This is a genomic window from Neorhizobium sp. 05N33, assembly GCF_056397445.1.
Map to the genome: position 1 here is coordinate 55,030 of NZ_JBFTNK010000007.1, position 53,904 is coordinate 108,933.

Genomic DNA, 53,904 nt, shown 5'->3' on the forward strand with positions numbered 1-53,904 from the left:
CGGCCAGTCGATGTCCGGCAATCTCAGCGCGCTCGACGCCGCCAAGGCCGGTCTGTTGACGGTGATTGCCGCCGATTACCATCCGGCCGCCTTCGTGCCGGGCATCTTCAAGCTGGCGGAGGCATCGGCAGGCGGCCTGCCGGCAGCCGTCGCCATGGCGACCGGCAATGCCGCCCGCTCCGCCGGCCTGACGGATCGCGGCGAGATCGCGGTCGGCCAGCGCGCCGATCTGGTCGTGGTGGAAAAGGGCGACGTGCACCGCATCCGGGCCACCTTCCGCGCCGGCCGCTTCGTCTACAGCGACGGCACGCTGCACCCGCTCCGGGCATTGGCGGCGTAAGGCTCGGATTCTATTCCTCCCAGGACTTCTGGTTCTTCGGCAACCTGCCTGTCGGGTCGATGACGTGGACGCGGCAGGTCGGCTCCCCAGTCCCACAGCACGAGATTGCTGACCGAGGTTGCGGCCCGGTGGGCGAAGGAGGGGACGAGGATGCCGGCATAAGTGCCGGAAAGATCGTCATAAATCACCCACGACTCCGGTCGCCTGCTTTCCGAGAGTGCGGACGCCCAGGCGGAGGCCATGACATCAAGCGATATGCCAAGCGCATTTTGCGAAACCTCGTCCGTAAGGTCGGCGATATCGTCGCAATCGATATCGTAGGAGCAGATCGTCAACGGATGGATCTTGTGTCCAAACCCTTGGCTTGCTTCGGTGATCGCACCTTCGATCGAAGTAGAGAGATAGAGTGCCGGTATGCCCTTGGGATTGAAGCGGGCACCGCGAATGGCCGCACCTTCGCCGGAGATCGGACTGATCGCCCAGCGCGGATCATGGGCGCGATAGCAGACGCCCTGGAACCTCAAGCAAAGCCGCCGATCGCCAGATGATCGAGATAGTCGCGCAAGGCGGCTGCCTTGCCGTTCTTGACGATGCTCTCTGCTGTCCGGCCGCCAAAGGCCGGAATGGGCTCGGCACGATACCAGGCCAGGGCCTGCCGTTCGCTTCCTGCCCACTCGCTGACGCGGTGGATGATCTCCGCCATTTCACCGATCCGGGTGGTCGCTGCAGGAGACTGCGCTCGCTCCTTGCGCTGGAGCGTGTTGGCGGAAAGCCCGGCCGTCTCAGCCAGTTCGCGTTTTGAGATCCCAAGGCGGATAGACACGGCTTCGGCTTCCATCGACGGCATCCCTAAATCGAGAATTCGCTGAGTTTTACCAACCATGTCCGGTCTCCTGTACGAAGATTACGTACAGAATGTAGGACGTTGGGCGCTCCATGTCGAGTCCCGGCTCTATCTGCCCGCCGAGAAGATCCGCTGATCCGCGATATCGGTCGTTGTGCCGGGCGAGGTGATCGTCCGGCCGCCCTCCATCCGCACCTTGCCTTCCGCCAGCAGCTTCAGGGCCAGCGGATAGAGCTTGTGCTCGACGGTCAGCACGCGGCCGGCCAAGGTCTCGGCGGTGTCGTTGGCAAGCAACGGGACGGCGCCTTGGGCGACGATCGGGCCTTCGTCCATGCCTTCGGTGACGAAATGCACGGTGCAGCCGGCGATCTTCACGCCGGCCTGGATGGCGCGTTCATGGGTATGGAGGCCCGGGAAGAGCGGCAGAAGGGCAGGGTGGATGTTGAGGATGCTGCCTTCGTAGCGGCTGATGAACTCGGCCGAGAAGAGCCGCATGTAGCCGGCGAGGCAGAGGATGTCCGGCTGGACCTCGTCGAGGGCCGCAAGGATCGCCGCCTCGTGTTCGGCCTTGCCGGCAAAACCCTTGCGTTCGAAGACGAAGGTTTTGATGCCGCGCGCCTGCGCCTTCTCGATGCCGCCCGCCGAGGGTTTGTCGGAGAAGACTGCGACGATTTCGGCCGGGAAATCCGGCGCGGCGCAGGCATCGGCGAGCGCCAGCATGTTGGAGCCGCCACCGGATATGAACACGGCGACGCGCTTTCTGCGCGCCGTTTCTGCCGCCGGTGCGCTCATAGTCCGAGCGTGCCCTGGTAGATCACGCCGGGGCCGCCTTCGGCGCGCTCGACCATGCGGCCGAGCGGCACGACGATCTCGCCCTCACCGGTCAGGATATCGGCGACCGCCTGGGCGTTCTCGGGCGCGACCACGACGATCATGCCGATACCGCAGTTGAAGGTGCGCAGCATTTCCTTCGGTTCGACGCCGCCGGTTTTGGCGAGCCACGAGAAGACGGGCGGGACGGGAATGGAGTCGAGATCGATTTCGGCCGCCAGGTTTTTCGGCAGCACGCGCGGAATGTTTTCCGGAAAACCGCCGCCCGTAATGTGGGCGAGCGCCTTCAGGGCGCCGGTCTCGCGGATCGCCTTCAGCAGCGGCTTCACGTAGATGCGGGTCGGCGTCAAAAGCGCCTCACCCAGAGTCATGCCCTCACGGAAGGGAGCGGGCGCGTCCCAGGCGAGGCCCGAAAGCGTCACGATCTTGCGCACGAGCGAGAAGCCGTTCGAATGGACCCCCGACGAGGTCAGGCCGAGGATGACGTCGCCGGAAGCGATATCGCCGACCGGCAGCAATTGGCCGCGCTCGGCGGCACCGACTGCAAAACCGGCGAGGTCGTAGTCGCCGTCGGAATACATGCCGGGCATTTCGGCGGTCTCGCCGCCGATCAGCGCGCAGCCCGCCTCGCGGCAGCCGGCGGCGATGCCGGAGACGATTGCCGCACCCTGGTCCGGGTCGAGCTTGCCGGTGGCGAAATAGTCGAGAAAGAGCAGCGGCTCGGCGCCCTGGACGACGAGATCGTTGACGCACATGGCGACAAGGTCGATCCCGACAGTGTCGTGGAAATTGGCGTCGATGGCGATCTTCAGCTTGGTGCCGACGCCGTCATTGGCGGCAACCAGGATCGGATCGGTGAAGCCCGCGGCCCTGAGGTCGAAGAGGCCGCCGAAGCCGCCGATCTCGCCGTCTGCGCCGGGCCGGCGGGTCGAGCGCACGGCCGGCTTGATCTTCTCGACCATGAGGTTGCCCGCGTCGATATCGACGCCGGCATCGCTATAGGTGAGACCGTTCTTGCCCGCCTCGCTCATCGTTCATCTCCAATGATCGTTGTAGCGGCCCGCAATTGCACGACATCGCGCCGGATGCAAGCGTTGGACGCGGTTTTGAAGGCTTTTCACAGGTCTTGCTGCACCGCTTCCAAACCCTTGACCTGGGTTACGGGCTTCCCTATCCCTTTTTTTTGCCCGGGCAATTCAGAGGAAGCGGCGATGGCATATCATATCAGCGGCGCAAGCCTGAAGCGCTACATCTTCTTCTGGGTCGGCGTTCTCATCGTCTTCGTGGTGTTTTTGTGGTTCTTCCGTTCGATCCTGCTGCCTTTCGTGGCCGGCATGGCGCTCGCCTACTTCCTCGATCCGGTGGCCGACTGGCTGGAAAGACGGGGCTTGAGCCGACTAATGGCGACGGTGGTGATCCTCGTCTGTTTCGTGCTGGTCTTCGCGCTGTCGCTGATGCTGGTGATCCCGATCATCATCAACCAGTTCACCGAGTTCGCCGCCGCCCTGCCGGGCTATATCTCCCAGCTGCAGCAGATCATATCGAGCCCGGAAAGCTCGTTCCTGCCGCATTGGATCAGCGCCCAGATCGAGACGGTCAAGCAGAATTTCTCCGAAGTGCTGAGCCAGGGTGCCGGTTTCGTCGGCTCGCTGCTCGCCCAGATCTGGAATTCCGGCAAGGCGATCATCGACCTCGTGTCGCTCTTGATTGTCACGCCCGTCGTCGCCTTCTACATCCTGCTCGATTGGGACCGGATGGTCGCCAAGGTGGATAGCTGGGTGCCGCGCGACCAGGTGGCGACGGTGCGCGAGATCGCCCGGGAAATGGATGAATCGGTCGCCGGTTTCATTCGCGGCCAAGGCTCGCTCTGCCTCATCCTCGGCATCTTTTATGCGGTTGGCCTGTCGGTCGTCGGGCTCAATTTCGGGCTCCTGATCGGCTTCGTCGCCGGCATGATCAGCTTCATTCCCTATATCGGCTCGCTGATTGGCCTGGTTCTCTCGGTCGGCGTGGCGCTGGTGCAGTTCTGGCCGGATTATCCGTGGATCATGGCGGTTGCCGGCGTCTTCTTCGTCGGCCAGTTCGTCGAGGGCAATATCCTGCAGCCGAAGCTGGTCGGCGAAAGTGTCGGCCTGCATCCGGTCTGGCTGATGTTCGCGCTGTTTGCCTTCGGCGCCATATTCGGCTTCGTCGGCCTGCTGATTGCGGTGCCGGCCGCCGCGGTGGTCGGCGTGCTTGTCCGTTTTGTGCTGTCGCGGTATCTTGACAGCGACATCTATTTCGGGCGAGCGGCGGAACTCCCCTGGGAAGAGGCCGAGCGGTCGCATGTGCTGGAACACGGCGAAAATGCTGGGCAGATAACCGGCCCGAATGACCCTCACGCGAATGACTCTCAGAAGAGCATTTGAAAGACCAATGACCGAGACGAGCGAGCGCGAGCGGCGCAGACAAGAGCAGTTGCCGCTGCAATTCACCCATGATGCGGCGAGAACCCGGGACGACCTCCTGGTGTCCGAACGCCTGGCTGCGGCCGTGGCGATCGTCGACGAATGGCCGGCCTGGCCATCGCCGGTCGTCGTGCTGGCGGGTCCGGTGGGGTCGGGAAAATCGCACCTGGCGCATATCTGGCGGGAAAAGGCGGGGGCGGCCGAGATCCATCCCGTCGCCGGCTCGAATGCCGCGGCGGTTGCCGCTGCCGGGCCGGTCCTCTTCGAGGATGCCGAACGCCGTGGTTTCGACGAAACCGAACTTTTCCACGTCATCAACAGCGTGCGCGAGAACGGCCATAGCCTGCTGATGACCTCGCGCCTGTGGCCGGTCTCCTGGGGCGTTACCCTGCCGGACCTCAAATCCCGGCTGAAGGCGGCGACCGTGGTGGAAATCGGCGAACCGGACGAGGATCTTTTGGCCCAGGTGATCGTCAAGCTGTTCGCCGACCGCCAGCTTTATATCGACGATAAACTGGTGGGCTACATCGTCAACCGGATGGAACGGTCGCTCGGTGCGGCGCAGACGATCGTCGAGCGGCTGGACCGCCTGGCGCTGGCGCGCGGTACCAGGATAACCCGTCCGCTGGCGGCGGAAGTGCTGAACGATTTTGGGAATTCCGGGACCGCTGCCGGCGCTGACGATTGACTGTGACAGTTCCCTCGTCAAACTGTATTCGGCCCTAAGGGGTAGCATGGGATGGATGAGATGGATTCGATCACGACTGAAACGCGCGAGCCTGGTCTGGAAGCGGCCAATACCGACTTCGACCTGATGAGCAGTCCGGACCGGTTTATCAATCGTGAATTCTCCTGGCTGCAGTTCAACCGCCGCGTTCTCGAGGAAACGCTGAATACCGCCCATCCGCTTCTGGAGCGGGTCCGCTTCCTGTCGATCTCGGCCGCCAATCTCGACGAATTCTTCATGGTGCGCGTCGCCGGCCTCGAAGGCCAGGTGCGCCAGGGCATCGTCATCCGCTCGCCGGATGGCAAGACGCCGGCCGAACAGCTCGACAATATCCTGCAGGAGATCGACAACCTGCAGATGGAGCAGCAGGCCTCGCTTGCCGTGCTGCAGCAGTATCTCGCCAAGGAAGACATCCTGATCGTCAGGCCCGCGGCACTTTCCGCCGAGGATCGCAACTGGCTGGCGAACTCTTTCGACGACGAACTTTTCCCGGTCCTCACGCCGCTGTCGATCGACCCGGCCCATCCGTTCCCGTTCATCCCCAACCTCGGCTTCTCGATGGGCCTGCAGTTGCACAGCAAGCACGGCAAGGAGCCGATGACCGGGCTGTTGCGCCTGCCGACCACGCTCGATCGCTTCATCCGCCTGCCGGACCTCAATTCGGCGATCCGCTACATCACCCTGGAAGATGTGGTGGGCATGTTCACCGACCGGCTCTTCCCCGGTTACGAGGTGAAGGGCGCCGGCACGTTCCGCATCATTCGAGACAGCGATATCGAAGTCGAGGAAGAGGCCGAAGACCTGGTGCGCTTCTTCGAGACGGCGCTGAAGCGCCGCCGCCGCGGCAAGGTCATCCGCATCGAGACCGATTCGGAAATGCCGGCGTCGCTGCGTCAGTTCGTGGTGCAGGAACTCGGCGTGCCGGAAAACCGCGTCGCGGTTCTGCCGGGCCTTCTGGCGCTCAACACCATGTCCGAAATCACCAAGGCGCCGCGCGACGACCTGCGCTTCGAGACCCACAATGCCCGATTTCCCGAGCGAGTTCGCGAACACGCTGGCGACTGCCTTGCAGCCATCCGCGAAAAGGACATGGTGGTTCATCATCCTTACGAATCCTTTGACGTGGTTGTGCAGTTCCTTCTGCAGGCGGCGCGCGACCCGGACGTGCTCGCCATCAAGCAGACGCTCTACCGCACCTCGAACGACAGCCCGATCGTCCGGGCGCTGATCGATGCGGCCGAAATGGGCAAGTCGGTGACGGCACTGGTCGAGCTCAAGGCCCGGTTCGACGAAGAGGCGAACATCCGCTGGGCCCGCGACCTGGAGCGCGCCGGCGTGCAGGTGGTCTTCGGTTTCATCGAACTGAAGACCCACGCCAAGATGTCGATGGTTGTGCGCCGCGAGGACGGCAAGCTGCGCACCTACTGCCATCTCGGCACCGGCAACTACCACCCGATCACCGCCAAGATCTATACGGACCTGTCCTTCTTCACCTGCAACCCGAAGATCGCCCACGACATGGCGAACATCTTCAACTTCATCACCGGTTACGGCGAGCCGGCGGAAAGCATGAAGCTGGCGGTTTCGCCCTATACGCTCCGTCCGCGCATCCTGCGCCATATCGAGGAGGAGATCTGCCACGCCCAGGAAGGCAAGCCGGCGGCGATCTGGATGAAGATGAATTCGCTGGTCGATCCGGAAATCATCGACGCGCTCTATCGCGCCAGCCGCGCCGGCGTCGAGATCGACCTCGTGGTGCGCGGCATCTGCTGCCTGCGTCCGCGGGTGGCCGGCCTCTCCGACAATATCCGCGTCAAGTCGATCGTCGGCCGCTTCCTGGAACACAGCCGCATCTTCTGCTTCGGCAACGGTTTCGGCCTGCCGTCCGACAAGGCGCTGGTCTATATCGGCTCCGCCGACATGATGCCGCGCAACCTCGACCGCCGGGTCGAGACGCTGGTGCCGCTCCTCAATCCGACCGTGCACGAGCAGGTTTTATCCCAGATCATGCTCGGCAACCTGATTGACAACCAGCAGAGCTACGAGATATTGGCCGACGGCACGTCGCGGCGCATGGAAGTGCGCAAGGGCGAGGAACCTTTTAACGCGCAGCACTATTTCATGACCAATCCGAGCCTCTCGGGGCGCGGTGAAGCCCTGAAGTCCAGCGCTCCGAAACTTATCGCCGGCCTTGTGTCGGGACGCAAGAAATAGGCAATATGGTACGATCAGAAGCCCAGGGGCGCCTTCCGGGGATCGCTCCTGTCTCCGTCATCGACATCGGCTCGAACTCCGTCCGCGTCGTTATCTACGAAGGCCTATCCCGCGCGCCGACCGTCCTCTTCAACGAGAAGGTGCTGTGCGGCCTCGGCAAGGGATTGGGTTCGAACGGCCGCATGGACGACGAGGGCGTCGCGCGCGCCCTGTTGTCGCTGAAGCGTTTTCGCGCTCTTTCCACCCAGGCCCGCGCCACCGAAGTCTACGTGCTGGCGACCGCTGCTGCTCGCGAAGCGTCCAACGGGCCGGATTTCATCCGCCAGGCGGAGGAGATCCTCGGCCAGCAGGTGCAGCTTCTCTCCGGCGAGGAGGAGGCGCGGTATTCGGCGCTCGGCGTCATCAGCGGCTTCCATGATCCCGACGGCATCGCCGGCGACCTCGGCGGCGGTTCACTGGAACTGATCGACATCAAGGGCAAGGAGTTCGGCAAGGGCATCACCCTGCCGCTCGGGGGGCTGCGGCTGTCGGAATCCTCCGGCAATTCGCTTTCCAAGGCGCGCACCTTCGCCCGCAAGCAGGTGAACACCGCGCGGTTCCTGGAAAACGGCGCGGGCCGCACCTTCTATGCCGTCGGCGGCACCTGGCGCAACATCGCCAAGCTGCACATGGAAATGAGCAAGTATCCGCTGCACATGATGCAGGGCTACGAACTGTCTCTCGAGGATATGCAGAAATTCCTCGACGAGGTGATTGCGGCCAAGGACAGCAAGGACCCCGCCTGGCAGGCCGTCTCGAAGAGCCGCCGTTCGCTGCTGCCCTTCGGTGCGATCGCCATGCAGGAAGTGCTGGCGGTGATGAAGCCCGCCAGGGTGAGCTTTTCGGCGCAGGGCGTTCGTGAAGGCTATCTCTATTCGTTGCTTTCCGACGAAGAGAAGGCAAGCGATCCACTGCTGGTTGCCGCCGACCAGCTCGCGATCCTGCGCGCCCGATCGCCCGAACACGCCCGCGAGCTTGCCGACTGGACCGGCCGCATGGTGCCGGCCTTCGGGATCGTCGAGACGGAAGAGGAAAGCCGCTATCGCCAGGCCGCCTGCCTGCTCGCCGATATCAGCTGGCGCGCCCATCCGGATTATCGTGGCCTGCAGGCGCTGAACCTGATCGCCCACTCCTCCTTCGTCGGCATCACCCATGCCGGCCGGGCCTATCTGGCGCTCGCAAACTACTACCGTTTCGAAGGCCTGCACGACGACGGCGCCACCGGCCCGCTGGCGACGATCGCGACGCCCCGCCTGCTCGATCTCGCAAAGCTGCTCGGCGGGCTGCTTCGCGTCGTCTACCTCTTCTCGGCATCGATGCCAGGCCTCGTCAACCACCTGACCTTCCGCCCGTCCTTCGAACCGGATCTTGATCTCGAATTCGTCGTGCCCTCCGCCTACCGCGATTTCGCCGGCGAGCGGCTGGACGGCCGCCTGCAGCAGCTGGCGAGGCTGACGGGCAAGCGGCTGGCGTTCCGGTTCGAGTAGGCCGGGCAGGGACGCATGGAACTGGGCCAGGCAAGTGCCGTCACCATGCCGGCCGCCTTCAGCACCCTCATTCGACCTGAGGGCTTACTCCGATTGGACGACTTCCCTGGCGACGCCGTTGATTTATTTTACGGCGCGTCAAAAGGGAGGAGATGGATGTCATACCTGCATATCTGGATCTGGGCCACGCTCGCGTTCGTCGTCTGCGCAACGCTGATGACGCTGGGTTACTTCAATATCGAAGGAAAGCTGCTCGCCCCGCCGCCCTTCTATCTGGAAACCTGGGCGGGACTGATGGCCTTCGTGACGGTGTCCGCCGCCTTCATCAAATGGCTGTTCAATTATCGCGGGTGAGGGGCCGCAGCCGTGCGTCAGGCCCTGGTCACGGGGAGTTTCGGGACCGGTCTGGCGAAAACAGCTGTAATGGTCCGTTTCGAACCATTCCCGAGATCAACGACCATGAACATCATCAGTTGCTCGTCACGAACGGCGAAAAGAACATCGAAAACTTTGTTGCTGTAGGTCGCGCCAGGCCGCATTTTCCACCGCCCCCGGCCGGTGGCGAAGTGTGCAGGGCCGTTTCGATCCGCTTGTACTGTTGCAGACCAACCGTTGTTTGCGCTGACAATAAGAACTGTGCCCTGCCTCACGATCCCAACAAAACAAGCTGCGCATGATCCCGCGTCGGAGGAAATCTGCTGCCATCGGCCGGAGAGTTGGACTTCCTGCGACCTCACTTCTTGCGAAGATAATAAAGCAAAGAAAGCGAACGAAATCAGTTTAAAAGCGAGGCGCACGTCTCTCTCCGCACAACCAAAAACATCTGTACTTGTCCACCTCGGCGATGAGGGCCGAGCCATCAGTCAGTCGCGCACGTTTCCATATACAATTCAAGGTCACATTGTTGGGCAAGGAGATGTCCTGCGTCCTTCGCATCGAGCAAATTAGCGGATCGCCGGAGGCTCGCGCCTGCCTACGGCCGAACCTCGAAGTAGGTTTCCTACCCGCCATAGACAATCGCTCGCGATTGCAACGACAGTGGAATTTTTCCGGTTGCGTCCGCCGGCATTTTCATGTGCATGCTCGCGAAACCGATATTATCCCCAACTGGCTGAGCAAGCTTGGATGTCTGTGAGCGCACCCCCTCGTGAGATCGGCTTTGTCCTGTTTGCCGGGCTGACCCAGCTTGATTTGACCGGGCCTTGGGAAGTTCTGACGCGGCTGCCGAATACGCGTTGCCATCTGCTGGCCGAGGGACGCGCTCCCGTTCGAAGTGCGAGCGGACTGAGTATCGTCCCAAGCATGTTGCTTGAAGAATGCGGTCAACTCGACATCGTTGTTGTTCCGGGCGGGCCCGGTCATCTCGATGCGATGCAGGACGAACGTCTTCTCTCGTTTCTACAGCGCCAGGAGCCCGGCTGCCAGTTCCTGATGGCCGCCTGGCACCGGAACGCTGGTGCTTGCCGCCGCTGGTCTGCTTCAGGGCTACGAGTGCACCACTCACTGGACGGCGCTGCATAGGCTCTCAGCTTTCGGAGCAATGCCCGTGCCTCAACTGCGGCATCCGCCAGTTCACGGCCGAGAGGAGCCTCGGTTGTCTGCGGTGGGGCGATGGGTGGCGTCATCAGAAATGCGCCATCCGCGCCCTTGAATGCAGCAATGAGATCCTTCTGAAAGCCAGGTTCAAGAGGGACTGTCACGATTTCGGCGCCAAGTTTCTCCAGGCTTAAAGCCGCAGCTGAGTCCTTTTTCCGGGTTAAAGCGCGGACACGGAAACGCTCGCTACGAAGGAGTGTCGCGGCTACGCTTCGCCCCTGTTTGCTCGTTGCCCCGACAATCGCGATAAGTGGCTTTTCTTTTGTGGACATCTTTGAGTTTAAACCTTTCCAGTCACTGGCGGCCGACGACGCAGGCAAGCTCACGTTGCGGCAAGAGCTGTCAGCCCATGCCGCCACCTCAATGACGAACACCCTAACTCAATACATTTTATTGCTGTAGATGTGCGGAATACATAATATAATGCCATTTTATGGATGAATGGTCGCCGGCGAATCGCCGGTGTAGCCACTGCTCTATCCCCATGTCCCAAACAAAAAGAGCGCCCGGCTTTCGCCGGACGCTCTTCGCTGTTGGCACGTCTGCTGCTTACTTGGCAGACAGGAATTCGCCGACTTCGAGTACGCTGAACTCGTTGTTGTCGGCCCTGTCGACGGCGCGGCCTGCCGAGAAGGGCAGGTTATTGTCGTTGCCGATGATGATGTGGGCGGCGTCGATCACGTCGACGTTCTCGATCGTCACGAACGGCATGTCGTAGACGCCGGCGACACTGCCGGCCTTCTTCTTGTTGTCCGGGTCCTGGATGTTCATCAGGTCGATATAACCGATCTTGCGGACGGCCTTGCCGACATTGGCGTCGTTGAACTCGATCTTGTAGACGCGCTTCAATTCGGCCGGAGCGTCGAAGCAATCCGGCTTCGGCTGTTTCGGATCGGCGCAGGCCTTGTCCTTGGTGCCGGCGCCGTTGTCGCGCTCGATCACGAGGGCGGTCGAGGCGTCGATCATGTTGAAATCGCCGATCGCGGCGCCCTTGTCGGCGAACGGATACAGCCACGAACGGCCGGTCCACTTCTTGGAGGCGACGTCGAATTCGATGACGCGGATGGCGGTCTTGCCGTCGGCCTGCTCGACCTGGCCGTCGTCCTTGTAGAGCGGGCCTTCGAGCAGGCCGTAGAGCTTGGAGCCATCCTTCGCCATAGCGAGGCCTTCGAAGCCTCCGGAACGCTTCAAGTTGAAGACCGGCATCTTGGCAGCGGGGTTGCCCGGCAGCTGGATGAGCGGGTTGTCCGGCGAAAGCACCGGCTTGCCGTCGACGGTGGTGGCGATGACGTCGGTAAGACGGCCCTGAATATCGAACTTGAGCAGGTAGGGGCCGAATTCATCGCCGAGCCAGAAGCCATCGGCGACCGGCTGTACGGATTCGATGTCGAAATCGGCGCCGGTCAGGTAACGGGTTTCGGTGGCTTCGGTGACGATCGGAAACGGAGCGATCTTGTTCGGATCGGAGAGGAAGACGTTCTTGACGACTTCAGCCTTGTTGGCGGCCCAGTCGAACTTCATCTGGTGCAGGAAAAGCATCGAGTCGGACGAGTTGAACTTCGAGCCGAAACCGTTATCCGACAGCGTCCAGAAGGTGCCGTCAGCCATGGTCTTGATGCCGGAAAAGCCCTGGATCGGCTGGCCGTCGAGCGGCAGCTTGACGTCGGTGATGCGGGCGCCGTCCTTGCCCGGCAGGGTGCCGAGGGTGTCGGTGCGCTTACGGTCGGCGGTGGTGAACTTGCCGGAGGTCTTGAGGAACGCCGGCGCATCGGCCGGAGCCGGAACGACCGTGTTGGCGGGGAGGATTGCCTGGCCGGTGAGCTTGGCCGGAAAAACCTTGTCGTCAGCAGAAGCGGAGCCGCCGATCAGCGCGGCAAGCGCTACGGTGGCGAACAGAATTTTGGTCATGGGATCACCTGTTGGTTGGCGTGTCAAAGACGCCAACCGGTTAAGGTGAGTGCATGACGGTGAGGTGATGGAAGATTGACGCTTCGATGAAGCTTTGATGACTGAAATTTCACAAAGGCCGGCGGCCTCAGGCGCTCCTGCGAAGCGCCATCCAGCGGCCCGGCGTCATGCCGAACGTCTTCTTGAAATGACGGGTGAAATGCGCCTGGTCGGCAAAGCCCGTATCGGCCGCGATATCCGCCAGGCTGCCGCCTTGTGACAGCAGGACCTTCGCCCGGTCGAGCCGGCGCATGACGAGATAGCGGTGCGGACTGGTGCCGAGAAGCTTTCGGAACTGCCTTGCGGTCGTGTAGCGATCGAAACCGCTGACTTCCTCCAGTTCCTCCGAAGAAACCGTCCGGTCGGCGTTCGTCTGCAGGTAATCGCGGCAGCGCAGAACCGCCTGTTGTGCCCGCGGCGTGCCGGCAACGCTGCCCTTGCCGTCGGCATGGTGCCAGAGACTTGTGGCTATGCGGCCGATCAGGTCGTCGAGCAGCAGGTCCTGCGGCTCGGCCGCGAGATCGTCCAGGGCTTCGAAAAGACACTGCCGGAATTCCGCATCCGCTATGATGGGATCCGGCACGAAGGGCAGGCCGCGCGAACCGCCTGCCGCCTCGATCAGCCGTTCCGGCGGCAGGTAGAGCATGCGATAGCGCAGCCCGGCATCGGTGCCGGCCGCACCGTCATGCACCTCGTCCGGATGCAGCACGATGACATTGCCAGGCAGGCTGGCGCGGGCGGCGCCGCGATACTGGAAGGTCTGCACGCCGGAAAGCGTCAGCCCGATCGCATAGGTGTCGTGGCGATGCGGCTCGAAACCGAGCCCATGGAAGCGGGCCTCGATCCGCTCGATGCCGCGCGAGGAGGGCGCCTGGACGATGCCGTCAGGCGCGCCGCTTGCGCTGCCGTCGGGCGCGCCTCTTGCACTGCCGCCGGCGGTGGCTCCCGAGTTGCACGAACGTTCAAGACCGGCCGCATCGGCTGCCGCTATCTCGTCGGTCCCTGCATGGCCTTTGGCATAACCTTCGACGGAGTTGTTCTTCATGTTCGATACCAAGATCGCGATCGTGCTTCGCGATGACCTCGCCCCCTGGCAGGAGCTCAACGTGACCGCGTTTCTGACGAGCGGCATCATCGCGCAAAATCCCGCAATCATCGGTGAAGCATATCGGGATGCGGCAGGTCATGTCTACAATGCGATGAGCATCCAGCCGATCGTGGTGCTGACCGCCGACAACGAGACGCTGCGCACCATCCACCAGCGCTCGCTGGAACGGGAGGTGACGACGTCGGCCTATATCGAGGAAATGTTCTCGACGGGCCATGACGCGGCCAACCGCGAGGTATTCGCGCAGTTTGCGCCGGAGGATGCGAAACTGGTGGGCATTGCACTCCGGGCCGGGAAAAAGATCGTCGACAAGATCACCAAAGGCTCGAAAATGCATGCCTGACGGCTAAGAACATGGTCTTCGGAATGACCCAGAGCGCGGCGATCGGCGTGGTCGAGGCCACCACATAGGCGGCGATGCTAAGGAGCAGGTAGTTGAGCCAGGCGATGTGCTTTGCCGTCATCAGGCCCGGCAGGGCAACCAGCAGGTTGGCGGCGCAGATCACCCGGACGATCGGGCGAATCCAGAGCGGCGAGAAGGCTCCGAACCCCGACGCTTCCATCAGGGCGATGAGAAGCAACGACAGGAAGACGGCAATCGCCACCAGCACGCGAGAGGATGGGAGAAGCCTCATCCGAAGCTCGCCAGCCAGTGTTTGCCCACATAGTCGCCGGGGATATAGGGCAGGGCGCTTGTCACGAAATGCTGGGCGGTTGTTGGGTCAAGCGATTGGGGCATGGCTGGGCTTGCGTTGAAAAGCGTTTGATCAGGCGATATCATGGATAAACGAATTGTATCGAGCCGGAGGTGCTATGATGCATGCCATCACCATATCCCTGTCCGACGAACTGATGCGATTGCTCAAAGCGCGCGCCGCAAAGAACGGACGAAGCGTCGAGGCTGAAGTGGAGAAAATCCTGACCGACGTTTTGCTGCCAGATTTGAAGGCTACGCAAACCCCAAGTAGCCAGCATAGATTTAACGCTGACTGATCGCCTCACGGTGACGCAGCGATGGAGTTAAAGCTCCACCGCCTCGACCTTCTTGTTGACGAAGCGCAGGGCCACGCCGCCGTTGATCAGTTTGAGCGCTGTTTCGCCGAAGAGATCGCGGCGCCAGCCGGAAAGGGCGCCGACATTGGCGGCCTCGCCCTCGGCGGCGATCCTTTCGAGATCGTCGGTATTGGCGATGATCTTGGCGGCGACGCCCTGCTTGTCGGAGATCAGCTTCAGGAGAACCTTGAGCAGTTCGACCGCAGCGGCGGTGCCTTCCGGGACATGCACATGTTTCGGCGCATGCGGCATCTCGGTCTTCGGCAGGGCGAGCGCGGCGTTGACGGCTTCGATGATGGCGGCGCCGGAGGCGGAGCGCTCCCAGCCTTTGGGAATGGTGCGGAGCCGCGACATGGCTTCCACGTCCTTCGGCTGCTGCTGGGCGATCTCGTAGATCGCATCGTCCTTCAGCACGCGGGAACGCGGCACATTGCGGCTGCGCGCTTCGCGCTCGCGCCAGGCAGCGACAAATTTCAGAACGGCGAGTTCGGTCGGCTTGCGCAGGCGCGACTTGAGGCGCGCCCAGGCGTCGTCCGGATGCAGGTCATAGGTGCCGGGAGATTCCAGCACGGCCATTTCCTCGGTCAACCACAGGGCGCGGCCTTCCCGTTCAAGCTGGGCTTTGAGGAAGAGGTAGACGTCGCGCAGGTGGGTGACGTCGGCCAGAGCATATTCGAGTTGCTTGTCGGACAGCGGCCGGCGGCTCCAGTCGGTGAAGCGCGACGACTTGTCGATATGGACGTCCTTGATGCGGCTGACGAGCTGGTCGTAGGAGACCGAATCCCCGAAGCCGCAGACCATGGCGGCGACCTGGGTGTCGAAGATCGGATGCGGCACCAGATTGCCGAGATGGTAGACGATTTCGATATCCTGGCGGGCGGCGTGAAACACCTTGGTGACGGCGGGATTGGCCATCAGCTCGAAGAAGGGTTTCAGGTTCAAGCCCTTGGCGAGCGGATCGACAAGGACTTCGACAGTCGGGCTCGCCATCTGGATGAGGCACAGCTCGGGCCAGAAGGTCGTTTCCCTGAGGAACTCGGTGTCGATGGTGATGAAGTCCGATTGGGCCAGCTGGATGCAGGCTTCTTCGAGTGCGGCGGTCGTTTGGATCATCGTTTCATTCACGTGAGGGTGATCAACCTTCCTTCTCCTTCCGGCCGCATATGTCAATACGGAACGGTGCTTAACCTTTACTGGCGCTCGTCTTTCTCGGGCGGGCCGGCAAGCCTGTTGAAATAGGCAGACGTCCGAAGCAGCGAGCGGAAACGCCAGGAACGCTCCGATGGCGGCACCGAGGCGCGCGCCCGCATCCGCCTCAGCGTGAAGATCATGAAGCCGAGGAAAATGAACGAGGTGTAGGCGAAAAAGGCGCGGGGTCCGTAATATTGCAGCAGGATCGAGGCGAGCAGCGGCCCGATCGTCGCGCCGACCGACCAGTAAAACAGCAGGCCGGCCGAGACCAGCGCATGCTCTCCCGGCTTGGCGTAGTCGTTGCCATGCGCCGAGCACAGCGAATAGAGCGGCATCGAAAAGGCGCCGAATAGGAAGACGCTGACGATATTGGCGGTCTCGCTGGTGCCCGCCCCGAAGGAGAGGTAGGCGCCGGTGACGATCGAGCCGATCGTCGTCCACAGGATGACGCGGCGCCTGTCGAGCCGGTCGGAATAGATGCCGAGCGGATATTGCAGCACGACGCCACCGATGATGCCGGCGCTCATGAAGGTGGCGATCGAGGTGATGCTCATGCCGATCTCCGCTGCATAGATCGGCCCGATATTGCGGAAGGCGGCCATCGACAGGCCGACCGAGATGACGCCCACCACCGCGAGCGGCGAAATCCGCCAGACGGCCTTGAGGTCGAAAGCGATTGCCTGCGGCGGCGCAGGGCTGGATTTGTCGGCGATCGAGATCGGTACCAGCGACAGGATCAGCGCGATCGTAATGATGTTGAAGATGAACGGGCCTTCGATGCCGACGGTCGGGATGATGTATTGCGCCACCGTCACCGAGCCGAGATCGACGAAACGGTAAATGGAGAGCGTGCGGGCCCGGTTGGCATTGGTGACCTTGGCGTTGATCCAGCTCTCGACCGTCGCAAACAGGCTGGCGACCGCAATGCCGGTCACGAAGCGCATCGCGAACCAGAAGGTCGGGTCGACGATCATCGACATGCCGATCGACGCGGACGCCGTCACCGCGGCCATCGCCGAGAAGGTGCGGATATGGCCGATCTGCCTGAGCAGCCGCGTGACATACATGCAGCCGAAGGCGAAGCCGATACTGTAGCCGGCGCCGATCATGCCGATGGTGGAAGGCGAAAAGCCCTCAGCCGAGCCGCGCAGCGCGATATAGGTGCCCTGCAACCCGTTGCCGCCGATCAAAATGCCTGCGGTGACGAGGAGGGGGATCAACGGACGGATATGGCTCATCGGGGGAGGGCTTTGCGCGGGAATCGGGAACGGTTTTGGGCGGTTCTACCCGTTCTATATCCCGAACGGCCGGTGGGGCACAGCGATAAGCGACACCTACGAATTTTATAGAGGGCAGGCCGCAAAATGCGGTGCCTTCTGCAATTTCTCGTCGACGACTGTCGGAACGATGCCGCCTCAAACGTCAATTTCGTGCCACCGTTGTTCGTCTGACCTGAAAGGATGCCCATGCTGCCCGATACGCTCGAAGTCATTACCCTTTTCGTCGACGATATCGACGAGGCGAGGACCTTCTATCGAAAGGTCTTTTCGCCGCAGATCGTCTATGAGGATGAGGTTTCCTCGGTTCTTGAATTTTCGAACCTGATGATCAATCTGCTGCAGGTGACGCAAGCGCCTGAGCTGGTCGAGCCGATGCCGGTTGCATCGCTCCGTACCGGCGCGAGCTTCCTCCTCACCATACGGGTAGACGATGCCGACGAGGTCTGTGCCAGGCTGGGGGACCTTGGCGTCTCCCTGCTGAATGGGCCGATAGATCGGCCCTGGGGGCGCCGGACCGCGGCCTTTGCCGATCCTTCGGGGCATGTCTGGGAGGTCGCGCAGGTATTGAAGCCTGCCGACTAGCTCACCGGCTCTGGCCTTGCCGCTGTTGTTACCCTAATCCGAGGGAAAACGGAGGCGCCAGAACATGAGTCCCATCCTCATCGTCATCTTTCTCGCGGCAGCGGCGGCTCGAATCGCGAGCGTCGTCGTCTCGAAACGCCACGAGCGGATTTTGCGCGATGAGGGCGCCGTCGAGCATGGTGCGTTGAACACCCGGCTGCTGGCACTTGCCCACGGCCTGTTCTATCTCGCGGCGTCCGGCTGCTCGGCCCTGTCTGGACGGTGAAGATCATGATCGCCAGGAACCATCCGGTCAGCCGGCACTGGCTTTTCCGTAACCTTCGGCATCCGAACTATTTTCTGAACATCCTGCCGGAACTCGTCGGTTACTCGCTGATCTTCCATGCCTGGCTCACGCTTATGACCGGGCTACCGGTCTATCTGGTGATCCTGATCGTCCGCATCGTCCAGGAGGAGAGGGCGATGCGCGGCCTGTTCGGAACCGCCTCGGCGTCCTGACCTGCCGCCCGGAATCCCGCCGATCCTTCACGGCGTTTTGGGGCCAAGGTCGGTTCTACCTTGACAAAGCATGTCCATCATGCGCTTTTCCCGCCGATTTTCCATAAAGCCGGCAGGCCGTGCCATGCACGCCAAAAGACCGCAAAACCTACCAGTCCAGGATACTGAAATGCACCGTTACCGCAGCCATACCTGTGCCGCCCTCAAGAAGTCCGACGTCGGATCGACCGTCCGCCTGTCCGGCTGGGTGCATCGCGTGCGAGATCACGGCGGCGTGCTGTTCATCGACCTTCGCGACCATTACGGCATGACCCAGGTCGTCGCCGATCCGGACAGCCCCGCCTTCAAGACCGCCGAGATCGTCCGCGGCGAATGGGTGATCCGCATCGACGGCCTCGTCAAGGCGCGCTCGGAAGACACCGTCAACAAGGGCATGGCGACCGGCGAGATTGAACTCTACGCCCAGGAGATCGAAGTGCTCTCCGCTGCCAAGGAACTGCCGCTGCCGGTGTTCGGCGAACCCGACTATCCGGAAGACGTTCGCCTCAAGTACCGCTTCCTCGACCTGCGCCGCGAAACCCTGCACCGGAACATCGTCAAGCGCACCCAGATCATTTCCGACATGCGCCGCCGCATGGGCGAGATCGGTTTTGCCGAATATTCGACGCCGATCCTAACCGCCTCCTCGCCGGAAGGCGCGCGCGACTTCCTGGTGCCCAGCCGCATCCATGAAGGCAAGTTTTTCGCCCTGCCGCAGGCGCCGCAGCAGTACAAGCAGCTGTTGATGGTTGCCGGTTTCGACCGTTATTTCCAGATCGCCCCCTGCTTCCGCGACGAAGATCCGCGCGCCGACCGCCTGCCGGGCGAATTCTACCAGCTCGACCTGGAAATGAGCTTCGTCACCCAGGAAGACGTCTGGAACACGATGGGTCCTGTGATGACCGGCGTGTTCGAACAGTTCGCCGAAGGCAAGCCGGTCACCAAGGACTGGCCGCGCATTCCCTATGACGTGGCGATCCGCAAATACGGCTCCGATAAGCCTGACCTGCGCAACCCGATCGAGATGCAGGCCGTCACCGACCATTTCGCCGGCTCCGGCTTCAAGGTGTTCGCAGGAATGATCGCTGCCAACCCCAAGGTCGAAGTCTGGGCCATCCCGGCCAAGACCGGCGGTTCCAGAGCCTTCTGCGACCGCATGAACGCCTGGGCGCAGTCGACCGGCCAGCCGGGCCTCGGCTACATCTTCTGGCGCAAGGAAGGCGACAAGCTCGAAGGCGCCGGCCCGCTCGCCAAGAACATCGGCGAGGAGCGTACCGAAGCGATCCGCACTCAGCTCGGCCTCGAGGATGGCGACGCCTGCTTCTTCGTCGCCGGCGACCCGGCCAAGTTCTACAAGTTCGCAGGCGAAGCCCGCACCCGCGCCGGCGAGGAACTGAACCTCGTCGACCGCGACCGTTTCGACATGTGCTGGATCGTCGACTTCCCGTTCTACGAATGGAGCGAAGAGGAAAAGAAGCTCGATTTCGCCCATAACCCTTTCTCCATGCCGCAGGGCGGCATCGAGGCGCTGGAAAACCAGGATCCGCTGACGATCAAGGCATTCCAGTATGACGCGGTATGCAACGGCTTCGAAATCGCCTCCGGTTCGATCCGCAACCAGTCGCCGGAACTGATGGTCAAGGCCTTCGAAAAGGTCGGCCTCAGCCAGGCGGATGTCGAGGATCGCTTCGGTGGCATGTATCGTGCTTTCCAGTACGGCGCGCCTCCGCATGGCGGCGCTGCCTTCGGCATCGACCGAATCGTCATGCTGCTCGTCGGCGCCAAGAACCTGCGCGAAGTGACGCTGTTCCCGATGAACCAGCAGGCACAGGACTTGCTGATGGGCGCCCCGTCGCCGGCCACCCCGCAGCAGCTGCGCGAACTCGCCATCCGCGTCATGCCGACGCCGAAGAAGGACTGAGTTCTCTGAACAACAGAAAAGCCCGGCCAAGCGCCGGGCTTTTTGATTCAATCTCTGAGGATGACCGGCCTAAATGTCGGCAGCGACGGCCTTTTTCAGGTCGAGCGTGAACTGGCCCGACATGCCTTCGAGCGTCGTATTGGTCAGCCCCACCAGCGTGACTTTTCTCGTCAGGTCCATGAACCAGTGGTGACCGTAGACGCCGCCCCATTGCAGCGAGCCGGGGGAAACCGGCAATCCGGCCTTTGCTGGATCGAGTATGATCGCCCAGCCGAAGCCGAACCCGAAACCGGGCCGCGTCGGCTCCAGCAGATCGCCGATCTGGTTGGTCGTCATCTGCCGAACCGTCTTTTCCGACAGTAGCGGTGCGCCGCCCTTGGCGATGGTCTCGAGCACGGTCAGCACGTCGGAGGCGGTCCCGGCCATGCCTCCGCCGCCGGAATGGAAGGAGGCGGGGTTGAAGATCCGGTCCGGCACGAATGTCACCGATCCGTCGAGCGCCCGGACCTTTTCCGTCTCGCCCATGCGTTTCGGCTCGGGCGAACCGTCGACGTAAGGCGCCGCGAGCCGGCTGCGGTCGACAACGGTGAAGCCGGTATCGGAAAGGCCGAGCGGCCGCATCACCAGTTCAGTGACCGCCTCGCCGAGGCGTTTGCCGGTCTCCTTTTCGATGACGCCACCGAGCACGTCCATCGACACCGAATATTGCCAGCCAGTGCCGGGGGCGAAGAGCAGCGGCACAGAGGCGATGCGGCGCAGGTTCTCGTCGAGCGAAAGGCCCGGCCGGTCGACGCCGTCGGAGACGCCGGCGCGGACGTAAGGTCCTTCTTCCAGGTGGAAACAATAGCTGAGGCCGGACGTGTGGGTGAGAAGATGCCGGATGAGGATCACCGGTTCTGAGCCGTCCTCAAGGCGCGGCCGGAAGTCCGGCAGCCATTTCGTCACCGGATCGTCGAGGCCGATGCGGCCCTGTTCGATCAGCCGCATGGCGGCGATGGTGACGATCGGCTTGGTTATCGAGGCAAGCCGGAAGATCGTGTTCTCTTGGGTCATGAGGCCCGCTTCCCGGTCCGCCAATCCGGCGGCGCGGCGGTAGACGATCTCGCCGTCCCTGGCGATCATCACCACAGCACCGACGAGACGCCTGGAGGCGAGCGCGCTGTCGATCGCGGCCTCGATCGTGGGGAAGGGTATCTGGGCCGATGGATGGATTGGCAAATTCATGGGACAAAACCTTCGCTAAAGACGCTTTTATCTAGGGTCGCCTCGGCGAGGGGGCGATCCGGTCGGCCACAAAAAACATTGGGCGACATGCTGCAGACGATCGCAGACGACGGAACTGTTCAGTTTCATATTCTCGATCAGCCGCCAGCCGGGAGCCGATCAAATGGACCTAGGCAGCAAGTCGGGCTGTCCCTGTCTCATCACCGCAATCTTGTCGCTTGCGCCCACCCGTGGCGTCAAGACGCCGCCCCCTGGCTTTCCCGAGCGTCGGGCGAATAGGGGAACCATATCCGTGCGCTTTTGTTGTTAGGGCAGGCAGAAGCATAGGAGTTACGACATGCACAAGACCCTATTGGCCGCGTCGGCGGTCCTGATCGCACTCTCCGGTGCAGCTTACGCCCAGACGACGATCATCACCCAGGATCCGGTCACCACCAATTCGGCGGTCGTTCTGCCGGGCGAAGTTCGCACCTATGTCATGGAGCAGAGCGTTCCGTCGGTTTCCTATCAGGGCGACATCACCGTCGGGACCGCCCTTCCGGATACCGTCGAGGTGCATCCGGTCGATGGCTACGACAACTACGCCTATACGGTCGTCAATGACCGCCGCGTCATCGTCAATCCACAGACCAGGACCGTCATCCAGGTTCTGGAATAATTTCATCCGGCTCTTTTCGAGCAACAAAAAACCCGGCGAGCGATCGCCGGGTTTTTTTGTTGGCGGACGCATGGTCCTCAGTCGTTGGCGGTGACCTTGACGCCGAGGACGTTCGGAAGCGTGTTCGGCGCGCCCATCGCGGCACCCATGATCATCGGGAAGGGGACGGCATCGGCCGGTTCCGCGGTGATCGTGAAGCTGCCGGGCTTGTCGAGATAGGTGTTGACCGCAGCGCTCACCATGTTCTGCAGTTCCGGCACGTTGTACTGCGCCAGCATCATCGGCGTCATGCCCTTCAGCATCTGCGCCATGGCTTCGCCTGTGGTGCCCTGGCTCTTGCCGGCGTAGTCGAGCGCCTTCTTGGTAATGCCGGCATCCTCGAAGCGGATTTCGGCGCTGTTGAAGGTGAGGCGCTGCATCAGGCCGAGCATCGCAAGGCCCGCGGCCTGCTGTGCTTCTTCCTTGTTCGGATTGGCTTCCATCGCCTTGGCCGTTTCGTTCGCGGACTTGATGAAGTCGAGCGTGTAGCCGGATACGCTGAAGGCGAGATTGAGCTTGCCGACCTTGGCGAAATCGATCGCGTATTCGTCGATCTCCAGATTTCCGTCCGCCAGTGTCCAGCTTCCCGTCATGTTCACCTTGCCGTCGATCGAAGTGACGCCGAGCTGCTGCAGCGTGTCCTTCGCCTGGGCGTCGTCGACGAGGCTAAGGTCGCTCTTGACCCCGTTGATCTGAAGGTCGAAGCCGACGGAGGAGCTGTCGTCGGCGACCTCGGTGGTGAGGTTCATCCCATCGACCGAAAAGGCCTGCTTGCCGTCGACGGCGGCGGTCATCTTGCCGATATGCGCTTCGTCATAGAGCATGATCGCATCAAGGCCGTCGCCGCTTGGATTGCCGGGGACGGTAAGGCCGCTGATCGCGATGTCCGAGGCGGTGAAGACCGTCTTGTCCTGGCTGGTGTTGACGTTGTCGAAAGTGACCTTCTCGACCGTGTAGCCGCCGTTATTCTCTTCGACGCCCTCGAACTTGACGGTGCCGAGCGGCAGGCTCTGCTTGCCGGCCTGGACCAGCAGCTTGGCATTGGCGAGCGTCACGTTCGACCCGCTGACGGTGGCCTTTTCAGCCGAGAAGCCGGCGCCGCCCTGGATCGAGAGCGCGCCGTTGATCTTGGCGACGAGATCGTTGCCGTCGAGCGCGAATGCCGGGCCGGCGAAAATCGAAAGCGCTGCGCCGGCGAGCAGAAGCCGGGCCTTGGTGGAGTATTGCATCGGAGTTCCTCCTGGCGGGCGATGGTCCGGCCCGCGTTCCGTTAGGGTTTTGTCGATAGTTCGGTCTGCTTGTTCGCGGCACCTTATAGGCAAGCCGGGTAAAAGGTTTATGGCTTTGTTCCACATTCCTTTCGTCAAAATTGCGGCTGACGATTCAGGGTAAATCAAACACTGATTTTAGTCCGGGAAAAGCCTTCATCCACAGGCTGTCGCCGGTACTTTCTTGCCGAGAATCGGGCTTTCCGCTAGTCAAGGCCCATGGGAAAAAATCTGACACCACCCGGCGGCGACGGCGGCGACAACATCCTGCCTGTCGATCTGAAAGCAGCGCTCGAAGAGCGTTACCTCGCCTATGCGCTTTCGACCATCATGCACCGCGCGCTGCCGGACGTGCGCGACGGCCTGAAACCCGTCCACCGCCGCATCGTCTATGCGATGAGCGAGATGGGCCTGCGCCCCAACGCCGCCTTCCGCAAATGCGCCAAGATCGTCGGCGAGGTGATGGGTAATTTCCATCCGCACGGCGACCAGTCGATTTATGACGCATTGGCGCGCCTGGCGCAGGATTTCTCGCAGCGTTATCCGCTCGTCAACGGCCAGGGCAATTTCGGCAATATCGACGGCGATAGCCCGGCCGCGATGCGTTATACCGAGAGCAAGATGACAGCGGTTTCCGAACTGCTGCTCGAGGGCATCGACCAGGACGCGGTGGATTTCCGCGACACCTACGACGAATCGAACTCGGAACCGGTCGTACTGCCCGGCGCATTCCCGAACCTGTTGGCCAACGGCACGTCTGGCATCGCGGTCGGCATGGCAACGTCGATCCCGCCGCACAATGTCCATGAGCTTTGCGACGCCGCGCTGCACCTGATCAAGAACCCGTCGGCGACCATCGAAGACCTGATGGCGGATCCGGCCGAGCCTGCCAAGGGCGGCATCGAAGGCCCGGACCTGCCGACCGGCGGCATCATCATCGGCAGCCGAGAGTCGATCGTCGAGGCCTACAAGACCGGTCGCGGCGGTTTCCGCGTCCGCGCCCGCTGGGTGATCGAGGATCTCGGCCGTGGCGGTTATCAGATCGTCGTCACCGAAATTCCGTTCCAGGTGCAGAAGTCGCGCCTGATCGAAAAGATCGCCGAACTGCTGCTCGCCCGCAAGCTGCCGCTGCTCGAGGACGTGCGCGACGAATCGGCCGAAGACGTGCGCGTCGTGCTGGTGCCGAAGAGCCGCACGGTGGATGCGACCCTGCTGATGGAATCGCTGTTCAAGCTGTCCGAGCTGGAAACCCGCCTGCCGCTCAACATGAACGTGCTCTCCATGGGCCGGGTGCCCAAGGTGATGGCGCTCAACGAAGTGTTGCTGGAATGGCTGGCGCACCGCCGCGACGTGCTGGTCCGCCGCTCGCGCTTCCGGCTGGCGGCGATCGACCGGCGCCTGGAAATCCTCGGCGGCCTGCTGATCGCCTACCTCAACATCGACGAGGTAATCCGCATCATCCGCGAGGAAGACGAACCGAAGCCTGTCATGATGGAGCGCTGGTCGCTCTCCGACATCCAGGTCGAGGCGATCCTCAACATGCGGCTGCGCGCATTGCGCAAGCTCGAAGAGTTCGAGATCCGCACCGAGCACGAGAACCTCACCAAGGAGAAGGCGGATATCGAATCGCTGCTGGCTTCCGAGGACAAGCAGTGGCGGGTCATCGAGCACGAGATCCAGGACGTCCGCAAGAATTTCGCCAAGGGCCGCGGCAAGCCCTACGCGCGACTGACGACCTTTGCCGATGCGCCGGATGCGGATATCGACGCGATCAACCAGGCGATGATCGAGAAGGAACCGATCACCGTCGTCGTCTCGCAGAAAGGCTGGATCCGCGCGCTGAAGGGACATATCTCGGATACCTCGACGCTGACCTTCAAGGAAGGCGACGGGCCGAAGATCGCGTTTACCGCCCAGACGACCGACAAGCTGTTGCTCGTCACCACCGGCGGCAAGGTCTATACGCTCGGTGCCGACAAGCTGCCGGGCGGTCGCGGCCACGGCGAGCCGATCCGCATCATCGTCGACATGGAGAACGACCAGGACATCCTGACCGCCTTCGTCCATGATCCGCAGCGCAAGCTGATCGTCGCTTCCACCGCCGGCAACGGTTTTATCGTCGCCGAGAGCGAGATGATCGCCAATACCCGCAAGGGCAAGCAGATCATGAACGTAGCCATGCCCGACGAGACCAAACTGGTCGTGCATGTTTCGGGCGATCACGTCGCCGTCGTCGGCGAGAACCGCAAGCTGCTGGTCTTCCCGCTGACCCAGCTGCCGGAAATGACCCGTGGCAAGGGCGTGCGCCTGCAGCGCTACAAGGACGGCGGCATTTCCGACATCCGCTGCTTCACCATGGCCGACGGCCTTTCCTGGGAAGACAGCGCCGGCCGCTCGTTCACCCGCAACAAGGACGAACTGCTGGAATGGATCGCCGACCGCGCCACCGCCGGCCGCGCCGTTCCGAAGGGCTTTCCGCGGAGCGGGAAGTTCGCAGGGTGATCAGCTTTTGGCGAGTGCGCTGAGGGCTACGTGATATTTCCTCATCGCCATTTTGGCGGCGAGGAGCTGACGCTGGAAATCCTTATCCGATATCGTCTTGGGATCGAAAAGCTCGATCCCAGTATCGTCGATATGAAGCTCCAATACTTGGCCTTCCTTCCAGCCAAGACGGTCAAGGATATCCTGGGGCAAGGCGATGCCGTGGTCTTCGCCGATCTTCTGAATAGTGATCTTCTGAACAGTGCTTTTCGCGTTCATCGTCAGCCACCTATAGTAGTGTGGAGACGCTACCACATATAAGGGCGCTCGCGAATATCAAATCGCTTGCGAGGCTACCGCCCTGGCCCGCAACCTCTCCACCCGCCGCATCTGCCAGGCCGAATAACCGATTAGCGCCAGCACGAGGATCGAGCCGCCCAAGAGCGTGCGGGAGGATGGGATCTCGGAAAAGATCAGCCAGACCCAGATCGGTGCGAGGATGGTTTCGAGCAGGTAGAACATCCCGACTTCGGGGCCGGAGAGATATTTCGGGCCGGTTGCAAGACACCAGAAGGCGAGCGGCATCATGATCGCGCCGTCGAACATCACCCAGATGGGATCCGCCACTGAAAAGCCGCCCGTGCCGGCAAGCGAAGACGCGCCGACGAACGAGAGCCCGATCGTTGCCGGTATGATGGTCGCGACGAGCGGCACGAAGCCCATGTCGATGCGGGCCGCCCGGCTGAGCGTGATCGCCAGAGCCAGCAGGAACGAAGCGGTCGCCGCGAGGATGTCGCCAAAAATATGCCCGCCGGCAAGCCCGCCCGAGACGATCAGGCCGACGCCGAAAAACATCACCAGCATGGTGACGAGTGTCGAAGGCGAGGGGCGCTCCTTGAGGACCAGCCAGCCGAGAACGGCGGCATACATGGGCGTGAAGGCGACGATGAAGACAACGTTGGCGGTCGCCGTGTTGAACACGGCGCCGAGGAAGGCGATCGTCGAAATACCGTAGCAGAAGCCGGCGGCAAGACCCGCCTTTCCGGGGATCAGCACCGGACGGGTCGAGCCGAAGCGCCGGACGAGCAGCCACAGGATGATGGCGGCGGCGAAGGTCGCGGTGCTGCGCAGCACGACAGTCGACCACATTTCGCCATGCCCGAGCCGCACCAGCGGCACGTCGAAGGAGAGCGCAAGGCCGCCGATTGCGGTGAGCACGAGGCCCTTTTTATGATCGTTCATGGGATGATTTCAGATGTCCGTGGCGGGATCGAAGATTTCCCAGCCGCGCGGGGTCAGGTGTTCCTGGGGCTGGAACCGGGTCTTGTAGCCCATCTTCGCCGAACCCTTCACCCAATAGCCGAGATAGACATGCGGCAGGCCGAGCGTCCTGGTGCGGGCGATATGGTCGAGGATCATGAACGTACCGAGCGAGCGCTTTTCATACTCGGGATTGAAGAAGGAATAGACCATCGACAAGCCGTCGCTCATCATGTCGGTGAGTGCTACGGCGAGCAGCTCGCCCTTCGGTTCGGCGCTGATGCCGGAGCCCGGCTCGCGGCGGCGGTACTCGATGATGCGGGTGTTGACATGCGTGTCCTCGACCATGATCGCATAGTCGAGCGCCGACATGTCGGACATGCCGCCCCGCTGATGGCGGTCGTCGAGATAACGACGGAAGAGCGAGAACTGTTCGGTGGAGGGTTGCGCGGGGTAGACCGTCGCGATCACGTCGCGATTGGTGGCAAGGACCCGTTTCATCGAGCGCACGGGCTCGAACTCGTGAGCGAGGATGCGCACGGAAATGCACGCGCGGCATGATTCGCAGGCCGGCCGATAGGCGATGTTCTGCGAACGGCGGAAACCGCCCTGGGTCAGTAGGTCGTTCATCTCGGCGGCGCGAGCGCCTACCAGGTGAGTGAAGACCTTTCGCTCCATTTCACCCGGGAGATAGGGACAAACTGCCGGGGCCGTCAGGTAGAACTGCGGTGAGGGCGTTGCCTGGGTATTCATTGCGTCGTGGCAGTCCGGTCTTTAGGGTCGTAATGTCATACCATGGCGCATAAAAGTAAAACGTCAACCATATGCTGCGGCAGGCAGCAGGCTAGTGCCATAAACTTTCGGCCAGTAGCGTAATCGTTACGACGTACGCACCACGACAGTGCCGAGCAGCAGGTCGTGCACGAGGCGCGAACGCTCGATGAACAGGCCCGCGAGCAGAATGAGCGGGGTCAGCACCGAATTGATGATCCAGAAGATCACGGTGTGGGCCATAGCGGTGAGGAAATCCATCCGCCGGCCGTCGAGCCGCACCATGGCGAGCCCCATGGCGCGCATGCCGGGCGAAGCTTGAGCCGAGCCGCCGAGCGTCATCCCGAAATAGAGAAGCGCGACGATCACGAACAACACCGGATAGAGCATGAAGCCGAGGCCGAGCGTGATGATGCCGAGGAAAAACACCACGACGGCAGCCGGAATGCACAGCAAGAGCACGATCACATAGTCGATGATGAAGGCGAACACCCGGCGAGAAAGAACGCCACTATAGGCGCGCCAGTCGTCCGGTGCGGCATAGGCCGGGTTCGGGTCGAGGCTCATCGTTTCAACATCTCCTGTTTCTCCCCGATGATATGGGAAGAGACCGCCGCGGCAACAAGGCTTATCCGTTTTTCGCCAGCTTCCTGGCCACGTCCATCGCAAAATACGAAAGAATCCCGTCGCAGCCGGCGCGTTTGAAGCAGAGCAGCGTCTCCATCATGATCCGGTCGCCGTCGATCCAGCCGTTCATCGCGGCGGCCTTGATCTGCGTGTATTCGCCGGAGACCTGATAGGCGAAGACGGGAAGGCCGAACGCTTCCTTGATGCGCCAGCAGATGTCGAGATAGGCGATGCCGGGCTTGACCATCAGCATATCGGCGCCTTCCTCGACGTCGAGGGCGGCGTCCCGCACCGCTTCGGTGCCGTTAGCCGGCGAGATGTAATAGCTGTTCTTGTCGCCCTTCAGGAGACCGCTGGTGTTGATCGCCTCGCGATAGGGGCCGTAGAAGCCGGACGAAAATTTGGTCGCGTAGGACATGATGCCGACATCCTGGTGGCCGCTCGCATCCAGCCCGCGGCGGATGGCGCCGATCCGGCCGTCCATCATTTCCGACGGCGCGATGATGTCGGCGCCGGCATCCGCCTGCATGACGGCGGCGCGGACGATCTGGTCGACCGTCTCGTCGTTGACGATGATGCCGTCCCGGAGGATACCGTCATGGCCGTGGCTGGTGAACGGATCGAGCGCCACGTCGGTGATGACGCCGATATTCGGCACGGCTTTCTTGAAAGCGGCGGTCGCCTGGTTGATCAGGTTGTTGGCGACCAGGCTGTTGGAGCCGGTCTCGTCGCGCAGTTCCATCTCGATATCGGGGAAAGTGGCGATCGCCGGAATACCGAGATCGGCCGCTTCCTTCACCGCCTCGACCGCCTTGTCGACGCTCATGCGGTTTACGCCCGGCATGGCGGTGATTGGATCGACGATGCCGGTGCCCGGAACGATGAAGATCGGCCAGATCAGATCGTCGACCGTCAGCCGGTTCTCCTGCACCAGCCGACGCGTCCAGTCGGCCTTGCGGTTGCGCCGCATGCGGCGGTGGCCGGTGATCTCGTCGACCAGATGCGTCTTGTCCATGGCAAAGTCTCCAACTTCTCTTCCCGTGCGCGCGTCATTATCATGCAGCACGCCATTTGCGAATGGGAACGATCGCCGCAGTTGAGGCCCGGGCTAGATCCAGAGATCGTTTTGAGCCGTACGTTCGCCGCCCTCGTTGCCGGTGTTCAAAACGCCACGCGGCTCGATCACCATCATCTTCACCTCCTTTTCAGCGAACGGCTTGTGCTGCACCCCCTTCGGCACCACGAACATTTCGCCTGGACCGATGTGAACGCTGCCGTCGCGGAAGTCGATCCGCAAATGGCCTTCGATAACCATGAAGGCTTCATCCGTTTCCGGGTGATCGTGCCATATGAAATCGCCTTCGATGCGGACGAGCTTGAACTGGTAGTCGTTCATTTCGGCGACGACGCGCTGCTGCCAGAGATCGGGTATCCGTGCCAGCTTCTCGGCGAGGTTTATTGGCGTATGTGAAAAGTTCCGCTGGGTCATGCCTTCTCCTTTGATTGACGGCAAACCCTATCAGGACAAGGCGCGGGGCTCTTGAACGATCGTGCAGACGACAGGCTGGTACTGGCGGGCGGCGACCGTGGCGGCTAATGTAGTCCCATGGAACCCGATTCACTCACGGTGCCGAAGCGCACGCTGACCGAAATTCTCTACGTGGCCTTCCTCAGGCTGATCGCGATCGCCTGTTTCTGGTTCGGCCTGCAATATTGGGCGATGCTGGTCGGTTATTCGCTGAAGGGCATGGCCCGCTTCGATCTGCTGACGCTTCCCTGGAAGGTGGCGGCGTCTTCGCTTGCCGTGCTGTTTCCAGTCGCCTCGCTTGGCCTCTGGCTCACCGTTTCCTGGGGGCCTGTGCTCTGGACGATCGCTGCAATCTCGCAGGTGTCGATGTATATCGTCTGGCCGGAGATTTTCGGACACAACCGGCTCGTGCCTCTCATGCACGGCCTCGTCGCAGCGCTCTATGTCGTATTTCGGCTCTCACTATGGGTCGAGGCGCGCCGCAAGGCGGAGCGCGTAAGGATTGATTCACCTTGAAATTAAAGCTTTGACGGCCTGAATTGACCAGAAATTCGCCGCTAAGTGATTGATTTATTTTAAATCTGAATGATCGCATCCCAGGCCGGCAAGGGCGGGCCGGGATTCGAACGAACGCGTTAAGCGCTTGTTAAGCCTATGTTTTAAGTCGAATTTTATGCGTATTGGATAGTGTCTGTCTCAAGGCGGGAAGAAACAAACACCGCCAAACAAAACAGGATGAGGCAGTCATGATGAACACGAAACTGAAGCCGCAGGCGGCACCGGCAGTAGCAGATCCGCATGAAGACACCATTCGCGCCCTCTACATGGAATCGCTGCATCTGGTCGAGCGCCTCCACCGCCGCCTTCTCGATGTGATCAAGGACGAGTTCGACCGCCAGGGTCGCGACGACGTCAACGCCGTCCAGGCGCTCCTGCTTTTCAACATCGGCAATTCGGAACTGACAGCCGGCGAACTGCGCTCCCGCGGTTATTATCTCGGCTCGAACGTCTCCTATAACGTCAAGAAGCTGGTCGACCTCGGCTTCATCAACCACCAGCGCTCGCGCATCGACCGCCGCTCGGTCCGCATCAGCCTGACGCCGGAAGGCCAGGCGATCGCAGAAACCGTCGGCAAGCTCTACGAGCGCCATATCGGCTCGATCGAAAAGGTCGGCGGCATCGGCGAGGGCGAATTCTCTCAGATGAACAAGCTGCTCCAGCGCCTCGACCGCTTCTGGAACGACCAGATCCTTTACCGCCTTTAATCCACCGGGGGCTTGCGAAACACTCCATTACCTCCAGTCATGCGGTGCTACGCAAAAGCGTAACGGGGTGTCGGAAGACGCGCCGTTACGCTTGTTTGCGTGCAAGCCGCATAGCCGCTCAGCAGATCCAGGTTATCGCTGGGCGAGCAGGGCGCGGCCGGCGTTTCGGATGGTGAGGGCGGAATCCGCCATCTGGGCAATCAAACCGGCAGTCATGGCTAAGGCGAGGGTCTCGGTATAATCTTCGCCCTGGAGACCGTGCTTTTTGCAATAATTCTGGACGGCCCCGCGTGTGGAGGTCGGCGAGACGCCAAACTTGTTGTTCTGGAAAGCATTGACAATAATTTGGTATTTTTCGTCCAGGGTCACGGTAGCTCTCCAATGGGTGATGTATGGGGTGCCTACCAGTATGGGGGCCGGGTTGATAGCCGTATTCTGCCATGGGCGTCGGAATACATGCCGTTACGTCCGTTTGCGGCGTAATGTCTGCTTACAACGTGGCCGCCGGGGCCCGGCGTATTTCGGTTGTCATGCCCGCAAACAGTGAGGAAAGGTCGAGCCACCCGTCCGGCCTGCGGCCCGTCACCTTTTCGGGCCATCCGCAGACGCCGTCCTGTCCGACATAGCCGACGCATTGCGGCGCGGTTTCGTCGCGAAAATGCAGGACGGCCAGCTTTCCAGGCTCAAGGGCTTCGATCGGGTACCAGTTCAATTCTCATATTCCTTACTTTGACGGGCAACTTTTAGCCAAGCCGCTTGTCCCAGGCTTACGGCTTTTACGTTTTCAAACGAGGGTTTTGTGTCCGGAATGCTTGGCCGGTTTCTTAAAAAAAGCAGGTCCCGGATCGACGGTCCGGGAGAACTTCCGGAGTCGCTGGCGCTTGCGGGGTGTGGCGCATATGCCGCTTGAAAAAATCACGTGCCAACACGGCTTTGTGACGCGCAAGTACCTGACACGAATTGGCCATATTGCTATGGGACCGGCTGGATGCAACGGGCCGGCGGGAATTCGCGCTTTCATAACATTGCGATGACGACGAAGCCCTTTGCGGCTGCGCTAATTTTTTGCGCGTTCTTAACCATATCCCTGTAGGCGTCTTTGATGCTGCTCGGGACCAGATGGGTACTATGATGTCGAAGAAGATCGGATCTGAAGCTCTTTCCCGCCGTGCCTTGCTTCGCACGGCCGTCTCTGCCGGTGTTGCCGCACTTGCAGCGCCTGCATTCGCCCAGACGGCGATGGATGATCTGATCAATGCGCCTCGCCGCGGCACCTGGGACGACCAGTTCGACGCCAAGGCCGCATCCAGAACCGCCGTCAATGTCGTCTCCAACAATCCGGTGCTCGGCGCCGGCGGACCGGCGAACATCCAGCAGGCGATGGTCGACTACCAGCAGATCGTTGCAAACGGCGGCTGGCCCGAGGTCAATCCCGGCCAGCAGCGCCTGCGCCTCGGCGTCGTCGATCCGTCCGTGCAGCAGTTGCGCCAGCGCCTGATGATATCGGGCGACCTGCCGCGCGAGGCAGGCATGTCTTCCTCGTTCGACAGCTATGTCGACGGCGCGGTCAAGCGTTTTCAGGCCCGCCACGGCCTGCCCGCCGACGGCGTGATGGGCGAATTTACCGTCAAGGCGATGAACATATCGGCCGACGTGCGCCTGCGCCAGCTCGGAACCAACCTGGTGCGCCTGCAGTCCATGTCGGGCGATCTCGGCCCCCGCTATGTGATGGTCAATATTCCGGCCGCCTATATCGAGGCTGTTGAAAACGACCGCGTGGCGCTGCGCACCAATGCTGTCGTCGGGCGCATCGACCGTCCGACGCACGCCATCAACTCGAAGATCTACGAGGTCATCCTCAACCCCTATTGGACCGCGCCGCGCTCGATCGTCGAGAAGGACATCGTGCCGCTGATGCGCAAGGACCCGACCTATCTCACCCGTAACAACATCCGCCTGATCGACGGCAAGGGTAACGAAGTAGCGCCGGAAACGGTCGACTGGTTCGCGCCGAAGGCACCGAACCTGATGTTCCGGCAGGATCCCGGCAAGATCAACGCCATGGCCTCGACGAAGATCAACTTCCACAACCCGAACAACGAATATATGCACGACACGCCCCAGCAGGGCCTGTTCAACAAGCTGATGCGCTTTGAGTCCTCCGGCTGCATGCGCGTTCAGAACGTCCGCGACCTCATCAGCTGGCTGCTGCGCGACACAACCGGCTGGTCGCGCCAGGAGATCGAGCGGGTGATCTCGACGCGCCAGAACAACCCGATCAAGCTTGCCGTCGAAGTGCCGGTCTATATCGTCTACATCACCGCCTGGTCTGCAAAGGACCGTGTCGTGCAGTTCCGCGACGATATCTACGAGCGTGACGGCAACCAGGAACTGGCGCTGCAGACGACCACCGGCATAGAAAAGCCGGCCGGTGCTGCCGACGACGATCTGCTGCCGCAATAAGATCTGCTTCTTTTTCCGTCCATGAGAAGCCGCATCCGCCAAGGGTGCGGCTTTTTCGTTTTCTAAGAGCATCTCCGCGTCTTCCGGCGAGCAAATGTCGTTCCCCGTATTGCTCTGCGCAAGGCGTAAGGCTAAGACGCGACATTGCAATGCCCACCCCTTTGAGGAGCCTCGCACATGTCGAACACCGACGTCTTCTTCTCCCGCCCGCTCGCAGAATCCGATCCGGAAATCTTTGGCGCGATCGAGAAGGAACTGGGTCGCCAGCGCCACGAAATCGAGCTGATCGCTTCGGAGAACATCGTTTCCCGCGCCGTGCTTGAGGCGCAGGGTTCGATCATGACCAACAAATATGCGGAAGGTTATCCGGGCAAGCGTTATTACGGCGGTTGCCAGTTCGTCGATATCGCCGAGGAACTCGCCATCGAGCGCGCCAAGAAGCTGTTCGGCGTCAATTTCGTCAACGTCCAGCCGAATTCTGGTTCCCAGATGAACCAGGCCGTGTTCCTGGCGCTGCTGCAGCCCGGCGATACCTTCATGGGTCTCGACCTGAATTCCGGGGGGCATCTCACCCACGGTTCGCCGGTCAACATGTCGGGCAAATGGTTCAATGTCGTCTCCTACGGCGTGCGCGAAGGCGACAACCTGCTCGACATGGACGAGGTGCAGCGCAAGGCCGAGGAAACCAAGCCGAAGCTGATCATCGCCGGCGGCACCGCCTATTCCCGCATCTGGGACTGGAAGCGTTTCCGCGAGATCGCCGATTCGGTCGGCGCCTATCTGATGGTCGACATGGCCCATATCGCCGGTCTGGTTGCCGGTGGCCAGCATCCGTCGCCGTTCCCGCATTGCCATGTCGCCACCACGACCACCCACAAGTCGCTGCGCGGCCCTCGCGGCGGCGTCATCCTGACGAATGACGAGGAACTGGCCAAGAAGTTCAACTCGGCCGTTTTCCCGGGCCTCCAGGGCGGTCCGCTGATGCACATCATCGCCGCCAAGGCTGTCGCCTTCGGTGAAGCGCTGCAGCCAGACTTCAAGGATTATGCCGCCCAGATCGTCAAGAATGCTAAGGCGCTGTCCGAAACGCTGATGGCCGGTGGCCTCGACATCGTCTCCGGCGGCACCGACAACCACCTGATGCTGGTCGACCTGCGCAAGAAGAACGCCACCGGCAAACGCGCCGAGGCGGCTCTCGGCCGCGGCTACATCACCACCAACAAGAACGGCATTCCCTTCGATCCGGAAAAGCCCTTCGTCACCTCCGGTATCCGCCTCGGGACGCCGGCCGGCACGACGCGCGGTTTCAAGGAAGCGGAATTCAAGGAGATCGGCAATCTCATCATCGAGGTTCTCGACGGCCTGAAGGTCGCCAACTCCGACGAAGGCAATGCCGGCGTCGAAGCCGCCGTGCGCGACAAGGTCGTGGCGCTCACCGGCCGCTTCCCCATGTATCCCTACATGTGATCCCAACTGGTACCAATGGGGGCCGCATCTCGCGGTCCCTCTTGCAAGCCTAAGGAGAGGCGATGCGCTGCCCCTATTGCGGTTCGGAAGACACGCAGGTCAAGGATAGTCGTCCGGCCGAGGATTACACCTCTATCCGCCGGCGGCGTATCTGCCCGGATTGCGGCGGCCGCTTCACGACGTTCGAGCGCGTGCAGCTTCGCGAACTGATGGTCACCAAGAAGACCGGCCGCAAGGTGCCGTTCGACCGCAACAAGCTGGTGCGATCCTTCCAGATCGCGCTGCGCAAGCGGCCGGTCGACAACGACCGCATCGAGCGGGCGGTTTCCGGCATCGTGCGTCGACTCGAGAGCTCGGGCGAGAACGAGATTTCGTCGGAAGAGATCGGGCTGCAGGTGCTGGAAGCATTGAAAAGCCTCGATGACGTCGCCTTCGTGCGCTACGCCTCTGTCTATCGCGATTTCTCCCATGCGGAGGATTTCGAAAAGGTGATCCAGGAGATCAACGCCAAGATCGCCCGCGATCCCGGCATCGAGCCGTAGCCATGACGAGCGCTGCCGAAGACCGGTGGTTCATGGCGTCGGCGCTGCGCCTGTCGCGCCTTCATACCGGTCAGACAGGCACCAATCCTTCGGTCGGCTGCGTGATCGTCAAGGACGGCGAGGTGGTCGGCTCCGCGGTCACTGCGCCCGGCGGGCGGCCGCATGCGGAAACCCAGGCGCTTGATATTGCCGGAGAGAAGGCGAGGGGAGCGACCGTCTATGTCACGCTCGAACCCTGCTCGCATTACGGCCGCACCCCACCTTGCGCCAACGCGCTTGTCGAGGCGGGCGTCGCTCGCGTCGTCATCTCGCTGACCGATCCCGATCCGCGCGTCTCCGGGCGGGGGATTGCGATCCTGCGCGATGCCGGGATTATCGTGGAGACCGGCCTGATGGAGGACGAGGGGCGCCGGGCGCTCGCCGCTTACCTCACCCGCCAGACGAAGGGCCGCCCGCATGTGACTCTGAAGCTTGCCGTTTCCGCCGACGGCATGCTCGGCCGCCGCGGCGAGGAAGTGTCGATCACCGGACCCGAGGCGCGGGCGCAAGTGCACCGGCTGAGGGCCGAAGCCGATGCGATTCTCGTCGGTATTGGCACGGTGCTGTCGGATGATCCCGAGCTGACGGTGCGCATTCCGGGGCTGGAGAAACGCTCTCCGATCCGCATCGTGCTGGATCGTCGGCTTGAACTGCCGCTGGATTCCAAGCTGGTGAGGAGTGCGCGGGACGTGCCGGTGATTGTCGTGGCTGCGCCGGGTTCTGCCTTGTCGGTTGAGAGTGGGGCGACACCCCCCTCTGCCCTGCCGGGCATCTCCCCCTCAAGGGGGGAGATCGACCAGCGGCAGGCTCATCCGTCCCATTCAAGCTCCGATATCGGTGCGGCAGACGAGTCGGCTGGAGTTGCGCAAGGTGCAGGCTCCTTGCCGATCTCCCCCCTTGAGGGGGAGATGCCCGGCAGGGTAGAGGGGGGTGCCGCTCCGCGCTCCACCGCCAAAGGTGATCTGGCTACGAAGGCCGCGGCCCTCCAATCGGCCGGCGTCGAGATCATGGAGAGCACCGAACTCGACATCCTCCTGGCGATCCTCGCGGTTCGCGGCATGTCCTCGCTTCTGGTCGAGGGCGGCGCAGCCATCGCAAAGACATTCCTCGAAGCAGATCTCGTCGACCGCATCCTCCTGTTCCAGGGCGCCGGCATTGTCGGCGAGGGCGGGCTTGAATCGCCGCTGACGCCATCCGATATGCCGGCAGGATTTAAGCTCGTGCGCGAGGAAAGCTTCGGGCCGGATCGCTGCTTCGAATACGAAAGAGGTTTCTGATGTTCACCGGAATTGTCACCGATGTCGGCACGGTCGCGGCAACGACGCCCATGGACGAAGGCGTCAAGCTCAGGATCGCCACCAACTACGATCCGAAAACCATCGACATGGGCGCCTCGATTTCCCATGGCGGCGTCTGCCTGACGGTGACAAACCTGCCGGACGAAGGCAGCAACGAGCGCTGGTTCGAGGTCGAGGCCTGGGAAGAGGCGCTGCGGCTGACGACGATCGCTGAATGGACCGAGGGCACGCGCGTCAATCTCGAGCGGGCGCTGAAGATCGGCGACGAGCTCGGCGGCCATATCGTCTCCGGTCATGTCGACGGCAAGGCGGAAATTCTCGGCATTGAACATGAAGGCGAGGCGGTCCGCATCCGTCTTCGGGCACCCGAAGCGCTTGCCCGATTTGTGGCTCCGAAGGGCTCGGTAGCGCTGGATGGCACCTCGCTGACCGTCAACGCCGTCGAGGGCACCGATTTCGACGTTCTGCTGATCCGCCACACGCTCGCCGTCACCACCTGGGGTGATCGCAAGGCGGGTGATTTCGTCAATTTCGAAGTCGATACGATGGCGCGTTACGCAGCACGGCTTGCGGAATTCCCGGCGAAAAGCTGACGGCTTGCCGGCCGCTCAGTTTTCGCGCGCCATCACCACGATCGGGCCATGGTAGTCGGCGCGGGCGAACTCGCGAAAGCTGAGCTTCGCAGCGACCCTCAGCGACGCGCCGTTTTCAGGGCTGATGATGCAGGTCATCCTGCGATCGGGGAAATGTGCTTCGCCCCAGGAGATCATCGCGCCCACCGCCTCGGTCGCGTAACCGCGGCCATGGACGGAAGGGATGAGTGCCCAGCCGGTCTCGAGCGTCCCCTCGATCGAGGGCTGAAATTCGCGGCGCATATCCTGGAAGCCCGCTTCGCCGAGAAAACGCCCGGTTGCCTTCTCTTCGATCGCCAGGAACCCGAAACCCATCAGGTGCCACATGCCGTTGACACGCAGCATACGGCTCCAGCTGGTTTCGCGGGACGAGGGGATGCCGGAAATATAGCGGACCACGTCCGGCTCGGCCCAGAATTCCGCATAGGTCTCGAACTCCTCCAGTCGATGAGGACGCAGGATCAGCCGTTCGGTTTCGAGGGTCGGGATGGTGGTCATGGCGGGCTCCATGGTGCGGGATGGCACCGATCTTTATCGCTGCTCGCTCAGGTATTCCCGATTCGCATCGCTGCGTTCAGCGAAAATTGCTTGCCATTCCCCTCAGAGCGTGTTTTGACCGCCACCTGCCCGAGACCCATATGACTATCGGCCCGCTTTGAAGGCGATATCGATCTCATGCTGGGCCGATTTGAACAAAGGTGAATCATGTCACGCGAAACCGCTCCACACCTCCTCGTCGTCGAGGCGCGTTTCTACGACGATATGTCCGATGCGCTGCTCGACGGTGCGACCCATGCGCTGAAGGCGGCCGGGGCGACCTATGACGTGGTCACCGTTCCGGGTGCGCTCGAAATCCCGCCGGCAATCGCCATGGCGCTCGATGCGTCGGAAGAGGGCGGCACCGATTACGACGGTTTCGTCGCACTCGGCATGGTCATCCGCGGCGAGACCTACCATTTCGACATCGTCTCGAACGAATCCTCCCGTGCCCTGATGGACCTCGCCGTGTCGGAATCGCTGGCGATCGGCAACGGCATCCTCACCTGCGAGAACGACGAACAGGCCTGGGCGCGTGCCCGCCGTTCGGACAAGGACAAGGGCGGCTTCGCCGCCCGTGCGGCGCTGACCATGATCGCGCTGCGTGACAAGCTGAACGGTGGTTGATTGATGGCAAAGGAAGGCGAACACCCGGTCAAGCCGGCAAACCAGCGCGGCGCCGCCCGCCTGGCGGCTGTGCAGGCGCTCTACCAGATGGATGTCGGTGGGACCGGCGTGCTGGAGGTCGTTGCCGAATATGAGGCGCACCGCCTCGGCCAGGAACTCGACGGCGACACCTATCTGAAGGCCGACGCCTCCTGGTTCCGCTCGATCGTTGCCGGCGTCGTGCGCGACCAGGTGAAGATCGATCCGCTGATCCGCGCCTCGCTGCAGGAAGACTGGCCGCTGTCGCGTCTCGATTCGACGTTGCGGGCCATCCTGCGCGCCGGTACGTTCGAAATCCTCGAGCGCAAGGACGTGCCGGTAGCCGTCATCGTTACCGAATATGTCGAGATCGCTCACGCCTTCTTCGGAGAGGAAGAGCCCCGCATTGTCAACGCCGTCCTCGATCGCATTGCCAAGCAGGTACGCGGCGAAACCAAGAAATAACAAACTAAAAAAACAAGTCGGGATGGGACAGGCATGGACGGTGCGGTGAACGGTCTTCAGACACAGATGAACACCGCCCGGCGCAGCGTCGCCCTGCTGGTCGGGGCCCAGGCCGTCCTCGGTTCGGCGCCGCCTCTGGTCTTCGCGCTTGGCGGCCTCGTCGGGTACCAGTTGCTCGGCGACGACAAGTCGCTGGCGACGGCGCCGCTGACCGGTTTCAATATCGGCATGGCGGCGGGCGCTATCGCGGTTGCCATCGCTTCGCGGTTCCTCGGCCGCAAGACGAGCTTCATGCTGGGCTCGGTCCTCGGAGCGCTCGGTGCCGCGACCGCGGCGATCGCGCTCTTCCATGCGAACTTCTGGCTCTTTGCGACCGGCCTGCTTCTGATCGGCCTCTGCAACGGCTTCAGTCAGAAGATCCGCTTTGCCGCTGCCGACGCGTCGCCTTCATTCTACAAGCCGAAGGCGATCTCCTGGATTCTCGCGGCCGGCATCGTCTCGGCGGTTCTCGGACCGCAACTTGCGATCTGGACCAAGGACCTGCTGTCGCCAGTGCTGTTCGCCGGCGCCTTCGTGGCCGTCATTCCGCTCTATCTGATCGCGCTGGTGATGCTGTCGCCGCTGAAACTGCCGCAGATGAGCGGCAGTCACACTGCTTCGGTGCCTGCGCGCCCGCTCGGCGAGATCGTCGTCACCCAGCGGTTCCTGACCGGCATGATCTGCGGCATCTCCTCCTACGCACTGATGACCTTCATGATGACCGGCGCGCCGCTTGCCATGGTGATCGGCTGCGGTTTCCCGTCGGAAATGGCCACCCTCGGCATCCAGTGGCATGTGCTCGCCATGTTCGCGCCGAGCTTTTTCACCGGCATGCTGATTTCCCGCTTCGGCGTCGAAAAGATCGTCGCCGCCGGGCTGGTGATCCTGATGGGGTGCGCCGTGATCGCCCATATGGGCATCGAGCTCTGGAACTTCTGGGGCGCTCTGGTGCTGCTCGGCATCGGCTGGAATTTCGCCTTCATCGGCTCGACTGCGATCGTCGCCTCCAGCTACCGTCCGCACGAGGCCGACAAGGTGCAGGGTTTTCACGATATCATCCTGTTCACCACCGTCGCGCTATCCTCCTTCTCCTCGGGCAAGATCTTTACCGCCTATGGCTGGTCGTTCATGAATCTGATCATCTGGCCGGTCACGATCGTCTGCCTCGGTCTGGTGCTGGCGCTGATGTTCAAACGCTCTTCCGTGAAATCCGCCTAGAGTCTTGTCCCTTCGGGGCTTGACGCCAATTCATCTCCACCGCAATCTCCCGTCCGCGCAGGCGATCCCGGATTCCTTGGGAGGGGAGCGGTCGGCTGCGCGGGAATGCGCACTATGGAGTATTGCGGCGGTCTTTGCTCATCCCGTGGATGTGCGCCGCTGCAGGGGTGCACGGCCGGAGGGTATGGACCACCCGGCGCTAAGGGAGAGGAAAAGCGAATGACTGTAATTCTGGGTGTGATCGTGTGCGGGTTGCTATCGATCATTTATGCCGTCTGGGCGACGCGTTCCGTGCTTGCTGCCGATCAGGGCAGTATCCGCATGCAGGAGATCGCCGGATATATCCGTGAAGGCGCACAGGCCTATCTGATGCGTCAATACATGACCATTGCCATTGTCGGCGTCGTCGTGACGATCCTTGCCTGGGTTCTGTTGTCCGGCACCGCTGCGGTCGGCTTCGTCATCGGCGCCGTGCTTTCGGGCGCTGCCGGCTTCATCGGCATGCACGTCTCGGTCCGCGCTAACGTGCGCACGGCGCAAGCTTCTTCCCAAAGCCTTGCGGCCGGTCTCGACATCGCTTTCAAATCCGGCGCCATCACCGGCATGCTGGTAGCAGGCCTCGCTCTCCTCGGCGTCTCGATTTATTATTGGATTCTGACCGCCGGCCTCGGCCATCCGACCGGCTCGCGTGAAGTCATCGACGCGCTCGTCTCGCTCGGCTTCGGCGCTTCGCTGATCTCGATCTTCGCCCGTCTCGGCGGCGGTATCTTCACCAAGGGCGCCGACGTCGGCGGCGATCTCGTCGGCAAGGTGGAAGCCGGCATTCCGGAAGACGATCCACGCAATCCGGCGACGATTGCCGATAACGTCGGCGATAACGTCGGCGACTGCGCCGGCATGGCCGCCGACCTCTTCGAAACCTATGCGGTCTCCGTCGTCGCCACCATGGTGCTTGCGGCAATCTTCTTCGCCGGCGCGCCGATCCTCGCAACCGTCATGGTCTACCCGCTGGCGATCTGCGGCGCCTGCATCATCACCTCAATCATCGGCACCTTTTTCGTCAAGCTCGGCTCCAATGGTTCGATCATGGGCGCGCTCTACAAGGGCCTCATTGTCACCGGCCTGCTGTCGATCGTCGGTCTCGCCATCGCCACTTCGATCACCATCGGCTGGGGCACGATCGGCACCGTCGCCGGCAAGCCGATCACCGGTACGAACCTCTTCATCTGCGGCCTTCTCGGTCTCGTGGTGACGGCGCTGATCGTCGTCATCACCGAATACTATACCGGCACCAACAAGCGCCCGGTGAACTCGATCGCCCAGGCCTCTGTGACCGGTCACGGCACCAACGTCATCCAGGGCCTTGCGGTCTCGCTCGAATCGACCGCCCTTCCGGCGATCGTCATCGTCGGCGGTATCATCGCCACCTACCAGTTCGCCGGTCTGTTCGGCACCGGCATCGCCGTCACCACCATGCTTGGCCTTGCCGGCATGATCGTGGCGCTCGACGCTTTCGGTCCGGTCACCGACAATGCCGGCGGCATCGCCGAAATGGCGCACCTGCCGCCGGAAGTGCGCAAGTCGACGGATGCGCTCGATGCGGTCGGCAACACGACCAAGGCCGTCACCAAGGGTTACGCGATCGGTTCCGCGGGCCTTGGTGCTCTGGTTCTGTTTGCCGCCTATTCCAATGACCTGCAATATTTCGCCGCCAACCCCGCCCAGTATCCATATTTCCAAGGCATCGGCGAAATCTCCTTCAGCCTCTCCAACCCTTATGTCGTCGCCGGCCTGATCTTCGGCGGCCTGATCCCCTACCTGTTCGGCGGCATCGCGATGACCGCCGTCGGCCGCGCCGCGGGCTCGATCGTTGAGGAAGTGCGCAAGCAGTTCCGCGAAAAGCCGGGCATCATGGCGGGGACTGAAAAGCCGGATTATGGCCGCGCCGTCGACATCCTGACCCGGGCTGCGATTCGCGAGATGATCATTCCGTCTCTGTTGCCGGTTCTGGCGCCGATTGTCGTCTATTTCGGCGTTCTGCTGATCTCCGGCGGCGACAAGGCTTCTGCCTTTGCTGCCCTCGGGGCATCGCTGCTCGGCGTTATCGTCAACGGTCTGTTCGTGGCGATCTCAATGACCTCGGGCGGCGGCGCCTGGGACAATGCCAAGAAGAGCTTCGAGGACGGTTTCGTCGACAAGGACGGCGTTCGCCACATGAAGGGTTCGGAAGCTCATAAAGCATCCGTTACCGGCGATACCGTCGGCGATCCTTACAAGGATACGGCGGGCCCGGCCGTCAACCCGGCGATCAAGATCACCAATATCGTGGCACTTCTGCTACTGGCGGTGCTTGCCGGCTGATCTCTGAACCAAGCCAGACAAAAAAGCCCGCGAGGAGTGATCCTCGCGGGCTTTTGGATTTTTGTATCCGTTTTCCGGTGCTTACTTGCCGAAGCCGGACAGGATGCTGCGGGCTGCTGCCCCGCCTGCGCCGGAGCCGCCGCCGGAAAGCAGCTGCTGCAGGAAGGTGAGGTCGCGGCCGCCGGTCGGTGTCGTGCGCGAAATCGTGTCGAACACCTTGCCGTCCTGCATCGCATAGTTGGCGCGACGGGCGACGACGCCGTCCTTGTCGAAATAGATGGCGAGCACCGTCTGGTCGACGATCTTCGGCTTCATGAAGGCCGCGGCGCGCTCGCGTTTCTGCGAGATGTAGTAGAACACCTCGGTATCGAAGGTGGCCGTCGTCGAGGGTGTGCCCATCGTCAGCAGCACCTGCTCGCGGCTCGACCCGACCGGAATGAGTTCCAGCGATTTCTGGTCGACCACGTAGCCGTTATACATGGTGTCGCCGATATGCATGGACGTGCAACCCGAGACGGTGATGGATGCGACGACCATTGCCATCGCGGTTTTACTCAAGAATGTCATCTCGTATCCGAAAACCCGCTTGTTCAACGGCATCCCCCAAACTCAACCTGCCCCTGCTGACCCTACCATTGTGGCTATTCAGGGACATAAGACCAATCCCGACCTGGATGTTAAGGCCGCGAAGATCCCACCCCGTTCGCTGATCCGGCGGAACGGCATTGCAATTCGTGCATGCTTCGGTAAACCAGCTTTCGTTTCCATGCAACATGGCCGGCGGCAGGCTGGCCCATTCCTGGAGGCAAATAACGGGAATTCAGATGATCTTTGGCCTTTTCAAGAAGAAAAACCAAAACCACGCGATTGTTGACCGCCAATACTCGACCTTGACGTCGATGGCGCGTGTACCGTTCTTCTATAGCGATCTGGACGTACCGGACACGGTCATGGGCCGTTTCGAGATGCTCTCGATCGTGATGATCCTGTTCTTCCGGCGCACCGCGAAGTCCGATTCGAGCGGGCAGGAGCTGGCCCAGGAGATCGTCGACGCTTTTTTCCAGGATATCGACCACTCCATCCGCGAGCTCGGCATCGGCGACCAGAGCGTGCCGAAGCGCATGAAAAAGCTGGCCGGGATGTTTTATGGCCGGGTGGAGACTTATGCCGCCGCTCTTGAAGGCAAGGACAGCGGAGCGCTTGCGGCGGCCCTCAGCCGGAATATTTATCCCAAGACGGAGGATGCGCCTGGGATGCGAGGGCTGGCGGACTGGATGATCGTTGCAGAGAGGGCGCTCGCCGGGATTTCCGAAGATGAGATTTCCCGCGGGCACGCGGTTTTGCCCCTGCCGGGCCCGCTGCCGCGAGAAGAGTGAGGTTTGATGAAGAACGACCATGGCGCAGGCGAAAAGCCTCCCTTTTCCTATCCCGTCAAAGTCGGGAATATTTCCGCCAATGCGGTGACCGTGAAGCTCGAGGCTGATGCGCGCGAGCTCGTGGGTCTCGCAAAGCTGTGGCAGGTCGTTTCGGTCGGTTCGTTGAAGGCCGAGCTGCAGATCGCCCGCTGGAAGAAGGACGGGGTGCGTCTCAAGGGACGCGTCCAGGCCGATATCGTCCAGTCCTCGGTCGTCACGCTCGAGCCGGTGGCATCGAAGATAGACGAGCCGTTCGAGCAGATCTTCGTGCCTGAAGGGTCGAAGCTCGCGCGGGTCGTGACCAGCGATACGGCGGAGATGGTGATCGATCCCGATGGTCCCGATCTTCCCGAAATGTTTGTCGGCGACACGATCGATGTCGGCGAAGTGGTGGCCGAATTCGCAGCACTTGCGATCGATCCTTATCCCCGCGAACCCGGCGTCGAGTTCGCCGATCACCTGGAAGGCGATCCGGATGAAAAGTCCGGACGCCCCAATCCCTTTGCCGTCCTTAAGGACTGGAAAAAGGATTGAGGACGGGTTGTAAGCGACAGCAAAAACTATATTTTGGCCACGAATTCGCCGACACGGCCCCGCATGAGGAGCGAAGGGCCGTTGGAGACGTGAGAACTGGCGCATGGTCCCCGATTGGGGCGTGCGTTCGGCGAAGATAAGGATCAGGGACGCGTGATCAGAATTTCTATCGATGCCATGGGCGGCGATTTTGGTCCCGAGGTCGTCATTGCCGGTGCCGCCAAGGCACTGGAACGCCACCCGGATGTGACCTTCCTCATCTATGGGCTGAAGGTCCAATGCGAGCCGGTCTTGGCGAAATATCCAAAACTGCGGGATAAATCCGTCTTCCACGAATGCGAACTGGCCGTCAGCATGGAGGAGAAGCCGAGCGCGGCCTTGCGCCGCGGCCGTTATGTCTCGACAATGTGGCGGTCGATCGAGGCGGTGAAACTCGGCGAGGCTGAGGTTGTGGTTTCCGCCGGCAATACCGGCGCCCTGATGGCGATGGCGAAGTTCTGCCTGCGCACCATGGCCAATATCGAGCGCCCGGCGATCGCCGGCATCTGGCCGACCCTCAAGGGCGAGAGCATCGTCCTCGATATCGGCGCGACGATCGGTGCCGACGCTCAGCAACTTTTCGATTTTGCGATCATGGGCGGGGCCATGGCGCGCTCCCTCTTCGAAGTGGACCGACCGACCGTCGGGCTTCTGAACGTCGGTGTCGAAGAGGTGAAGGGCCAGGAAGAGGTCAAGGAGGCCGGGCGGCTGATCCGCGAGGCCAACCTGCCGACGATCGCCTATCACGGTTTCGTCGAAGGTGACGACATCGGCAAGGGCACCGTCGATGTGGTGGTGACCGAAGGCTTTACCGGCAATATCGCGCTGAAGGCGGCGGAGGGCACGGCCCGGCAGATCGCCACGCTTCTGCGCGAATCGATGTCGCGCACGCTGCTGGCCAGGATCGGCTACCTTCTGGCCAAGCCCGCCTTCGACAGGCTGCGCGAGAAGATGGATCCGAACAAGGTCAACGGCGGCGTGTTCCTCGGCTTGAACGGCATCGTCATCAAGAGCCACGGCAGTGCCAATGCCGACGGTTTTGCTGCCGCGATCGATGTCGGCTATGACATGGCACGCAACGATCTCAACGCGAAGATCCGGCAGGATCTGGCAATTTACCATGCCCGTCGCCAGCCCCCGGCTGGCCCCGAAGCGGCATGACGACAGGATGTGAGTTAAGAATGATCCGTTCAGTGGTTCGCGGTTACGGGGCAGCGCTCCCGAAGCGGGTAGTGACCAATCGCGAGTTGGAAGACATCGTCGAGACCTCCGACGAATGGATCGTGCAGCGCACGGGCATTCGTCAGCGCTATCTTGCCGGCGAGGGCGAGACGACCGCCTCTCTCGGCGAGCAGGCGGCGCGTGCGGCGCTCGACAATGCCGGATTGACGCCGGATGACATCGATCTCGTGCTGGTCGCGACCTCGACGCCCGACAACACCTTTCCGGCGACCGCCGTCAATATCCAGAATCGGCTGGGCATGACCCACGGCTACGCCTTCGATCTGCAGGCGGTCTGCACCGGCTTCGTCTACGCGATGGCGACCGCCGATCTGCATATCCGCGGTGGAATGGCAAAGCGTGTGCTGGTGATCGGCGCCGAGACCTTTTCCCGCATCCTCGACTGGAAGGATCGTACCACCTGCGTGCTTTTCGGCGATGGCGCCGGTGCGCTGGTGCTGGAGGCGGCGGAAGGCGAGGGGACCATTGCCGACCGAGGCGTGCTCACCGCTCATCTGCGCTCCGACGGCTCGCATAAGGACAAGCTCTATGTCGATGGCGGCCCGTCCTCGACGGGCACGGTCGGACATCTGCGCATGGAAGGCCGCGAGGTCTTCAAGCATGCGGTCGGCATGATCACCGACGTGATCGACAGCGCGTTCGCCGCGACCGGCACGACGGCAGACGATCTCGACTGGCTGGTGCCGCACCAGGCCAACCGCCGCATCATCGACGGCTCGGCGAAGAAACTCGGCATTCCTTTGGAAAAGGTCGTCGTGACCGTCGATCTGCATGGTAATACCTCGGCTGCATCGATTCCTTTGGCACTTTCGGTTGCCGCCTCCGACGGGCGCATCAAGAAGGGTGATCTGGTGATGCTCGAAGCCATGGGCGGCGGTTTTACGTGGGGCGCATTGCTGGTCCGCTGGTAGGGCTGCAATGATTGGCCGAAACGTAAATAAGCGATTGAGCACAGGTGCTTGACCCTCGCGCTCAAGCAAAATACTCTCTATCGGCTTTGATAAGATCAATTTCGAAAATTGGGCGGGGATCATGGCCGGCAAGACAGTAACACGCGCGGATCTGGCGGAATCGGTTTTCCGCAAGGTCGGACTTTCGCGGACGGAATCGGCCGAGCTCGTTGAGACGGTCATAGACGAGATCTGTAACGCGATCGTGCGGGGCGAGGTGGTCAAGCTTTCCTCCTTCGCGACCTTCCAGGTGCGTTCCAAGAACGAGCGGATCGGCCGCAATCCGAAGACCGGCGAGGAAGTGCCGATTTCTCCGCGTCGGGTGATGACGTTCAAGGCCTCCAATGTACTGAAGAGCCGTATCCTCAAGGCGCACACGGCGCGCAAGGCGAAACTGAAGCCGGCAAGCCCGGTCGCCTGAACCCCGGCGCCCTTTCCGCAATCCTGTGAACATGCTTGAATCTCCCGGCTTAAGCCGTTGAGATATGTCCGATTCGGCGCATAATCCGCGCATGAATTGGAGGCTATGAGTCTGCCCTTGGGGCATGGGCAGCCTGCCGTTTGGAGTGTGACCTTTGGAGAAGAGCCCGGACGCCTTTCGTACGATCAGCGAGGTCGCCGACGACCTCGACCTGCCGCAGCATGTGCTGCGCTTCTGGGAAACGCGTTTCCCGCAGATCCGGCCGATGAAGCGCGGCGGCGGGCGGCGTTATTATCGTCCCGAGGACGTCGATCTCCTGAAGGGTATCCGTCACCTGCTCTACGATCACGGTTACACCATAAAAGGCGTGCAGAAGCTTCTGAAGATGAACGGCAACAAGTTCGTCTCGGCGATCGCGTCCGGCGATCTCGCCACGATGGAAGCGATCATGGCGGCAAACAGCGAAAAGCAGGTCGAGCCGAAGATCAGCACCGCCGAAGAGGATCAGATCGTCGGCCGCCCCAAGGTGAAGCCGAGCGGCCGCTTTTTCGGCTTCGGCGGCACCCACGAGGACGACGTGGAAGTGTCGATCGGCAAGTCCAGCATCGGCAAGGAAGACCGCGCCCTGTTGCAGGAGGCGCTGTTCGATCTTCTGGAATGCAAACGCCTCCTGGATCAGGTTCGCTAATCCAACTCGCGGCAAAGTTAAGAAAAATTTACCATTCACCTCTGGTTCAGGAGAAATGAAGGATCATTTCTTCATAAGGAAAATCAGAGGAGGTGAATTATGAAGAAGAAGCTCGCCGTCGCCGTTTTATCCCTGATTACGGCCTTTAGCGGTGTCGTTCCGGCCCAGGCTTTCCCGTCGATCGCCGCCCCGAGGATCGAAGCGTCCCAGGATATCCAGCAGGTGCAGTATTGGCGCGATCGTGACGGCTGGGAAGGGCGTCGCTACTACCGCGACCGCTACGATGGCGACCGCTATTACCGCCGCCATCGCCGTGGCCCGGATGCCGGTGCGATCATCGGAGGGCTTGCCCTTGGCGCGATCATCGGCGGCGCGCTGGCCCAGCCGCGTTATGCACCGAGATACGCTCCGCGTTACTACCGACCGCGCTACTACGCCCCCCGGCGTTATGTCGGGGGCAATGCACACGTAAACTGGTGCTATGCCCGCTACCGGTCCTACAGGGCCTACGATAACACGTTCCAGCCCTATTACGGCCCGCGCCAGCAGTGCTATTCGCCCTACTGATATCCGTTGAACCGGATAACAACGTCAGCCTGCCCTGCCAATCCGGTGGGGCGGGTAAATCACGTGAGGAAGTCCCGGTTCTCGGAAAAGGTTTTTGATCTGACTGAGATTTCAAGGGGATTTAATTGGTCGGGGCGGCCGGATTTGAACCGACGACCCCTTGACCCCCAGTCAAGTGCGCTACCGGGCTGCGCTACGCCCCGACCTGCTCAATGAGCATGTTTTCCCTAGTCGCTCCGCTTTGCCGGCGCAAGCTCAAAATCCTTCGATCGGAAGAAAAAGAGGGTGGTCGGCATAAGAACGCGCCGGTGAACATAAAAGCCGCGTCCGAACTCGGGCATCGCGAAAGCCTTCGTCGTGGGCAGCGGCACGGGCATCACCGAGGCTGCAGCCGCGGTTAACCGCTCGGAAGACCAACTATAAGGGGATTGCAGAGATTTCTGCGGAAGATAATCTTAGATATAAAACGAAGTTGCGCATGCTGGAAACTTCGGCATGAAGGCGGGCTAAAAGATTAGCTGCGGTATCTATGTAATGCTTAGCGAAAACGCGGCGCCCGGCTTGCATTCATCAAGAGTTCTTGCTGAGACGCAAAAGGTCCGAGAAGTTTCAGAAGGCGGATTTCTTCCTCTTGATCGATACGATAGCGCTTTGCGAACTCCGCAACGCTCCAGACTTTCTTCAAGCCTTTACTATCGATATCGTCGAGATTCATATGCGTCGACATAAGTATCCCCTTTTCTTGCTTGTTCGAACCTAAACTCGCGTGGCAAATTTTGTTCCGGACAACTCTGAGCTTCTATCGTTAATAATGTATCCTCTAACGAACCCTCACTTTTCTTGGACTTTAATACCATTCTGGCCGATGCTGAGCTCGACGCCTCTGGGCTTGGTTTCTTCGCGATAGACGTAAAAACCGAGGCCGACGACGGCGACAAGCAAGGCGCCGATAATGAGATAAAGGTTATTGATGCGTGTCATGCGTACCCCCTGCACGTTGTCTGGCGGCGGGGAAACGCGTGAGATCTCAAAGAGTTCCCGCGCTGCAGCGATTTCAGTCGTCGTTTGCGGCGTTGAGGTTCTGGGGGCGGATTCCCTCGTCGTGAAACTGCTGGCGCAGCCTGAGCCCCGGCCCGGCGCCCGCATCGTCCTCACCCGCGCCGAGGAAAAGCACGCCCTTCGACTCGAAGATTGAACGCAACCGATCGGTGACGCCGGCGTTTGCGAAGACTTGCGAGGCCTCGGCTTCTTCGATCGCAGATTTGGAAAGCCCTGACGCGGCGGCCAACTCCTCCACCGTCATTCCTGTCATCGCGCGTGCGGCGCGGAGTTGAGAAACCGTCAGCATGATAGGGAATCTGGAGCGCTGGGCGCCGAAGTCAAGCGGCGTTGTCGGCCGCAGAGCGGGATCGTCGCTGCGATCGGATGAAACGATGTTCCAGCGCCACGCAGCCCCAGACGATGCCGAGCAGGAGGTAGAAATGCCGCCAGTGGTCGGTGTCGATGACGTTGCCGATGATCGCATGGCCCAATATCATCACCCAGGCGATCATCAGATAGGCCTGCCACGGGCGTTCGCGCAGCATGTAGCGGAAGCCGAACCACAGCGTCGACCAGATCATGATCTGATAGGTGATCGCGCCGAGCCAGCCATAGGTGGTCAGCGTCTTCAGCCAGATATTGTGTTCGTCCTCGCCGAAGATCTTGCCGAAGGCCATCGGCCCCAGCCCGAGCGGCCGTTCCATGGCCATCAGGAAGCCGATCTTATGGCGCTCGAAACGGCCAAGGCGGGCGCCGTCATAGTCCTGCACCAGCTTGGCGCGGTTGGTGAACAGGTCGGAGACCTGCGGGAACTGCAGCGCGATCGCCAGCGCCAGGACAAGAAAGATCGCAGCACCTCCAGCGATCGCCAGGATCTTGAACCGGAAGGCGGTCGTGCGCTCCTTGAGGAGCATGACGATCACCAGAGCGACGCCGGCAAATATGAGAAGGCCCCAGGCGGCGCGCGAGAAGGAGAGGAAGATGCCGAGCGCCAGGACGAGGATGCCGGCGATGAGCAGCGGCGCTTTTATCAGCGGTCCGGTCAGCAACCGGTAGAGGAGGTAGAGGAGGGGGGCGACGAGATAGGGGCCGAAGACATTCGGGTCCTGGAAGGCACCCATGGCGCGATTGTAGCGGGTGAAGACATGCGAGCCCGGAAAGGCGTTGAAATAGCCGAGAACGCCGAGCAGCGAGGTGATGATTGCAGCGATGACCCAGGCCTTGAAGATCAGGTTCAGGCGCCGATGGTCGTTCTCGATGATCGCCGCATAAAAGACCGAACTCAGCGCCAGGAAGGTGGAGACGGCGAAATACATCGGCGCCTCGCTCATGTCCTTCATGACGAACATGGAGAACAGGCCGCTCATGTTGAACGTCAGCATCATCACCAGAAGCGGTCCGACGGTACGCGATATCTTCAGGCCGAGCAGGAACCAGATGCCGATCTGGATCACCATGATCAGTTCGTAAGGCGCAGGCTCGGAAATGACGAAGCCGGAAAGGAAGACGCCAAAAGCGATCAGGCCGGAACCGGCAAGCTTTACGGCCGCCAGCCGACTGTCGAAACCCACCGGGTGGCCGCCTGCGCGGTTATAGTCGAGCGTGCTCAATAGGCATTGTCCGTGTTGAGCAGCCGGATCGGCGTCAGGAACAGGATCTTGAGGTCGAAGAGCAGCGACCAGTTCTCGATATAATCGAGGTCGTAGGCCGTGCGGGCACGGATCTTCTCGTCGCTGTCGAGTTCGCCACGCAAGCCGTTGATCTGCGCCCAGCCGGTGACGCCCGGCTTGACGCGGTGGCGGGCGAAATAGCTCTCGACTACGTCGACATATTTGCGCGTCCCCGTCTGGGCGAGCACCGCATGTGGGCGCGGTCCGACGAGCGAAAGCTGGCCGCGCAGCACGTTGAACAGCTGCGGCAGTTCATCGATCGAGGATTTGCGCAGGAAGCGACCGACCGGGGTGACGCGCGGGTCGCCCTTGGTGACCGCCTTGACCGCCGTCTGGTCGCCGAGATCGGTGTACATCGAACGGAACTTCAGGACGTCGATGATCTCGTTGTTGAAGCCGTGGCGCTTCTGGCGAAACAGGACAGGCCCCTTCGAGGTCGCCTTCACGGCGATTGCCGCAGCCAGCATGATCGGCCAGGTGAGAAGGAGGCCGACAACCGAAAAGACGATGTCGAAGACGCGCTTGGCGACCGAGTCCCAGTCGCGGATCGGCTTGTCGAAAATGTCGAACATCGGCACCGCGCCCACATGCGAATACGAGCGGGGGCGGAAACGCAGGCGATTGGCGTGGGCGGCAAGGCGAATATCGACTGGCAGCACCCAGAGCTTGCGCAGCAGCTGCAGGATGCGGGCCTCGGCCGTTGCAGGCAGCGCGATGATCAGCATGTCGATGCGGGCAAGGCGGGCGAATTCGATAAGCTCGGCGAAGGTCCCAAGCTTCGGATAGCCGGCGACGACGGTCGGCGAGCGTTCGCTGTTGCGATCGTCGAAAATGCCGCAGATGCGGATGTCGTTGTCGGGTTGCTGTTCCAACTGGCGGACGAGCTGCTTGGCCGGTTCACCGCCGCCGACGATGATGGCGCGGCGCTCCATCACGCCATTGCGCCCCCAGTGGCGGATGGCAAAGGCGGTGAGCTGCCGTTCGAGGAAGAGGAACGCGGCGCTGGCGACGAACCAGGCGACAAAGCCGGCAAGCGGATAGGGTTCGTGTTCGACGAGGAAAAGGGTCGATGCCGTCAGCAGAAAACCGATCGTCCAGCAGACGAAAACACGTTTGGCGGTGCGCGAGGCGCCACGCAGCGAGGGGATCTGGTAGGTATCGGCCACCTGCAGAAGCAGGACCGTAAGTGTCGAGCCCCAGGCGACGAGGGCGAAGCGGGCGAAAAAGCCGGTGAGGTCGATCGGCGCGAAAAGCGCCCCGACGCCAAGGCCGATCCCGAGCATGGCCAGCAGCTCGAACAACCGGAACTGGCCGATCAGCATCGTCGGCGAATAGCTGTCGTTGCGGAACTGCTCTGCGATCTGGCGCGCAAACGGATTGAGCACCGTGGCGTTCACCGGATCATGCTTTTCGTCGGCAGCTCGGAGTTCCGAAACCTTCTTGCGAAGGCTTTCGACATCGAACTGCTCGGACTTGTTCGGCTGGTTCATGGACCGATCCCTTTGGCCTTCCGGGGCCGGCGGCGCTGGAAGCCCCGGTAACGCTGGAAGCAATGGGAAACGCATACCAAAAAGAGGTGAAGGAAGCCTTTAGCCGCGCCCCGAATCCGGTCTCGAACCTGTCAGATCTTGATACAGGCCGAGCATTTCGCGGGCCATGACCGACGCGGAAAACACCGCCTTGAAGGCCTCCGGTTTCGGCATCACCGCATCCTGCCAGCCGGGCGTCGTGACCGCTTGCGTCATGACGCGGGCGAGATCATCGGCATCGCCGGGGATGGCAAGGGCAGCACTCGCCTCGCCGAGCACTTCCGGAATGCCGCCGACCCGGGAGGCGATCACCGGCTTGCCGGCCGCCAGCGCCTCGAGCACAATATAGGGCATCGCTTCGGCACGGGATGGGACGACGACGATCTTCGCCATGGCGAACGCGTCGCGCGCCGGCATGGCCGGCTTCATCTGGATGCGCCGGCCAAGCCCGCGCTCGGCCATCATCGCCTCATAGCGGTCGCGATCAGGGCCGTCGCCGACCATCAGCGCCGAAAGCGGATGACCGACCGCCCTTTCGGTGCGGGCGAAGGCGTCGATGAACACATCCGGTCCCTTGAGGTCGCGCAGCATGCCGATATAGAGGAAATGCGGTGCCCCGTGGTCGGCGCCGATGGTTTCGAACTCGGCGTCCTTGATACCGTTGTAGATCACCCGGGAGACTTTTCGCGGCTTGCCGACCTTGGCCTCGTAGGTGCGCCGTTCGTAGTCGCAGACGAACACCAGCGCGTCCCCGAAATGCTCCTGGAAGCGTTCCAGCCGCAGCACGGCCTGGCCGGAAAGGCTGGACCGGCTGAAATGCAGGCTGCCGCCATGCGG

Annotated in this window: 61 protein-coding genes, 1 tRNA gene and 2 pseudogenes (2 of these 64 cut by a window edge); 34 read left to right on the top strand and 30 right to left on the bottom strand. The window is 61.8% G+C overall.

The window, feature by feature from the left end:
* Positions 1–340, top strand: partial view of an alpha-D-ribose 1-methylphosphonate 5-triphosphate diphosphatase gene (locus tag AC1DLT_RS18690; protein WP_477487743.1) — the 3' end only. 830 nt of this gene lie to the left of the window's left edge; only the last 340 of its 1,170 coding nucleotides appear in the window; its start codon lies off the left edge, out of view; its stop codon occupies positions 338–340.
* Between the two features lie 10 nt (positions 341–350).
* Here AC1DLT_RS18690 and AC1DLT_RS18695 read toward each other — a convergent pair.
* The 4 genes and pseudogenes from AC1DLT_RS18695 to purM all read right to left on the bottom strand — a co-directional run bounded on the left by AC1DLT_RS18695 (position 351) and on the right by purM (position 3,046).
* Positions 351–864, bottom strand: a pseudogene (locus AC1DLT_RS18695) (RES family NAD+ phosphorylase).
* Positions 861–1,187, bottom strand: a complete 327-nt coding sequence (locus tag AC1DLT_RS18700; protein ID WP_038541783.1) for an antitoxin Xre/MbcA/ParS toxin-binding domain-containing protein — start codon at positions 1,185–1,187, stop codon at positions 861–863. The pseudogene AC1DLT_RS18695 and the gene AC1DLT_RS18700 overlap by 4 nt, the downstream one beginning before the upstream one ends.
* Before the next feature lie 105 nt (positions 1,188–1,292).
* Positions 1,293–1,976: a phosphoribosylglycinamide formyltransferase gene (gene purN / locus AC1DLT_RS18705; RefSeq protein WP_477487744.1), complete on the bottom strand. Its 684-nt coding sequence runs from the start codon at positions 1,974–1,976 to the stop codon at positions 1,293–1,295.
* Positions 1,973–3,046, bottom strand: a complete 1,074-nt coding sequence (gene purM / locus AC1DLT_RS18710) for a phosphoribosylformylglycinamidine cyclo-ligase (protein WP_477487745.1) — start codon at positions 3,044–3,046, stop codon at positions 1,973–1,975. The genes purN and purM overlap by 4 nt, the downstream gene beginning before the upstream one ends.
* A 180-nt stretch (positions 3,047–3,226) precedes the next feature.
* Between purM and AC1DLT_RS18715 the strand changes: the two genes are divergently transcribed.
* The 5 genes from AC1DLT_RS18715 (at position 3,227) to AC1DLT_RS18735 (ending at position 9,283) form a co-directional block, all read left to right on the top strand.
* Complete coding sequence (locus tag AC1DLT_RS18715) at positions 3,227–4,423, top strand: AI-2E family transporter (RefSeq protein ID WP_477487746.1); 1,197 nt, start codon at positions 3,227–3,229, stop codon at positions 4,421–4,423.
* Between the two features lie 7 nt (positions 4,424–4,430).
* Positions 4,431–5,150, top strand: a complete 720-nt coding sequence (gene hdaA, locus AC1DLT_RS18720) for a DnaA regulatory inactivator HdaA (protein WP_477487747.1) — start codon at positions 4,431–4,433, stop codon at positions 5,148–5,150.
* 60 nt (positions 5,151–5,210) lie between these two features.
* Positions 5,211–7,403, top strand: a complete 2,193-nt coding sequence (locus tag AC1DLT_RS18725) for an RNA degradosome polyphosphate kinase (RefSeq protein ID WP_477487748.1) — start codon at positions 5,211–5,213, stop codon at positions 7,401–7,403.
* A gap of 5 nt (positions 7,404–7,408) precedes the next feature.
* Complete coding sequence (gene ppx, locus AC1DLT_RS18730; protein WP_038541796.1) at positions 7,409–8,929, top strand: exopolyphosphatase; 1,521 nt, start codon at positions 7,409–7,411, stop codon at positions 8,927–8,929.
* Positions 8,930–9,085: 156 nt separating this feature from the next.
* Positions 9,086–9,283, top strand: a complete 198-nt coding sequence (locus AC1DLT_RS18735; RefSeq protein ID WP_477487749.1) for a hypothetical protein — start codon at positions 9,086–9,088, stop codon at positions 9,281–9,283.
* 17 nt (positions 9,284–9,300) lie between these two features.
* On the opposite strand, the gene AC1DLT_RS18740 is transcribed toward AC1DLT_RS18735, so the two are convergent.
* Entirely contained in the window at positions 9,301–9,726 is a 426-nt protein-coding gene (locus tag AC1DLT_RS18740) for a hypothetical protein (protein WP_157885100.1), read from the bottom strand.
* Between the two features lie 328 nt (positions 9,727–10,054).
* On the opposite strand from AC1DLT_RS18740, the gene AC1DLT_RS18745 reads away from it, so the two are divergent.
* Complete coding sequence (locus AC1DLT_RS18745; RefSeq protein ID WP_477487750.1) at positions 10,055–10,450, top strand: DJ-1/PfpI family protein; 396 nt, start codon at positions 10,055–10,057, stop codon at positions 10,448–10,450.
* A 26-nt stretch (positions 10,451–10,476) separates the two neighbouring features.
* Here AC1DLT_RS18745 and AC1DLT_RS18750 read toward each other — a convergent pair.
* The 3 genes and pseudogenes from AC1DLT_RS18750 to AC1DLT_RS18760 form a co-directional block, all read right to left on the bottom strand.
* Positions 10,477–10,797, bottom strand: a pseudogene (locus tag AC1DLT_RS18750) (NmrA family NAD(P)-binding protein); the annotation flags it as partial.
* Positions 10,798–11,074: 277 nt separating this feature from the next.
* Positions 11,075–12,433 (bottom strand): esterase-like activity of phytase family protein, encoded by a 1,359-nt coding sequence (locus AC1DLT_RS18755; protein ID WP_477487751.1) that lies wholly within the window; start codon positions 12,431–12,433, stop codon positions 11,075–11,077.
* 127 nt (positions 12,434–12,560) lie between these two features.
* On the bottom strand, positions 12,561–13,517 hold the full coding sequence (locus AC1DLT_RS18760) for an AraC family transcriptional regulator (protein ID WP_477487752.1): 957 nt from the start codon (positions 13,515–13,517) through the stop codon (positions 12,561–12,563).
* Between AC1DLT_RS18760 and AC1DLT_RS18765 the strand changes: the two genes are divergently transcribed.
* Positions 13,516–13,923 (top strand): DUF2000 family protein, encoded by a 408-nt coding sequence (locus AC1DLT_RS18765; RefSeq protein WP_477487753.1) that lies wholly within the window; start codon positions 13,516–13,518, stop codon positions 13,921–13,923. The genes AC1DLT_RS18760 and AC1DLT_RS18765 overlap by 2 nt on opposite strands.
* On the opposite strand, the gene AC1DLT_RS18770 is transcribed toward AC1DLT_RS18765, so the two are convergent.
* Positions 13,895–14,215: a hypothetical protein gene (locus tag AC1DLT_RS18770; RefSeq protein ID WP_477487754.1), complete on the bottom strand. Its 321-nt coding sequence runs from the start codon at positions 14,213–14,215 to the stop codon at positions 13,895–13,897. The two genes, AC1DLT_RS18765 and AC1DLT_RS18770, sit on opposite strands and share 29 nt — an antisense overlap.
* A 178-nt stretch (positions 14,216–14,393) precedes the next feature.
* Between AC1DLT_RS18770 and AC1DLT_RS18775 the strand changes: the two genes are divergently transcribed.
* A complete protein-coding gene (locus AC1DLT_RS18775; protein WP_247032072.1) occupies positions 14,394–14,573 on the top strand; it encodes a FitA-like ribbon-helix-helix domain-containing protein in 180 nt (59 codons plus the stop codon).
* 27 nt (positions 14,574–14,600) lie between these two features.
* Here the strand turns inward: AC1DLT_RS18775 and rnd are convergent, their stop codons facing one another.
* A complete protein-coding gene (gene rnd, locus AC1DLT_RS18780; RefSeq protein ID WP_247032074.1) occupies positions 14,601–15,746 on the bottom strand; it encodes a ribonuclease D in 1,146 nt (381 codons plus the stop codon).
* A 77-nt stretch (positions 15,747–15,823) separates the two neighbouring features.
* Positions 15,824–17,062: an MFS transporter gene (locus tag AC1DLT_RS18785; RefSeq protein WP_477487755.1), complete on the bottom strand. Its 1,239-nt coding sequence runs from the start codon at positions 17,060–17,062 to the stop codon at positions 15,824–15,826.
* Between the two features lie 222 nt (positions 17,063–17,284).
* Here AC1DLT_RS18785 and AC1DLT_RS18790 point away from each other — a divergent pair, with 222 nt between their 5' ends.
* The 4 genes from AC1DLT_RS18790 (at position 17,285) to aspS (ending at position 20,144) form a co-directional block, all read left to right on the top strand.
* Positions 17,285–17,686 carry a VOC family protein gene (locus tag AC1DLT_RS18790; RefSeq protein ID WP_477487756.1) on the top strand — a complete coding sequence of 134 codons (402 nt, stop codon included), beginning with the start codon at positions 17,285–17,287 and terminating at the stop codon, positions 17,684–17,686.
* Positions 17,687–17,750: 64 nt separating this feature from the next.
* The gene (locus AC1DLT_RS18795) at positions 17,751–17,951 is read left to right on the top strand and encodes a hypothetical protein (RefSeq protein ID WP_477487757.1); all 201 of its coding nucleotides are present in this window, start codon (positions 17,751–17,753) and stop codon (positions 17,949–17,951) included.
* 5 nt (positions 17,952–17,956) lie between these two features.
* Complete coding sequence (locus AC1DLT_RS18800; RefSeq protein WP_477487758.1) at positions 17,957–18,184, top strand: isoprenylcysteine carboxylmethyltransferase family protein; 228 nt, start codon at positions 17,957–17,959, stop codon at positions 18,182–18,184.
* Between the two features lie 169 nt (positions 18,185–18,353).
* The gene (aspS, locus tag AC1DLT_RS18805) at positions 18,354–20,144 is read left to right on the top strand and encodes an aspartate--tRNA ligase (protein ID WP_038541821.1); all 1,791 of its coding nucleotides are present in this window, start codon (positions 18,354–18,356) and stop codon (positions 20,142–20,144) included.
* A gap of 69 nt (positions 20,145–20,213) precedes the next feature.
* Here aspS and AC1DLT_RS18810 read toward each other — a convergent pair whose 3' ends face one another.
* Positions 20,214–21,368, bottom strand: a complete 1,155-nt coding sequence (locus tag AC1DLT_RS18810; RefSeq protein WP_477487759.1) for a serine hydrolase domain-containing protein — start codon at positions 21,366–21,368, stop codon at positions 20,214–20,216.
* Between the two features lie 337 nt (positions 21,369–21,705).
* Here AC1DLT_RS18810 and AC1DLT_RS18815 point away from each other — a divergent pair, with 337 nt between their 5' ends.
* Positions 21,706–22,026 carry a DUF1236 domain-containing protein gene (locus AC1DLT_RS18815; protein WP_038541825.1) on the top strand — a complete coding sequence of 107 codons (321 nt, stop codon included), beginning with the start codon at positions 21,706–21,708 and terminating at the stop codon, positions 22,024–22,026.
* 77 nt (positions 22,027–22,103) lie between these two features.
* On the opposite strand, the gene AC1DLT_RS18820 is transcribed toward AC1DLT_RS18815, so the two are convergent.
* On the bottom strand, positions 22,104–23,294 hold the full coding sequence (locus tag AC1DLT_RS18820; RefSeq protein WP_477487760.1) for a hypothetical protein: 1,191 nt from the start codon (positions 23,292–23,294) through the stop codon (positions 22,104–22,106).
* A 258-nt stretch (positions 23,295–23,552) separates the two neighbouring features.
* Here AC1DLT_RS18820 and parC point away from each other — a divergent pair, with 258 nt between their 5' ends.
* Complete coding sequence (gene parC, locus AC1DLT_RS18825; RefSeq protein ID WP_477487761.1) at positions 23,553–25,835, top strand: DNA topoisomerase IV subunit A; 2,283 nt, start codon at positions 23,553–23,555, stop codon at positions 25,833–25,835.
* Here parC and AC1DLT_RS18830 read toward each other — a convergent pair whose 3' ends face one another.
* The 6 genes from AC1DLT_RS18830 to AC1DLT_RS18855 all read right to left on the bottom strand — a co-directional run bounded on the left by AC1DLT_RS18830 (position 25,836) and on the right by AC1DLT_RS18855 (position 29,961).
* The gene (locus AC1DLT_RS18830) at positions 25,836–26,093 is read right to left on the bottom strand and encodes an AbrB/MazE/SpoVT family DNA-binding domain-containing protein (RefSeq protein WP_477484648.1); all 258 of its coding nucleotides are present in this window, start codon (positions 26,091–26,093) and stop codon (positions 25,836–25,838) included.
* A gap of 57 nt (positions 26,094–26,150) precedes the next feature.
* Complete coding sequence (locus AC1DLT_RS18835; protein ID WP_247032087.1) at positions 26,151–27,056, bottom strand: DMT family transporter; 906 nt, start codon at positions 27,054–27,056, stop codon at positions 26,151–26,153.
* 9 nt (positions 27,057–27,065) lie between these two features.
* Positions 27,066–27,827, bottom strand: coding sequence for an arginyltransferase (locus AC1DLT_RS18840; protein WP_247137305.1), 762 nt, complete (start codon positions 27,825–27,827; stop codon positions 27,066–27,068).
* A gap of 126 nt (positions 27,828–27,953) precedes the next feature.
* Entirely contained in the window at positions 27,954–28,412 is a 459-nt protein-coding gene (locus AC1DLT_RS18845; RefSeq protein WP_247137304.1) for an RDD family protein, read from the bottom strand.
* A 61-nt stretch (positions 28,413–28,473) separates the two neighbouring features.
* Positions 28,474–29,487, bottom strand: a complete 1,014-nt coding sequence (hemB, locus tag AC1DLT_RS18850; RefSeq protein ID WP_247032091.1) for a porphobilinogen synthase — start codon at positions 29,485–29,487, stop codon at positions 28,474–28,476.
* 93 nt (positions 29,488–29,580) lie between these two features.
* Entirely contained in the window at positions 29,581–29,961 is a 381-nt protein-coding gene (locus tag AC1DLT_RS18855; RefSeq protein ID WP_477487762.1) for a cupin domain-containing protein, read from the bottom strand.
* A gap of 117 nt (positions 29,962–30,078) precedes the next feature.
* Here AC1DLT_RS18855 and AC1DLT_RS18860 point away from each other — a divergent pair, with 117 nt between their 5' ends.
* Together AC1DLT_RS18860 and ldtR are read left to right on the top strand one after the other, a co-directional pair.
* The gene (locus tag AC1DLT_RS18860) at positions 30,079–30,516 is read left to right on the top strand and encodes a DUF6163 family protein (protein ID WP_038585526.1); all 438 of its coding nucleotides are present in this window, start codon (positions 30,079–30,081) and stop codon (positions 30,514–30,516) included.
* Between the two features lie 233 nt (positions 30,517–30,749).
* Positions 30,750–31,265, top strand: a complete 516-nt coding sequence (ldtR, locus tag AC1DLT_RS18865; protein WP_038549003.1) for a transcriptional regulator LdtR — start codon at positions 30,750–30,752, stop codon at positions 31,263–31,265.
* A 132-nt stretch (positions 31,266–31,397) separates the two neighbouring features.
* On the opposite strand, the gene AC1DLT_RS18870 is transcribed toward ldtR, so the two are convergent.
* Together AC1DLT_RS18870 and AC1DLT_RS18875 are read right to left on the bottom strand one after the other, a co-directional pair.
* Positions 31,398–31,634, bottom strand: a complete 237-nt coding sequence (locus tag AC1DLT_RS18870) for a hypothetical protein (protein ID WP_247137301.1) — start codon at positions 31,632–31,634, stop codon at positions 31,398–31,400.
* Between the two features lie 121 nt (positions 31,635–31,755).
* Entirely contained in the window at positions 31,756–31,977 is a 222-nt protein-coding gene (locus AC1DLT_RS18875) for a hypothetical protein (protein ID WP_038541847.1), read from the bottom strand.
* Between the two features lie 419 nt (positions 31,978–32,396).
* Between AC1DLT_RS18875 and AC1DLT_RS18880 the strand changes: the two genes are divergently transcribed.
* The 5 genes from AC1DLT_RS18880 (at position 32,397) to AC1DLT_RS18900 (ending at position 37,667) form a co-directional block, all read left to right on the top strand.
* Entirely contained in the window at positions 32,397–33,728 is a 1,332-nt protein-coding gene (locus tag AC1DLT_RS18880; protein WP_477487763.1) for a L,D-transpeptidase family protein, read from the top strand.
* Positions 33,729–33,905: 177 nt separating this feature from the next.
* Positions 33,906–35,195, top strand: a complete 1,290-nt coding sequence (gene glyA, locus AC1DLT_RS18885; protein ID WP_038541848.1) for a serine hydroxymethyltransferase — start codon at positions 33,906–33,908, stop codon at positions 35,193–35,195.
* A 62-nt stretch (positions 35,196–35,257) separates the two neighbouring features.
* Positions 35,258–35,737: a transcriptional regulator NrdR gene (gene nrdR, locus AC1DLT_RS18890; RefSeq protein ID WP_007771094.1), complete on the top strand. Its 480-nt coding sequence runs from the start codon at positions 35,258–35,260 to the stop codon at positions 35,735–35,737.
* A gap of 2 nt (positions 35,738–35,739) precedes the next feature.
* Positions 35,740–37,053: a bifunctional diaminohydroxyphosphoribosylaminopyrimidine deaminase/5-amino-6-(5-phosphoribosylamino)uracil reductase RibD gene (ribD, locus tag AC1DLT_RS18895; RefSeq protein ID WP_247137300.1), complete on the top strand. Its 1,314-nt coding sequence runs from the start codon at positions 35,740–35,742 to the stop codon at positions 37,051–37,053.
* Positions 37,053–37,667, top strand: a complete 615-nt coding sequence (locus tag AC1DLT_RS18900; RefSeq protein ID WP_247137299.1) for a riboflavin synthase — start codon at positions 37,053–37,055, stop codon at positions 37,665–37,667. Before ribD ends, AC1DLT_RS18900 begins: the two co-directional genes overlap by 1 nt.
* 15 nt (positions 37,668–37,682) lie before the next feature.
* Here AC1DLT_RS18900 and AC1DLT_RS18905 read toward each other — a convergent pair whose 3' ends face one another.
* On the bottom strand, positions 37,683–38,204 hold the full coding sequence (locus AC1DLT_RS18905) for a GNAT family N-acetyltransferase (protein WP_247137298.1): 522 nt from the start codon (positions 38,202–38,204) through the stop codon (positions 37,683–37,685).
* A gap of 207 nt (positions 38,205–38,411) precedes the next feature.
* Here AC1DLT_RS18905 and ribH point away from each other — a divergent pair, with 207 nt between their 5' ends.
* The 4 genes from ribH (at position 38,412) to AC1DLT_RS18925 (ending at position 42,971) form a co-directional block, all read left to right on the top strand.
* The gene (gene ribH, locus AC1DLT_RS18910) at positions 38,412–38,870 is read left to right on the top strand and encodes a 6,7-dimethyl-8-ribityllumazine synthase (protein WP_038541855.1); all 459 of its coding nucleotides are present in this window, start codon (positions 38,412–38,414) and stop codon (positions 38,868–38,870) included.
* A gap of 3 nt (positions 38,871–38,873) precedes the next feature.
* Complete coding sequence (nusB, locus tag AC1DLT_RS18915) at positions 38,874–39,353, top strand: transcription antitermination factor NusB (protein ID WP_038593118.1); 480 nt, start codon at positions 38,874–38,876, stop codon at positions 39,351–39,353.
* Positions 39,354–39,386: 33 nt separating this feature from the next.
* Complete coding sequence (locus AC1DLT_RS18920) at positions 39,387–40,610, top strand: MFS transporter (RefSeq protein WP_477487764.1); 1,224 nt, start codon at positions 39,387–39,389, stop codon at positions 40,608–40,610.
* 219 nt (positions 40,611–40,829) lie between these two features.
* On the top strand, positions 40,830–42,971 hold the full coding sequence (locus tag AC1DLT_RS18925) for a sodium-translocating pyrophosphatase (protein WP_247138141.1): 2,142 nt from the start codon (positions 40,830–40,832) through the stop codon (positions 42,969–42,971).
* A gap of 81 nt (positions 42,972–43,052) precedes the next feature.
* On the opposite strand, the gene AC1DLT_RS18930 is transcribed toward AC1DLT_RS18925, so the two are convergent.
* The gene (locus tag AC1DLT_RS18930; protein ID WP_477484655.1) at positions 43,053–43,571 is read right to left on the bottom strand and encodes an outer membrane protein assembly factor BamE; all 519 of its coding nucleotides are present in this window, start codon (positions 43,569–43,571) and stop codon (positions 43,053–43,055) included.
* Here AC1DLT_RS18930 and AC1DLT_RS18935 point away from each other — a divergent pair.
* From AC1DLT_RS18935 to AC1DLT_RS18970, 8 genes are all read left to right on the top strand, one after another.
* Complete coding sequence (locus AC1DLT_RS18935) at positions 43,492–43,845, top strand: hypothetical protein (protein WP_477487845.1); 354 nt, start codon at positions 43,492–43,494, stop codon at positions 43,843–43,845. The genes AC1DLT_RS18930 and AC1DLT_RS18935 overlap by 80 nt on opposite strands.
* Positions 43,796–44,347 (top strand): ubiquinol-cytochrome C chaperone family protein, encoded by a 552-nt coding sequence (locus AC1DLT_RS18940; protein ID WP_038549011.1) that lies wholly within the window; start codon positions 43,796–43,798, stop codon positions 44,345–44,347. The genes AC1DLT_RS18935 and AC1DLT_RS18940 overlap by 50 nt, the downstream gene beginning before the upstream one ends.
* A 6-nt stretch (positions 44,348–44,353) precedes the next feature.
* Complete coding sequence (locus AC1DLT_RS18945) at positions 44,354–44,920, top strand: YceD family protein (protein WP_038541865.1); 567 nt, start codon at positions 44,354–44,356, stop codon at positions 44,918–44,920.
* Positions 44,921–45,073: 153 nt separating this feature from the next.
* A complete protein-coding gene (plsX, locus tag AC1DLT_RS18950; RefSeq protein WP_038549014.1) occupies positions 45,074–46,120 on the top strand; it encodes a phosphate acyltransferase PlsX in 1,047 nt (348 codons plus the stop codon).
* A 20-nt stretch (positions 46,121–46,140) separates the two neighbouring features.
* Positions 46,141–47,112 (top strand): beta-ketoacyl-ACP synthase III, encoded by a 972-nt coding sequence (locus AC1DLT_RS18955; protein ID WP_038585550.1) that lies wholly within the window; start codon positions 46,141–46,143, stop codon positions 47,110–47,112.
* A gap of 121 nt (positions 47,113–47,233) precedes the next feature.
* Positions 47,234–47,572 (top strand): integration host factor subunit alpha, encoded by a 339-nt coding sequence (locus tag AC1DLT_RS18960; protein WP_007770264.1) that lies wholly within the window; start codon positions 47,234–47,236, stop codon positions 47,570–47,572.
* A gap of 154 nt (positions 47,573–47,726) precedes the next feature.
* A complete protein-coding gene (locus AC1DLT_RS18965) occupies positions 47,727–48,260 on the top strand; it encodes a MerR family transcriptional regulator (RefSeq protein WP_038541870.1) in 534 nt (177 codons plus the stop codon).
* Between the two features lie 99 nt (positions 48,261–48,359).
* Complete coding sequence (locus tag AC1DLT_RS18970; protein WP_038541872.1) at positions 48,360–48,827, top strand: BA14K family protein; 468 nt, start codon at positions 48,360–48,362, stop codon at positions 48,825–48,827.
* A 126-nt stretch (positions 48,828–48,953) separates the two neighbouring features.
* On the opposite strand, the gene AC1DLT_RS18975 is transcribed toward AC1DLT_RS18970, so the two are convergent.
* The 7 genes from AC1DLT_RS18975 to AC1DLT_RS19005 form a co-directional block, all read right to left on the bottom strand.
* Positions 48,954–49,030, bottom strand: a tRNA-Pro gene (locus tag AC1DLT_RS18975).
* A 335-nt stretch (positions 49,031–49,365) separates the two neighbouring features.
* Positions 49,366–49,554 (bottom strand): hypothetical protein, encoded by a 189-nt coding sequence (locus tag AC1DLT_RS18980; protein WP_038541874.1) that lies wholly within the window; start codon positions 49,552–49,554, stop codon positions 49,366–49,368.
* 104 nt (positions 49,555–49,658) lie between these two features.
* Positions 49,659–49,808 carry a hypothetical protein gene (locus tag AC1DLT_RS18985; protein ID WP_038541876.1) on the bottom strand — a complete coding sequence of 50 codons (150 nt, stop codon included), beginning with the start codon at positions 49,806–49,808 and terminating at the stop codon, positions 49,659–49,661.
* Between the two features lie 73 nt (positions 49,809–49,881).
* Positions 49,882–50,175: a helix-turn-helix domain-containing protein gene (locus AC1DLT_RS18990; RefSeq protein ID WP_038541878.1), complete on the bottom strand. Its 294-nt coding sequence runs from the start codon at positions 50,173–50,175 to the stop codon at positions 49,882–49,884.
* A 31-nt stretch (positions 50,176–50,206) separates the two neighbouring features.
* Complete coding sequence (locus AC1DLT_RS18995) at positions 50,207–51,478, bottom strand: O-antigen ligase family protein (RefSeq protein ID WP_477487765.1); 1,272 nt, start codon at positions 51,476–51,478, stop codon at positions 50,207–50,209.
* Positions 51,475–53,028: an undecaprenyl-phosphate glucose phosphotransferase gene (locus AC1DLT_RS19000; protein WP_477487766.1), complete on the bottom strand. Its 1,554-nt coding sequence runs from the start codon at positions 53,026–53,028 to the stop codon at positions 51,475–51,477. Before AC1DLT_RS19000 ends, AC1DLT_RS18995 begins: the two co-directional genes overlap by 4 nt.
* A 99-nt stretch (positions 53,029–53,127) precedes the next feature.
* Positions 53,128–53,904, bottom strand: partial view of a glycosyltransferase family 4 protein gene (locus tag AC1DLT_RS19005; protein ID WP_477487767.1) — the 3' portion only. 384 nt of this gene lie beyond the right edge of the window; only the last 777 of its 1,161 coding nucleotides appear in the window; its start codon lies off the right edge, out of view; it ends in the stop codon at positions 53,128–53,130.

Coding starts and splice junctions, on each gene's coding strand:
- AC1DLT_RS18700 (WP_038541783.1), bottom strand. CDS start 1,187: ATGCCGTCGATGGAAGCCGAAGCCGTGTCTATCCGCCTTGGGATCTCA.
- purN (WP_477487744.1), bottom strand. CDS start 1,976: ATGAGCGCACCGGCGGCAGAAACGGCGCGCAGAAAGCGCGTCGCCGTG.
- purM (WP_477487745.1), bottom strand. CDS start 3,046: ATGAGCGAGGCGGGCAAGAACGGTCTCACCTATAGCGATGCCGGCGTC.
- AC1DLT_RS18715 (WP_477487746.1), top strand. CDS start 3,227: ATGGCATATCATATCAGCGGCGCAAGCCTGAAGCGCTACATCTTCTTC.
- hdaA (WP_477487747.1), top strand. CDS start 4,431: ATGACCGAGACGAGCGAGCGCGAGCGGCGCAGACAAGAGCAGTTGCCG.
- AC1DLT_RS18725 (WP_477487748.1), top strand. CDS start 5,211: ATGGATTCGATCACGACTGAAACGCGCGAGCCTGGTCTGGAAGCGGCC.
- ppx (WP_038541796.1), top strand. CDS start 7,409: ATGGTACGATCAGAAGCCCAGGGGCGCCTTCCGGGGATCGCTCCTGTC.
- AC1DLT_RS18735 (WP_477487749.1), top strand. CDS start 9,086: ATGTCATACCTGCATATCTGGATCTGGGCCACGCTCGCGTTCGTCGTC.
- AC1DLT_RS18745 (WP_477487750.1), top strand. CDS start 10,055: ATGTCTGTGAGCGCACCCCCTCGTGAGATCGGCTTTGTCCTGTTTGCC.
- AC1DLT_RS18755 (WP_477487751.1), bottom strand. CDS start 12,433: ATGACCAAAATTCTGTTCGCCACCGTAGCGCTTGCCGCGCTGATCGGC.
- AC1DLT_RS18765 (WP_477487753.1), top strand. CDS start 13,516: ATGTTCGATACCAAGATCGCGATCGTGCTTCGCGATGACCTCGCCCCC.
- AC1DLT_RS18760 (WP_477487752.1), bottom strand. CDS start 13,517: ATGAAGAACAACTCCGTCGAAGGTTATGCCAAAGGCCATGCAGGGACC.
- AC1DLT_RS18770 (WP_477487754.1), bottom strand. CDS start 14,215: ATGAGGCTTCTCCCATCCTCTCGCGTGCTGGTGGCGATTGCCGTCTTC.
- AC1DLT_RS18775 (WP_247032072.1), top strand. CDS start 14,394: ATGATGCATGCCATCACCATATCCCTGTCCGACGAACTGATGCGATTG.
- rnd (WP_247032074.1), bottom strand. CDS start 15,746: ATGATCCAAACGACCGCCGCACTCGAAGAAGCCTGCATCCAGCTGGCC.
- AC1DLT_RS18785 (WP_477487755.1), bottom strand. CDS start 17,062: ATGAGCCATATCCGTCCGTTGATCCCCCTCCTCGTCACCGCAGGCATT.
- AC1DLT_RS18790 (WP_477487756.1), top strand. CDS start 17,285: ATGCCCATGCTGCCCGATACGCTCGAAGTCATTACCCTTTTCGTCGAC.
- AC1DLT_RS18795 (WP_477487757.1), top strand. CDS start 17,751: ATGAGTCCCATCCTCATCGTCATCTTTCTCGCGGCAGCGGCGGCTCGA.
- AC1DLT_RS18800 (WP_477487758.1), top strand. CDS start 17,957: ATGATCGCCAGGAACCATCCGGTCAGCCGGCACTGGCTTTTCCGTAAC.
- aspS (WP_038541821.1), top strand. CDS start 18,354: ATGCACCGTTACCGCAGCCATACCTGTGCCGCCCTCAAGAAGTCCGAC.
- AC1DLT_RS18810 (WP_477487759.1), bottom strand. CDS start 21,368: ATGAATTTGCCAATCCATCCATCGGCCCAGATACCCTTCCCCACGATC.
- AC1DLT_RS18815 (WP_038541825.1), top strand. CDS start 21,706: ATGCACAAGACCCTATTGGCCGCGTCGGCGGTCCTGATCGCACTCTCC.
- AC1DLT_RS18820 (WP_477487760.1), bottom strand. CDS start 23,294: ATGCAATACTCCACCAAGGCCCGGCTTCTGCTCGCCGGCGCAGCGCTT.
- parC (WP_477487761.1), top strand. CDS start 23,553: ATGGGAAAAAATCTGACACCACCCGGCGGCGACGGCGGCGACAACATC.
- AC1DLT_RS18830 (WP_477484648.1), bottom strand. CDS start 26,093: ATGAACGCGAAAAGCACTGTTCAGAAGATCACTATTCAGAAGATCGGC.
- AC1DLT_RS18835 (WP_247032087.1), bottom strand. CDS start 27,056: ATGAACGATCATAAAAAGGGCCTCGTGCTCACCGCAATCGGCGGCCTT.
- AC1DLT_RS18840 (WP_247137305.1), bottom strand. CDS start 27,827: ATGAATACCCAGGCAACGCCCTCACCGCAGTTCTACCTGACGGCCCCG.
- AC1DLT_RS18845 (WP_247137304.1), bottom strand. CDS start 28,412: ATGAGCCTCGACCCGAACCCGGCCTATGCCGCACCGGACGACTGGCGC.
- hemB (WP_247032091.1), bottom strand. CDS start 29,487: ATGGACAAGACGCATCTGGTCGACGAGATCACCGGCCACCGCCGCATG.
- AC1DLT_RS18855 (WP_477487762.1), bottom strand. CDS start 29,961: ATGACCCAGCGGAACTTTTCACATACGCCAATAAACCTCGCCGAGAAG.
- AC1DLT_RS18860 (WP_038585526.1), top strand. CDS start 30,079: ATGGAACCCGATTCACTCACGGTGCCGAAGCGCACGCTGACCGAAATT.
- ldtR (WP_038549003.1), top strand. CDS start 30,750: ATGAACACGAAACTGAAGCCGCAGGCGGCACCGGCAGTAGCAGATCCG.
- AC1DLT_RS18880 (WP_477487763.1), top strand. CDS start 32,397: ATGTCGAAGAAGATCGGATCTGAAGCTCTTTCCCGCCGTGCCTTGCTT.
- glyA (WP_038541848.1), top strand. CDS start 33,906: ATGTCGAACACCGACGTCTTCTTCTCCCGCCCGCTCGCAGAATCCGAT.
- nrdR (WP_007771094.1), top strand. CDS start 35,258: ATGCGCTGCCCCTATTGCGGTTCGGAAGACACGCAGGTCAAGGATAGT.
- ribD (WP_247137300.1), top strand. CDS start 35,740: ATGACGAGCGCTGCCGAAGACCGGTGGTTCATGGCGTCGGCGCTGCGC.
- AC1DLT_RS18900 (WP_247137299.1), top strand. CDS start 37,053: ATGTTCACCGGAATTGTCACCGATGTCGGCACGGTCGCGGCAACGACG.
- AC1DLT_RS18905 (WP_247137298.1), bottom strand. CDS start 38,204: ATGACCACCATCCCGACCCTCGAAACCGAACGGCTGATCCTGCGTCCT.
- ribH (WP_038541855.1), top strand. CDS start 38,412: ATGTCACGCGAAACCGCTCCACACCTCCTCGTCGTCGAGGCGCGTTTC.
- nusB (WP_038593118.1), top strand. CDS start 38,874: ATGGCAAAGGAAGGCGAACACCCGGTCAAGCCGGCAAACCAGCGCGGC.
- AC1DLT_RS18920 (WP_477487764.1), top strand. CDS start 39,387: ATGGACGGTGCGGTGAACGGTCTTCAGACACAGATGAACACCGCCCGG.
- AC1DLT_RS18925 (WP_247138141.1), top strand. CDS start 40,830: ATGACTGTAATTCTGGGTGTGATCGTGTGCGGGTTGCTATCGATCATT.
- AC1DLT_RS18935 (WP_477487845.1), top strand. CDS start 43,492: ATGGATGCGACGACCATTGCCATCGCGGTTTTACTCAAGAATGTCATC.
- AC1DLT_RS18930 (WP_477484655.1), bottom strand. CDS start 43,571: ATGCCGTTGAACAAGCGGGTTTTCGGATACGAGATGACATTCTTGAGT.
- AC1DLT_RS18940 (WP_038549011.1), top strand. CDS start 43,796: ATGATCTTTGGCCTTTTCAAGAAGAAAAACCAAAACCACGCGATTGTT.
- AC1DLT_RS18945 (WP_038541865.1), top strand. CDS start 44,354: ATGAAGAACGACCATGGCGCAGGCGAAAAGCCTCCCTTTTCCTATCCC.
- AC1DLT_RS18955 (WP_038585550.1), top strand. CDS start 46,141: ATGATCCGTTCAGTGGTTCGCGGTTACGGGGCAGCGCTCCCGAAGCGG.
- AC1DLT_RS18960 (WP_007770264.1), top strand. CDS start 47,234: ATGGCCGGCAAGACAGTAACACGCGCGGATCTGGCGGAATCGGTTTTC.
- AC1DLT_RS18970 (WP_038541872.1), top strand. CDS start 48,360: ATGAAGAAGAAGCTCGCCGTCGCCGTTTTATCCCTGATTACGGCCTTT.
- AC1DLT_RS18980 (WP_038541874.1), bottom strand. CDS start 49,554: ATGTCGACGCATATGAATCTCGACGATATCGATAGTAAAGGCTTGAAG.
- AC1DLT_RS18985 (WP_038541876.1), bottom strand. CDS start 49,808: ATGACACGCATCAATAACCTTTATCTCATTATCGGCGCCTTGCTTGTC.
- AC1DLT_RS18990 (WP_038541878.1), bottom strand. CDS start 50,175: ATGCTGACGGTTTCTCAACTCCGCGCCGCACGCGCGATGACAGGAATG.
- AC1DLT_RS19000 (WP_477487766.1), bottom strand. CDS start 53,028: ATGAACCAGCCGAACAAGTCCGAGCAGTTCGATGTCGAAAGCCTTCGC.